The organism is Fructilactobacillus sp. X7R7C1 (assembly GCF_059901065.1).
The window spans coordinates 57,672-115,342 of the sequence record NZ_JBWXVF010000001.1 but is presented as its reverse complement, the minus strand read 5'-3'; the positions used below and the strand labels follow the sequence as shown (position 1 = coordinate 115,342).

Below are 57,671 nucleotides of genomic sequence, written 5' to 3'. Positions count from 1 at the left end.
TCATAATATTATTTGTCTCCTTTGAACTGCTGGCAGTCCCTATATCAATCAAGTTTGGGATCAAGGCTTATTTTACGCTCAATCCTAGTTAAATTGTAACACATCAAATTACTCGCTTCACGTTATTCAACAACTGTTGTTAATTAATAACAGCTCTTTTCAGTATTTCTTCCGTATCTGCAATTTCGTCTTTTTTGTAAATTAGTGTTGCATGGGGTTTTGCGGTATGCTATTATAATAAATGTACTTTTGATTTGGGCAGTTAGCTCAGCTGGCAGAGCAACGGACTCTTAATCCGTGGGTCCAGGGTTCGATCCCCTGACTGCCCATCACATATAATGATCATGGTTAACGCCATGATCTTTTTTTATATCATTAATTTCACTAAAAAAGGAAAGACCATCTTCGTTAATTGCGAAGGATCCTTCCTTTTTTATTTTTTAATTGCTAAAATCTCGGTTAAAATTGCTAAAGCAGCACAAAAGCCGGCCATCGCCAGACCAATCCAAATCAAGCTTTGATCCTCAATAAACGGAACGAGGATCAAAAACATTGCCGCCAAAAAGGCCAAGATTAACGATAGGACATGTTGCTTCTTCACGCTTAACACCTCTAATCCTTGAACACCATGGGATTACATCAATTGTTTCACGTGGAACAATTATCATTTAAAACAGTGAAACCTGTTGATAGGCAACTTCATCTAATTCTTTCAACTGATTAATCACAACTTGGACACCTTTGGTGGTAAAAGCCGTGTTTACGTATAGTTTATCCGCTCCACATGGTTGAGGCAAGTTAAAATGACCAATTTTTGGTACCATTAACTGCTTTTTCACACTCAGGTCACTGGGGCTATTATTTCCCTTGAGCCATTTGATGGTGTAGTGATGGGCTCTTAAGAACTGGTAAAACTCACGTTTCGTCATTTCCATCCCACTTACGTGTAACTCACCGCAAACGTCATCAATTGATTTAGTGACCTGATTCTGCTTTAAACTATTTCCGTAACGCAACACGATTGGTTTTACCTGCTGCTGAATCCAGCGCATTAGTCGGTCAGCACGTGGATAATTACTAAGGGAAGCAAGACGACACGTTCCCGCCACGGTTAATTGGTTAACTCCATTTTCATCAGTCACTAGTTCACTGTCTGAAAGTGAAACCATTTTGGGCTTCAATAAATTAATTACATCTAAGTAGTCAAAATAGACGTTCGCCCCATCGAAATAAACGGTCAGTGGATGCCCCCGAAAACCACCTACATCAATTACCTGCACGTTCTCACCTCCAACTAGTCCTTAATGTCGTTTAAGATCCATACTGAGATTGCCGCCAAAACCATGGTAACCGCCGCAATCGCAAAGATGTTAGCAATGGATCCAATTGCCATCACAACTAGTGGACTGGCAAGTGAAGCCACAATTTGGGGAATACAAATTTGAACGTTAAACAGTCCCATGTACACACCAATGTACTTTCCTGGAATCTCACGGGTTACAAAAGTCAATGGGTAGACCGAAACGCCAGCCCATCCAATGCCAATCAAAATAAACGCAAGCACCTGCAAGAAAACGGTGTGGGAGAATGCTGACATCAAAAAGCCGACTCCGCCAATTACCAAACTAATTGAAAAGAGCAACTTGTACTTTCGTTGGGGGATTCTTGATAGTAAAAGTGAAAAAATAACAGCTGATAAAGCATAAACGGCCGATAAAATTCCAAATAAATTACCACCGGACTGATAACCACTGCTCATCGGATTGGTTGTGTTGAAAACGTTTTTGGCAATGATACTCGTCCCGTACATCCACATGTAGGCAAAGCCAATGTAGGCAAAAAGTTGGATGACGGATACCACCCAGAAAACGCGTGGAGCATCTTTTAAAAGCATCCACGTACTCTTTTTGGCCCGTTCGCCATTCTGCTCCAGTCCATGATAGTCATTAAACTGTTTAGGGGGATACTCATCAACCTTCATGACGGTAATAAACGTACAGAAGATTAAAACGACCACCGCAACGTAGAACGAAAAAATGACTGAATTAGGAATCATCCCTTTACTAGCGGTGTTACTGACCCCGAGCTCGGTGAAAACCCACGGCGATAAACATGCTAGCACACTCCCAATGTTTAAGAAAAAACTCTGAATTGAGTAAGCAAACCCACTCTGACGTTGATTAACCATGTCACCAATCAACATCTTGTAGGGTTGCACACACATATTGAACGCAATCATCAAAACCAACGTGATGACGGCGGCCAGTGAGATCGTAATGATGCTCGGCCAGCCAAAATCACCAACGTTTGGTAAAAGAAACAGGGTAATGGCGGAAGCAACGGTCCCAATAATGAGGTAGGGAATTCTTCTTCCCCATTTTGGCACCCAGGTTCGATCGGACCACGCTCCCACTAACGGTTGGACAAATAATCCCGCAATTGGGGGAATAATAAACAGAAGCCCTAAAAGACTCGGAGAAGTCCCGAGGGTCTGAAAAATTCTTCCCAGTTGCGAATTCATTAAGCCAAACGCCATTTGGACTCCAAGAATTCCAAAGGATAGAAACCAGATTGCGGCCGTGGTAAGTTTTGGCAACCCTTGTGTCTTTTCATTGTTATTCATTGAAAATCCTCTCAATCATTCTTAATTTTAATAAAAAGACCACTTACTCTGTAAGTGGCCTTTTACTGTACACCATCGTTTGAAGCGTATGAAATCGATGAAAACTTATTATACGATTTAATAAAGAGCAGTTTAACCGTTCCACGTGGCCCCGAACGGTTCTTTTCGATAATAACTTCAACTTCGCCAACGTTATCATCATCATTTTCAACACCGGAACGTGGATCTTGGTCATCATCATCTGAATCGTGTTCATAATAATCCTCTCGGTATAAGAATGCAACAATGTCAGCATCCTGTTCGATTGACCCCGATTCACGGATGTCAGACAGCACCGGACGCTTGTCCTGACGCTGTTCCACCCCACGCGAAAGCTGAGATAACGCAATCACTGGCACCTGTAATTCATTGGCCAGCTTTTTAAGTTGTCTGGAAATCTCAGACACTTCCTGTTGCCGGTTTTCTTTATTACCACCCTCAATTAACTGGAGGTAGTCGACCACAATCAGCCCTAAGTTCCCCGTTTGTTTTGCCAAACGACGACAGTTAGCCCGAATTCCAGCCATTTTATTGCCGGGAGTATCATCAATGTAAATGTGGGCCTTAGAAAGACTGCCCATCGCAATGACTAGATTTTGCCACTCCTCTTCGGTCAACTGACCCGTTCTAAGGTGATTGGCATCAATGCTACCTTCAGCACACAACATTCGGTTTACTAACGATTCGGCACTCATTTCCAAACTGAAAATGGCCACCGTCTTGTCGGTCTTGGTTCCCACGTTTTGTGCAATGTTTAGCGCAAAAGCGGTTTTACCAACGGCCGGTCTGGCAGCTAGAATCATCAATTCGCCGGGATGAAGTCCGGTCGTCATCTTGTCGAGCTCATGATAACCGGTCGCAAGTCCCGTGATGTCGTCGCCACCATTTTGAGAAAGTTGGTCAATCTTTGTAAATGATTCGTTTAAAACGTCCTTGATGTTCTTAAATCCCGACTGATTACGGTCCTCAGAGACGTTCATAATGTCACGTTCGGCATTATCTAAGAGGTCTTCGACGTCTTCGGACTGTTCATATCCCTGAGTGGCAATGTTAGTAGCCGTCTGAATCAAGCGCCTGAGCACGGCCTTATTTCTTACAATTTTTGCGTAGTAGACCAAATTAGCGGCCGTTGGGACGGCGTTGGTCAGATCAATGATGTAAGGCACACCACCAACGTCTTCCAGTTGGTCCCGCTGCTTCAAAAGATCAGTCACGGTCACGGCATCAATGCCCTGATCGTCATCATTTAGATCCAACATCGCCTTAAAAATTAATTGATGCGCTCGCTTATAGAAGTCATCTGGATTCAGATATTCCATCGCGTCAACTAAACCGTCGGTACTCAGAAAAATGGAACCCAAAACGGCCTTTTCGGCCTCAATATTTTGTGGTGGCGTATGATCATTTAAAGTATCGTTGTTCATTATCGACTCTTTTCTAACTGCAACTTACGACTATTTTTCGCTTACGTGAACCCGAATTTGAGCGGAAACCTGGGGATGAACCTTAACGGGAACATCGGTGTATCCCATGGTCTTGATTGGTTCACTTAATTCAATCTTCCGTTTATCCAGTTTAATGTTGTATTGATCCAAAAGTCCCTGGGCAATCTGTTTACTGGTAATAGAACCGAACAAGCGACCGTCAGACCCAGCCTTGGCTTTCAACTCAACGACGGTTTTGTCATTTTCAAGTTCTTTTTTTAGTTTCTTGGAATCTGCTAGTTCCTCTTGCTCGTGCTCCTGTTCAACGTGTTGTTGAGCCTTTAATTCACTGATAGCTTGCTTGGTAGCTTCTTTAGCCAAGCCCTTCTTAATCAAAAAATTGTTAGCATACCCAGATGGCATGTCCTTAACATCGCCCCGGTTGCCCTTGCCTTTAACATCGCTTAAAAAGATTACTTTCATTTTAAATCCCTCCTTGTTTACTAATAATTTAACAGATTTAAACTAATTCTGCTATTGGTCGGTTTTATCATCGTTATTAACGATTTTATCAATGGCACCTAGCAGTGTCTTCTTAACCTCTGAAACACTTTCGTCGGGAATTTGCGTAGCTCCCGCTGATAAGTGGCCACCTCCACCAAGTGCTTCCATAATCAACTGAACGTTAATGTTACCATTACTTCGCGCCGAGATTCCAATGTTCCCGTTCGTCCGCTTAAAGACGATAAACGAGGCTTCCACTCCGTCAATCGTCAGTAGCGAATCAACGGCTTGCGCGGCAATGACCGAATCATATTCCTTATCATCTTCAGCGGTAATCAGGGCCATGTTCTCATCAATCTGTTCCATCATGGAAATCAGGTGGTTTCGGGCCATGTAATTATTGATACTTTCCTTCATGAAGTCGGCCATTTCGTCAGCGTTGGCACCGGCTGACCGCAGATAACTCGCCGCATCAAACGTTCTCGTTCCCGTTCTAATCGTAAAGGATTGGGTGTCAACCACAATCCCACTCAGCATGGCAGTCGCCTCTAACTGGTTGATTGGATCGGCGTCCTGAGACTGGTACTCAAACATCTCGGTAATCAGTTCGCAGGCTGACGAAGCGTAAGGTTCAATGTAAACCAGGATCGGATTCTCTGGGAAGTCCTCCCCACGCCGGTGATGGTCAATGATGACAACGCGGTTCTTTAAGCGTTTGTAAAGGTCCCCAGAAACACCCATGTCAGGTTTGGAATGGTCAACCATAATCAGCAAACTGTTGTCAGTTGCCTTTTTCAACGCCTTATCTGGAGTAATAATTGACTCTTTAATGTCTGGATAATCATCAATAGCGTTTAATAACCGCTTGATGTCTGAGTGCGGTTCTTCGTCATCCATCACAATCCAACACTGCTTCCCGTTCATCTGGGCAATCCGTCTAATTCCCATGGCGGCTCCCATCGCGTCCATGTCAGGTTGAGCATGACCCTGAACGAAAATCTGATCCGATTCTTTCATTAACTCTTGTAAAGCGTGGGAAATCATCCGCGCCCGGACCCGAGTCCGTTTCTCCATTGGGTTCGTCTTTCCACCATAGTAGCGGGCTTCTTTGTCCTTGGCCTTAACGACGACTTGATCTCCACCACGACCGAGGGCTAAATCAAGGTTACTTTGAGCCTGGTCAGCTAAGTTGTTCAGGTTATTATCATCGTATGAAATCCCGATACTAAGGGTCAAAGGAAGGTTCTGTTTCGAGGTATCTTCTCGAATCACGTCTAAAATCTTAAATTTATCCGCCTCAATTTGATTCAACGCGGAAACGTACAACAGGATAAAGTAATGATCCGCATCAATTCGCTTTAGAAAAATCCCGTATTCCTGCGCCCACGAGCTCAGTTCGTTGGTGATGTAGTTTCTAAGGTTCGAGACGTCCTGGTCGCTCATTGACTGCGTAATTTCGTCAAAGTTATCCAGAAAAATCTGGCCGACCGCAATTTTACCGTTTTCGTACTTCTTTTCAATCTCAGCATAGCGGGTAATGTCCATCATGTAGACGGTGTTGTACTCTCTTTGAATCAACATATCGAACATGTGACCGCGCCAGGTGACCTCAATTGGCTTGGTCTGGTCAAGGTTGGCCTGAATGATGTCAAAGAGGTCTGGAGCAGAATGGTCAAGTGGATATCCGACCACCTCCGTACTATCAAAGTATGGCTGTAAATATGGATTAATCCACTCCACCACGTGGTTATCATCAAGGATTAAGATCCCAATCGGCATCTCAAGCAGTGACTCCTGTTGTCCGCGCATGATTTGATAGGACAAATCATTGATGTACTTATCGGATTCTTCACCCACGCGGTTCATCGTGTTAATGGTATAGACGAGTCCCACACAAGCAATCAGTAAAAGAACGATTCCGATAAAGAAGTTGTAGAGAAAGGCAATTACTAGTCCCAAAATCAATGAAATTGCAATAAAAATCGTAATTTTTCTTAATCGTGTATTTTTTAAAAATGGCGGCAACGTCATTTGTGAAAAGAATTTCTTCATAGCAACTCCCATCTTTGCTCCATTATAGCTTCTATTTTATCACATTGAGGCAACCCAATAATCGGATAAAAAAAAGACCCAACTAAATTAGTTAAGTCTCAAATTCTTAATTAGTCACCAACTACGAATGGCATTAAGCCCATGATGCGGGCACGCTTGATCGCAATGGTCAACTTACGTTGGTTTTTAGCGCTTGTTCCGGTAACTCGACGAGGTAAAATCTTACCACGTTCTGATACGAAACGTCTTAACAAATCAACGTCTTTGTAATCAATGTATTCAATGTGATTAGCGGCGATAAAGTCAACCTTACGGCGACGATGGCCACCTCTTCTTTGTTGAGCCATGTGTAATTCCCTCCTAAAACATTAATCAAATCGTTCCATTAAAATGGAAGATCGTCATCGGAAATATCAATCTGGTCTCCAGAGTTAGCAAACGGATCCTTCGAATTGTCGTTACCTTTGCTATTGTTAGGAGTGGCCTGACCACTCGTCTTTGGAGTTCCAAATGGATTTTCGCTAGGAGCGTGATTGCCACCGTTGTTAACTTGACCCTGACCATTTCCGTTCTGTGAACGTGGTTCAAGGAGAGTGAAGTTCTCAACGACTACTTCGGTAACATAAACCCGTTGGCCCTGCTTGTTTTCGTAATTTCGGGTCTGAATTCGACCTTCAATTCCAACCAGGGAACCCTTATGCACGAAGTTGGCAAAGTTTTCAGCTGATTTGCGCCAAATGACACAGTTGACGAAGTCAGCTTCCCGATCACCATTTGAGTTAGTGAAACGACGGTCAACAGCTAGCGTAAAAGTACCCACTGCTGCGCCGTTTTGGGTGTATCGCAAATCAACGTCTCGTGTTAAGCGTCCAGTAAGAACTACTGTATTAATCATACTGAAAAACTCCTTTCATTCTAATTATTTGTCGTCTCTTCTTACGATCATATGACGTAAGATGTCTTTGTTAAACTTAGCAAGACGGTCAAACTCGTCTAGACCTTGGTCGTTGTCGCCTTCTTCAACGTTAACAATGTGGTAAGTACCTTCATTGTAACCGCCGATTTCGTAAGCAAGACGACGTTTTTGCCAGTCTTTTGAATCGATTACGTTTGCACCGTTATCAGTCAAGATCTTATCGAAGCGGTTGACCAAGTCAGTCTTGGCAGCATCGTCGATATCTGGTCTGATGATGTAAGTAATTTCGTATTTGTTTTCCATGAATTACACCTCCTTGTGGACTGTCGGCTCTTCAGTGATTTGAAGAGCAAGGGGAGTCAATTAAAATCTAATTAAACTCACAACGATTGATTATATCATTGATTGTTTTTTACTTCAACAGGACATTCGAGACGTTGACTTGCGATACATGATTAAATACGAAGCTTTTTTTAAATCTTTTTTTAATCACCATTATAAATTGAATTTTTTACGACCACGTAATCAACTTTTCTAATGGCATCAATGTCTTTTCCACCAGCATAAGAAATTGATGACTGCAAATCTTCCTGCATTTCTCTTAAAGTGTCGTAGATGCTGCCCTTAAACGGAACCAGCAACTTCTTACCCTCGACGTTCTTGTAGGCACCCTTTTGAAATTGCGATGCGGAACCAAAGTACTCTTTGTATTCCTTACCGTCTTTTTCAACGTTTTTACCGGGCGACTCTTCGTGGCCCGCAAACATCGATCCAATCATGCACATTGTAGCACCAAAGCGAATTGATTTCGCAATATCACCATCGGTCCGAATCCCACCGTCAGCGATGATGGGCTTTCTGGCACCCTTCGCACAGTAACGAATGGCAGCTAGTTGCCATCCTCCCGTCCCAAAGCCAGTCTTTATCTTGGTGATACAGGCTTTCCCGGGTCCAATTCCAACCTTGGTAGCGTCCGCTCCGGCATTTTCAAGTGCCCGCACGGCTTCTGGCGTTCCAACGTTTCCAGCAATCAGGAAGGTGTCAGGCATCTGTTCTTTGACGAATTTAATCATATTGATAACCGAGTCCGAGTATCCGTGAGCAATGTCAATCGTAACGTATTCAGGAAGCTGGCTGGCTTTGACCAACTCTTTAATGAAGTCATACTCGCCAGGCTTGACCCCAATGCTGATAGAGGCAAAGACCCCGTCAGCGTGCATCTTTTTAACAAAATCAAGTCGTTTCTCAGGTTGAAAACGGTGCATGACGTAAAAATAACCGTTTTTTGCGAGGCTTTCGGCTAAATCAGCATTAATGACCGTCTGCATGTTGGCGGGTACGACCGGAATCTTGAACTTACGGCCACCAAATTCCACGGAAGTATCACACTCACTTCTAGAATTGACCACACACTTATTCGGAATCAGTTGAATATCTTCGTAATCAAACACGTCCATCTTCATAACTCTCCTTGATTATTTTACGAACTATTTTGTCAAATTTAGTTTAAATGTTTCAAACACAACCAATATCATAATCGAATTGCGCCATTTAATCAATATGAAAGTGCCAATTTACGAATGTTAACCATAAATTTAGGCAAAAAAATAGCACTACCGTTAACGTAGTGTTATTTTTGACCATTATTCTTCGGATTGATCAGTAGATGAAGTTGGTTCATTGACCTTTGATTCATTCTCTTCATCCTTAGCAACGACTGCCATCGTCGCAACCTTAGCATTATCGTCGACTCGGATTAAATGAACTCCAAGGGTGGCACGGCCGGTTTCAGAAACGTTGGAAACGGCAAACCGAATCATAACACCCATGTTAGTGATTAACATAATGTCTTCATCACCAGTCACGGTACTCAATCCCACTAGGGGACCATTTTTCTTAGTAACGTTTGACGTCTTGATTCCTTTACCACCGCGACCCTTGATCGGGTAGTCGGAAGCTTTCGTGCGTTTCCCATATCCATTTTCAGAAATGACAAACACGTCACTGTCAGGTGTCAAGATGGCCGCTCCAACCACATAGTCATTTGGTCTGAGTCGAACTCCTCTCACTCCTGAAGCCGAACGTCCCATAGAGCGAACGTCATCAGCTCTAAAGCTAACGGCGTAGCCCAAATGAGTTCCAATGATCATGTTATCGCCGTTATCCACGATGGATACGCCAATCACTTCATCATTATCGTGTAAGTGAATGGCCTTTAAACCATTCTTTCGAATGTTCAAGAAGTCAGAGACTGGGGTTCGTTTAACCGTTCCCAGTTTCGTTGTAAAGAACAGGTACTTGTTCTCGTCATTATGCTGGGACGAAATACTGATAACCGTTTGAATCTTCTCATTTTGACCCAAGTTTAAGAGGTTAACAATTGGAATTCCCTTCGCGGATCGTCCGTACTCTGGGACTTCGTAAGCTTTCATACTATAAACTTTGCCAGCGTTCGTGAAGAACAGGAGCCGATCATGGGTTGCCGTTGACAGGAGATGTTCAATGAAATCGTCCTTATTAACGCCCATTCCTTGAATTCCACGACCTCCACGATTTTGGGCCTTGAACTCGTCGGTTGGTAACCGTTTAATGTAACCGTTGTGGGTCAAAGTAATTACGACGTTTTCCTCTTCGATTAGGTCTTCATCCTCAATGCTGGTAATTTCACCAACCAGCAATTCGGTCCGCCGTTTGTCACCAAACTTCTTCTGAATCTCAAGGAGTTCATCGTAAATGATGCCATTGATCCGATCCCGACTATTTAAAATGTCTTTGTAATCTTTAATGTTAGCCAGTAATTTATTGTGCTCGTCGGTAATCTTGCCACGTTCCAGTCCGGTTAATCGAACCAGCCGCATGTCTAAGATCGCTTGGGCTTGCTTGTCGTCTAAATCAAAATTACTAATCAGTTCGTTTTTGGCGATATCGCCGGTCGCGGAATTACGAATAATCTTGATGACGGCATCAATGTTGTCAAGAGCAACCAGTAACCCTTCCAGAATGTGAGCTCGAGCTTGAGCCTTACGTAAGTCAAACTTCGTTCTTCTGGTAATAACTTCCACCTGATACTCCAGGTAGTACTGCAAAATTTGTTTCAGACTCAAGACTTTCGGCGCACCATCAACGATGGCTAGCATGTTGAAACTAAAGGAGGTTTGCATCAGGGTTAACTTGTACAGATTGTTCAAGATAACTTCGGCTGAAGCATCCCGTTTGACATCAATCACAACCCGCATTCCGTCCTTATCGGACTCATCGTTAATGGCGGTAATACCTTCAATTCGTTTGTCCCTTACTAGTTCAGCAATCCGTTCGATTAACTTAGCCTTGTTGACCATGTACGGCAATTCAGTGGCAATAATGCGCTGCTTGCCGTTTTTTTGTTCCTCAATGTCAACCTTAGCCCGAACAATGATACTACCACGACCCGTTTCGTAGGCTCTTCTGATTCCAGATTTACCCATGACCACTCCCCCAGTAGGGAAGTCAGGTCCGGGCAGAGCTTCCATCAGATCATTGGTGGTAGCGTCTGGATTTCTCATCAAAATGTGAATTGCACTAATTACTTCGCTTAAATTGTGAGGTGGAATGTTAGTGGCCATTCCAACCGCAATCCCAGAAGCTCCATTTAAAAGGAGGTTCGGAATTCTAGCCGGTAAGACCACTGGTTCACGTTCGGTGCCATCGTAGTTGGGCTGAAAATCAACGGTGTCCTTGTTGATGTCTCGCAACATTTCCATCGCAATCTTGGAGAGTCGTACCTCGGTGTAACGCATGGCAGCGGCACCATCACCGTCGACGGAACCAAAGTTTCCGTGTCCGTCAACTAACATGTAACGATAACTAAATTCCTGAGCCATTCGAACCATGGCCTCATACACGGAACTGTCACCGTGAGGATGAAACTTTCCTAGAACATCCCCAACAATTCGTGCGGATTTCTTGTAAGGCTTATCCGGTGTAACTCCTAGTTCGTGCATATCGTACAGAATTCGACGATGAACCGGTTTTAAACCGTCACGAACGTCAGGAAGCGCACGGGACACAATCACACTCATTGCATAATCCAAGAATGATGATCTCATCTTCTTCGATAATTCAATGTTTTGAACTCGACTTGGTTTATTATTTTCTTCATTTGCCAAGAGATTTTGCCTCCATTCCTTGTTAAATCAGTCAATTAACCTAATTGTTTCACGTGAAACAATTTATACATCCAGGTTTTCAACAAAGGTTGCGTTGTCTTCAATAAACTTCCGTCTTGGAGCCACCTTTTCACCCATTAACATGGTGAAGGCTTCTTGAGCAGCCGAAGCATCATCCGAAGTAACCCTTAGAAGCCGACGATGATCGGGATTCATGGTGGTGTCCCACAACTGCGAGGCATCCATTTCGCCTAAACCTTTGTATCGTTGAATTTGTGGTTTTGGTGAAGCCGGAAGTTGAGCTAACAACTCCTGAAGTTCCTCATCAGAATCAACGTATCGTTGGAATTTGTTTCCCTGACGAACTCGGTACAACGGTGGCTGGGCAATGTAGACGTATCCAGCATCAATCATTGGACGCATGTAGTTATAAATTAAGGTTAGAAGCAAAATCTGAATGTGGGCCCCATCAACATCGGCATCGGTCATGATGATTAACTTGTGGTAGTTAACCTTACTAATGTCGAAGTCACTGCCAAAGCCAGTCCCCATCGCGGTAAACAAAGAACGAATTTCTTCGTTAGCCAGAATTTTTTCCATCGTGGCCTTTTCAACGTTTAAAATTTTGCCACGAATTGGCAGGATGGCCTGCGTCAGTCTAGAACGACCTTGTTTAGCGGAACCCCCGGCCGAGTCACCTTCGACAATGAACAATTCAGAGACTTTCGGATCCTTACTAGTATTATTAGCCAACTTCCCGGGTAAACTGTTGATTTCAAGTCCGCTTCGTTTTCTGGTTACTTCACGAGCCCGTTTTGCTGCGGCTCGCGCTTTAGATGCCACGGAACCCTTTTCAACAATCTGTTCGGCAATCTGAGGATGTTCCATCATGAACTTGGAAAATTCCTGACCGAAAATGTGGTTCGTAGCGGTTCTCGCATCAGAGTTACCAAGTTTGGTCTTGGTCTGACCCTCAAATTGAGGATCGGGATGCTTAACCGAAACGACCGCGGTCATTCCTTCTCGAACATCGTCACCAGAAAGGTTCGGTTCGCTATCCTTAATTAAATTGTTATTTCTCCCGTAGTTATTGATAATTCGGGTCAAAGCCTGCTTGAACCCTTCTTCGTGGGTTCCACCCTCATAGGTATTGATGTTATTAGTAAACGTCAAAAGGGTACTGTGATAATCGTTAGTGTACTGAATTGAAACTTCGACCGTGATGCCATTTTCCTGACCCTCAATGTAGATGGGATCCTTGAAGATTGGAGTGCGACCCCGATCGAGGAATTCAACGTAGTGCCGAATCCCACCTTCGTAGAAGAAATCGTGTTCCACGGGTTTTTCGGGGCGATCGTCTCTAATTGTGATTCTTAACCCCTTGTTTAAAAAGGCCAGTTCTCTGACACGCGTGGTCAAAGTCTTCATGTTAAAGGTCGTGGTCTCGGTAAAGATGTCTGGATCGGGAACAAAGTGAACCTTAGTTCCGTGAGCATCCCTGAGTGCGTCTCCAATGACCTTCATTGGCGTCTTGACGTGACCCCTTTCAAAGTCCATGTAGTACCGCTTGCCACCCTTAGTAACAACAACGTCCAGTTCTTTTGACAAGGCGTTTACCACTGAGGCTCCAACTCCGTGAAGTCCACCGGACACTTTGTATCCGCCACCGCCGAATTTACCACCAGCGTGAAGGATGGTGAAGACGGTCTCTAGTGCCGATTTGCCGGTATCTTTTTGGGTGTCAACGGGAATCCCACGACCATTATCAACGACCGTAATACTGTTATCCTTTTCCACGGTAACGTTGATTTCGTCAGCAAAACCCGCCAACGCTTCGTCAATTCCGTTATCGATAATTTCCCAAACTAAATGATGGAGTCCCTGTTCGTTAGTGGCTCCAATGTACATTCCGGGACGCTTTCTGACCGCTTCTAGTCCCTTTAGGACTTGGATTTGACTAGCGTCGTACTCCCCGGCTCGTTCTCTTTTTGCTTCTTTTTCTTGATCAGTCACTACAATTCCTCCTCAACTACGTTACTCGGATACAATGACTCCCTTTTCAATGTGAAAAGTCTTGGGATTGTTGATTAAATCAGATGCGACCCCACTCATACTTGTGGTGGTTAGAAAGGTTTGAACCCGATCCTGAATGGCAGTCAGCAAGTGGGTCTGCCGACTTTCATCAAGTTCAGACAAAACATCATCAAGTAGTAAAACCGGGTACTCGCCGGTTTCTTCTTTCATTAAATCGATCTCGGCCAACTTCGTGGATAATGCCGCCGTTCGCTGTTGACCCTGTGAGCCAAATGTAGAGACATCCTTGCCGTTAACCATGAAATGTAAATCGTCACGATGCGGCCCAAAGATTGTCGTTCCTTGCCTCACTTCTTTATCTCGATTGGCCTTAAATTTAGCCAGCAGACTCTGATAGATTCGTTCCACCGACGTTAAATCGGCCTTTTTTAGCGCGGTAACGTACTTAAATCGCAACGTTTCCTTTTGTTGTGAAATTTCGTAATGGATGGCCGAAGACCATTTCTGTAATTTGGCAATCAGTTGAATACGCTGAAAAATAATCTCGGCCGCATACGCTGAAAGCTGGTCTGACAATACATCCAGGTAGACCAGATCACTCTGTTTGTGAAGTAATAGTTCACGTAAATAGGCGTTTCGTTGTTTCAAAATTCGACGGTACTGGGTCATGTTGTATAGGTAACGATTACTCATCTGTCCAAACTCCATGTCCATGAAGTGCCTTCTAATCTGAGGCGAACCCTTTACAATTGACAAATCTTCGGGAGCAAACAAAATCACGTTTAGCTGCCCGACGTAAGACGATAGCTTGGGCTGCTCAATGTGATTGACCTTAGCTCGTTTGCCATTTTTACCAAAATCAAGCTCTAGTTCAGTGGTGGTATGGTTCTTTTTAACTCGACCCCACAATTGCGCATGGTGTTCTTCCCAATTAATCAAATCACGATTGGTAGTGGTCCGATGGCTCTTGGTGAGTGCGAGCGCATAAATCGCTTCAAGTAGATTGGTTTTGCCCTGGGCATTTTGTCCAAGTAACACGTTCACTCCATCTGAGAAATGAACGTCAGCATCTTTATAATTACGAAAATTGCGTAATTTCAATTCTTTTAGCTGCATGCTTAACCCTACTTTGTCTTAATAAAAAACATCCCTACGTCTGGAATTGAGACCGTATCACCCTGGTAGAGTTTCTTGCCACGTCGATTCTCAGGCTCATCGTTTAGATACACCATATTTTCCTTTAGGTACCACTTCGCTTTGCCACCTGATTCAACAATGTTCTCTTCTTTTAAGAGTTGCCCTAAAGTTATGTACGGAGTCGTTATGAAAATGTCTTTTTTCATGAATTCACCCACTTTCAATCTATTTCTATTATACGCTAAAATTTGGTAAAAGTACATAAATCGGGCGATTTTATGCGCTTTATGCGCGTGTACGCATTTCTAGACAAAAATGCCTCAAATGATCTAAAAAGCTCATATTCGTAAATAAATGGAAATATGAGCTTTTTTAATATTTTGAGGTCTTTGGTAAATATAATTTGGTTTCATTTTAAAGACATAAAAAAAACGACCTCAAAATGAAGGTCGTTAATAATCATTCTTAATTAAAAGGTTCGAACTGGGGTAATCAATTGGATGAAATCTTCTTTATTTTCGGTTGGAACCAGCGTGAACGGACGAAGAGCTGAAGTAAACGCAATCTCAATGTCAGTTTGCCCAAAAACTCTGAGAGCTTCCTTCATGTAATCGGGGTTAAACGAAATTTCAAGGTCATCGCCCTCTGAAGTCTTTGGCTTTAAATCCTCTTCAACGGTTCCAACGTCAGGAGAATTCCCCGAAATGGTAACAACCTGGTCGGTTGGTTTAATCGTCAACTTAATGACGTTATTTCGCGATTCATGTGACAACAGCGAAGCCCGCTCGATTGCGGCGAGCAAGTCACCGGCCGCAAACTCCATCTTGGTACTTGAGGTCTTTGGAATCAGACGCGAAGTATCCGGATAATTGCCCTCAAGTAAACGTGAGTAGAACCGGGTGTCGCCGAGGGTAAAGAGGACCTGATTCTCTGACAGGTTCATCTGGATGTTTTGATCGATTCCGTCAAGCATGTGTGAGAGTTCTTTTAAACTGTCACCTGGGATGACCACGTCAAACTTACCGTCGTCATCAGCTGGAAGACTAACTCTTCGTTGACTTAAACGGTGACTGTCGGTTGCAACCGCAAGCAACTTATTGTTAGCAAGCGTGAAGTGCACCCCAGTCAAGATTGGCCGACTTTCCTGTTTTGAAACCGCAATGACCGTCTGTCCGATAACCTGTCTGAAAATATCAGCCGCTAAATCAACCGTATTCTCGGAATCAATTTCAGGTAGATGTGGGTAACCGTTCGCATCAAGACCGTTGATCGTAAATTCTGAGTTGCCTGACTTAATTGTGGTCTGAAAGTTGTCACCAACTTCTAATGACATGGTTTTGTCGGGTAACTTTTTAACAATCTCACTAAAAAAACGGGCTGGTAAGACGATGCTACCAGTTGAGTTAATCGTGAGTTCATTATCTGGGTTAGAAGCTTGAATGCTAGTTTGAATTGAAACGTCAGCGTTACTACCAGTTAGTAGAATGTCACTTTCCGATACATCTAATTTTAAACCCGTCAAAATTGGAATGGTCGTTTTTGATGAGATTGCTCTTGATACGGTATTTAGTGCTTTGATGAAAGCATTACGGTTAATTACGAATTTCATTGCCAAATTTCCCCCTCAAAATGTGGTGCATGTTTATTTACTTAATTAAAAAGATAAAAAACAGTAGAAGCAGTAGGCACTGTTAATACTGTGGATAACTCAATGATTAGTTACGGAATAAAAGTTATCAACTGTGGATAACTTTGTGGGTAAATCAACGGTTAATTTCCCGTTTATCCACACCCGTCATTATAACATTTTTAAACCGAGCAACGCTTAGTGCTGGAGTTCCGTCTTGATGTCTGAGATTTGCTTACTCAGATCAGAGTCATTTGCGGCCATTTTACTAATCTTGTCGTAAGCGTGAATGACGGTAGTGTGATCCTTACCACCGAATTCGTCGCCAATTTTTGGAAGCGAATTGTCGGTCATTTCACGTGACAGGTACATGGCAACCTGTCTAGGAACCACGATGGCCTTGACCCGTTTGGTGCCCTTAATTTCCTTTACACTAATGTGATAGTAAGAGGCGACTTTCGAGATAATGTCTGAGACGGTCAGAGCCGAGCGCGCTTTGGCCAACTTCAGCGGCCTTAGGGCGTTTGCCACTAGTTCAGTGTCAATGGGAGCGTTATTGAGTTTGGAAAAAGCCTGCACCCTTGATAACGCCCCCTCCAGTTCTCTGACGTTAGACTCAATTTGACTCGCGATGTAGCCTAATGCGTCCGCTGGAATGTTCATGTTGTCAGCTTTGGCCTTGGCCCTAAGGATAGCGGTTCGTGTCTCTAAATCGGGAGCAGTAATGTCAACGGATAGTCCCCACGCAAACCGGGATACCAACCGGTCTTTTAGTTTTGGCACTTCGTTTGGCAAACGGTCAGACGTTAAGACAATCTGCTTGTGATTAGAATATAACGCTTGAAAGGTGTTAAAAAACTCATCCTGAGTTCCTTCTTTATTACCAAAAAACTGGATGTCATCAACTAAGAGGACGTCGACGTTTCGGTAAACGTTTCTGAAATCATCCATCTTATTGTTTTGGATGGCACCGATAAAGTCGTTGGCGAATTTCTCACTTGTAACGTACATCACCCGCTGACTCGGGTCGTGTTTGATAATGTTGTTGCCAATCGCGTGCATCAAGTGGGTCTTACCTAAACCAACTCCACCATATAAGAAGAGTGGATTGTACAATTTTCCGGGTGATTCACTGACCGCTAGCGCTGCGGCCTGAGCCATCTTGTTACCCTGTCCAATCACGAAGGTTTCAAAGGTGTAATTGGGCTCCAAGTGCGTGTCGGTGTAACTATATGACTTTTCGCTCTCGTCTCCCGGTGTAGGAGCTGGGGTTTGCTTCTTTTTTAATTCTTCTTCTAGAACAAATTTTGGTGAAATGTTCTTGTAAGTAATGGCATAAGCGTACTCAACCAGCTGACTTTTAAGCATTTTCTCCCAGTAGTCACGGTGAAGCGAGGATGGTAATTCGAGTGTTAGGGTATCGCCATCATATGAGATTGGGTTCACGGTGGCGATCCATGTATCATATGTCGTTCCCTCAAATTTCGGATCCGCTTTAAATTTACTTTTAATTTTGTTCCATAATTCGTTTTGATCCATTGAGAGTGACTCCTTGTGTTTAAATTATGAATGTATAATATCATTTTTAAAAAAAGTTTTCCACAGAAAAAACAGGGTGTGGACAAATGTTTCACACCCTGTTTACTGTTTATCCACAGCATTGTTAATAAATATCAAAATCACGCGAATATTTTAGGTAATTAACACGAAAATGTGGACAACTAATTATTAATGTGACGGGGATGTTCAGCATGATTATTCATTTTATCCACAGATTGTGGTTAACGTTGTTAACATGCTGTGTTTTTGTTTAAAAACGTGTTGAATTCGTGTTAATTACGGGATGAGTTATCCACAATAATCCACAAGTAAATTTTATGAAACTTTTTTGAATCGAACGGAGTGTTACCTATGAATTTAAAATCCCTATTTGAAGATTGGTCGATTTGTGATACTATAAGTTAGAAAAGCTATTGAATAAACAATTTAATATAGGCGATTAATTAGTAAGGAGGGTTAGTAATGAAAAGAACTTACCAACCAAAGAAACGTCGTAGAAACCGCGTTCACGGATTTAGAAAACGTATGAGCACTGGCAAAGGTCGCAAAGTGTTAGCACATCGACGTCAAAAAGGTAGAAAAGTATTATCGGCATAGGCCACTGACCATTCAGTGGTCTTTTTCATTATTTTTTGAAAATACTTGGAGATTATTCATGAGAAAATCGTACCGTGTCAAAAAAGAAGCTGACTTTCAAAAGGTTTTCGAAAAACATGATTCGGTTGCTAATCGACAATTTGTCGTGTATCAACTGGAAAAGCCGGGACAAAAACATTTCCGCATCGGGATTTCCGTTGGAAAGAAGATTGGAAATGCCGTGCATCGCAACTGGGTTAAACGTAGAATTCGCCAGTCGATCACCGAATTAAAGCCAGACCTAAAAACGGACGTTGATTTTTTAATCATTGCGAGACCGAGAGCGGATGCGATGTCACAAAAAGACGTTAAGGCAAGTCTAATTCATGTTTTAAAGTTAGCTCATTTACTAGATTCTGATTATAGCGAGGAATAAAATTGAAAAAACTTAAACGAATCGCTACTACACTTGCGATTGCCAGTATTGGTCTGGTGCTCACGGCATGTAGTAACGCCCCAATTACTAGTCATAGTAAAGGAATTTGGGATGGCTTAGTTGTCTTGAATTTCTCAAGAGTGATTATTTGGTTATCAAAGTTCTTTGGCGATAACTATGGAATTGGAATTATCCTCTTCACCATTCTGGTTAGAATTATTCTTCTTCCGTTAATGATGTATCAGACCAAGAGTATGAAGAAGACCCAGGAAATTCAGCCCCAATTGAAGGCCCTGCAAAAGAAGTACTCCAGTAAAGATTCAGAGACCATGGAAAAACTGCAGACTGAGCAGCAGAAGCTCTACAAGGAAGCAGGAATTAATCCATGGGCCGGCTGTTTGCCAATGGTAGTCCAGTTGCCAGTGATCTTCGCCTTGTATCAAGCCATCTGGCGAACTCATATCCTTCGAACTGGTCACTTCTTGTGGTTACAGCTGGGAACTCCAGATCCGTACTACATCCTGCCAGTTTTGGCCGCCGTGTTCACGTTCCTTAGTTCGTGGTTGTCAATGAAGGGGCAACCCGAATCAAACGGAATGACCACGATGATGACGATTGGGATGCCAATCATTATCTTCTTCACCGCGTTAAACGTGCCATCAGCTTTGTCACTATACTGGGTGGTAACCAATGCGTTCCAAGTAGTTCAAACGTTATTGATTCAGAACCCTTGGAAGATTAATCGTGAACGTGAAGAAAAAGAACGTGAAAAGCGTCAACACGATCGCGCCGTTAAAAAGGCCATTCGAAAGGCCAAGCAGAGTAAACATCACAAATAGATTACTAAACAAAAAGCAGACGTTGGTCTGCTTTTTTTATTTTTGTGACAAATGTAATATTACATCTCTAAAATCCTATTCCAACAGCTATTTAATTTGTGCTAAGATTAATAGCGTTAGACGTTTACAAAAATAGGAGAACAATAATGACGAAATACACCGGAGCCACCATCGAAGAAGCCGTTAAAAATGGCTTAAAATCACTTGATACTAATCGAAATAATGTTGAAATTAAAGTTATTAAAACCGCAAGTAAGGGATTTTTCGGACTTTTTAAACATCCCGCAGAAGTTGAAATAGAAATGAAATCATCTGCTCCAGACCCAAAACCAGCAGGTGGCAAGTTAAAAATTAAAAGAGAAGCGAGCACGGCGGTTGCTAATCCAGTTCAAACAGAGGATCGCCACGCTAGAAACGTTGAAGCTATTAGTGGACTAATTAAATATTTACAAGCAATTACTGATCAGATGGGGATTGAGGCCGAGCTAAGTTATGAGATGCCAAACAATCGGCACGTGATCATTAACTTTGATACGCCCAAAGAGGGGCTTTTGATTGGCAAACACGGTCGGACCATCAATGCCTTACAGGAGTTAAGTGGGATTTATCTAAATAACATGGGGATTAGCTACCTTGAAGTTGAGCTGGATACGGCTAATTATCGCAGTCGGAGACTTCAGATCCTTACCAGTCTAGCTGAGCGAACCGCAAGAGAGGTTTCCGCCACCGGAAAGCCGGTCTATTTGGACCCGATGCCATCTTTTGAGCGCAAACAGATTCACGTGACGCTGGAAGATAACCCCTACGTGATGACATATTCGGCAGGACGGGAACCCCATCGTTCAATCGTAGTAGCTCCACGGTAAAATGATTGACAAAATAAAACTTTCGTCCTATTATGTGTAGGATTGTAAATTCGAATAGGTAAAGTAGTGAAAGTACTTTATCCACGCAACGGGCGTGGTTTAAGTACTTTTTTTATGCGATTAAAAATGAGAAAGGAGTTTTCAAATGGCACTGACAACGACTGATTACGATACCATTGCGGCAATTTCGACCCCACCTGGTGAAGGTGGCATTTCGATTGTCCGGGTTAGTGGATCGGATGCAATGAAAGTGGCTGAAAAGATTTATCGGGGCAAGAACCTCGAAAAGGTGCCGTCAAACACGATTAACTATGGTCACATTGTTGATCCAGCAGACCACAACAGTGAAGTTGATGAAGTGATGGTATCGGTCATGAGAGCGCCTAAGACGTATACCAAGGAAGATATTATTGAGATTAACTGTCACGGTGGGATTGTGGCAACCAACAAGATTTTGCAGTTGGTTTTAAGTAACGGTGCCAGAATGGCAGAACCCGGTGAATTCACTAAGCGGGCCTTTTTAAACGGACGTCTGGACCTTTCACAATCGGAAGCCGTCATGGATCTGATTGAAGCGAAGACTGACGAATCGATGAAAGCGGCTTTAAATCAGCTCGATGGGAACCTGTCTCATTTAATTAAGCACCTGCGTCAAGACATCTTAGACGTGCTGGCTCAGGTCGAAGTCAACATTGACTACCCGGAGTACGATGACGTGGAGACGATGACGTCGAAGCTTTTAATGGATAAGTCCAAGGAACTAAAGGCGCAGATTGACCAATTGCTAAAGACGGCTAAACAAGGAAAAGTCTTACGAGACGGTTTAAACACCGCTATCATTGGACGTCCCAACGTGGGTAAGTCGAGTTTATTGAACCGTCTCTTACACGAAGAAAAGGCGATTGTAACCGACGTGCCGGGGACTACGCGGGATGTTTTAGACGAATACGTGAACGTTTCTGGCGTTCCCTTGCACCTAGTTGATACCGCTGGGATTCGTGATACTAACGATAAAGTTGAAAAAATTGGAGTCGATCGTTCTAGAAAAGCCATCAAGCAGGCTGATTTGGTACTACTAGTGTTAAACGCTAGTGAACCGTTGACTGACGAAGATCGGGAACTTTTGGATCTGACGCAGCACAGCAAGCGGATTATCCTATTGAATAAAACGGATTTACCAGAAAAAATTGATGTTGATGAGTTAAAGAACCGCTATCATGCTGATAACGTGATTAAGACCCAAGCCGTAAAGGATAACGGAACCAAATCCTTAGAGGATACGATTTCGAAGATGTTCTTTACTGGTGGCATTAAGAGTTCTCAAAACGACGTCATGGTTACTAATGCCAGGCATATTAGTCTCTTACAACAGGCCAGTAATTCCCTTCAGTCCGTTGAAAATGGGTTAAATAACGGGATGCCCGTTGATTTAGTTCAGATTGACATGACGAACGCTTGGGATTTACTTGGTGAAATTACCGGTGATAGTTACGATGGCGAATTACTGGATCAATTATTTAGTCAGTTCTGTTTGGGTAAATAAGACTTTGACTCAATGGAGGTTTTTAAATGAATAAAATGATACAGCAAGAAGTGAAGCAGACCTACAATGGTGGCGATTACGACGTCATCGTCGTTGGAGCCGGCCACGCTGGCTGTGAAGCCGCACTAGCCGCTGCCCGCATGGGTCAAAAAACACTGCTTGTGACAATTAATCTTGATATGGTAGCGTTTATGCCATGTAATCCGTCGGTTGGTGGCCCCGCTAAGGGAACGGTCGTAAGAGAAATCGACGCCCTTGGTGGTGAGATGGGGAAAAACATCGACAAGACCTACATTCAGATGCGGATGTTAAACACCGGAAAGGGTCCCGCCGTCAGAGCTTTACGGGCGCAAGCTGATAAGCACGCCTACCATCATGAAATGAAGAACACCCTGGAAAAAGAACCCAACTTGACGCTTCGTCAGGGAATCGTAGAACGTCTGATCGTGAAAGACGATCAGGTTGAGGGTGTGGTTACCAATACGGGTGCCAAATATTACTCCAAAGCCGTGGTCATCTGTGCTGGTACGGCCGCTCGTGGTAAGATCATTATTGGTGAACTGATGTATTCCTCGGGCCCAAACAACTCAATTCCAGCCATTCATCTTTCAGAAAACCTGGAAGATTTGGGCTTTGAACTAAAACGATTTAAGACGGGAACTCCACCGCGTGTCAACGGTGATACCATTCACTACGATGAAGCGGAGGAGCAACCGGGCGACGAAACGCCCCATCATTTCAGTTACACCACTCCGTATGCCGATTATTTACCGGTTTCAAAGCAGATTTCGTGCTGGTTGACGTACACTAATGAAGAAACCCATCAGATTATCAAGGATAACTTGGATCGCGCCCCAATGTTTACTGGGGTCATCGAGGGGGTCGGTCCCCGTTACTGTCCATCAATTGAGGATAAGGTCGTTCGGTTTGCGGACAAAAAGCGCCATCAGGTCTTCTTGGAACCGGAAGGACGCCACAACGAAGAGTGGTACGTCGATGGGATGTCGACCTCCCTTCCAGAAGAGGTTCAACAACAGATGTTACATTCTGTGAAGGGCCTTGAAGACGCGAAGATGATGCGTCCCGGTTATGCGATTGAGTATGACATTATCTCTCCATATCAGTTGAAGCCGACGCTTGAAACCAAGAAAGTTAGTGGATTATTTAGCGCGGGTCAAACCAACGGAACCTCGGGATACGAAGAGGCCGCGGGACAAGGCTTGATCGCTGGAATTAACGCTGCCCTTAAGATTCAAGGGAAAGACCCGTTGATTTTGCAGCGAGACCAAGGATACATTGGCGTTCTAATCGATGACCTGGTTACAAAGGGAACCAACGAACCGTACCGACTCCTAACGAGTCGGGCTGAATATCGACTCCTGCTTAGAAACGACAATGCTGATATGCGGCTGACACCAATTGGTCACCAGTTGGGTCTGATTTCAGATGAACGTTATGACAAGTTTGTTGAAAAACGCAATGCCGTTGAGGATGAAATCAAGCGTTTGAACACCGTACGGATTAAACCAGGTGAAAAGGTCAACCAGTTCGTTGAAGCTCAGGGTGATAAACCGTTAAAAGACGGCATCATCGCAGCCCAGTTCTTGCGTCGGCCATACGTAAATTACGAAAAGTTACTTGATTTTATTCCGAGACCCGACGAAAAATTGGATCCAGAAGTGGTGGAACAGGTCGAAATTAGAACGAAGTACGCTGGCTACATCAAAAAAGAAGAGGATAAGGTCACCCGCATGAAGAAAATGGAATCCAAAAAGATTCCTGATCACATTGATTACTCCGTAATTGATGGGATCGCAACTGAGGGTCGCCAAAAATTGGAGAAAATCCAACCGGAGACGATCGCACAGGCCGCTCGAATCAGTGGGGTCAATCCTTCTGACATTGCCATTCTCTCCGTGTACATTCAGCAGGGAAAAATTGCGAAGAAAAAATAAGATCAAGCTGGACTACGTGAATAGTCCGGCTTTTTGTTATTTCTAAGTTAAGTTTTTAACAATTTTTGTATTAAACTATTGCAATCAATATGTAAGCGCTTTATACTGTTAACAATAAACGATACAAAAAAATGGCAAAGGGGATCATTTTTATGCGATATGGAAGTATTGAAGCAGGTGGAACAAAGTTCGTTTGTGCGGTTGGTGATGACGATTTCAATATTGTGGATAGTGTCCACATTCCAACTACGACACCAGAAGAGACGTTAGCAAAGGTCGTTGAGTACTTTAAGAAGTTTGATCACATTGATGCATTTGGGATTGCATCATTTGGACCAATCGACGTTCGAAAAGACTCTGACAAATACGGTTGGATTATTAAAACCCCTAAAAAGGGTTGGAGTAACGTCAACTTTGTTGGAACCATGAAACGTGAATTTGGGGTTCCAATTTACTGGACGACCGACGTTAACGGTTCAGCTTACGGTGAATACATCAAACGTAAACAGGCTAATAAAAATATTGAAGCCGTTAGTTACATCACTGATGGAACTGGGATTGGTGCTGGAACCGTCATCAAAGATGAATTCTTAGGGGTTCGTGGAACTCCTGAATTTGGTCACATTCGAGTTAAGAGACACCAAGATGACATGAACTTTCCTGGAATTTGTCCTTATCATGGTGACTGTCTTGAAGGGGTTGCTTCTGGTCCGACTTTTGAAGCTCGAAACAACATTAAAGGTCAAGATACCCCGCCAGATGATCCAGTTTGGAACATCATTGCGTACTACATTGCCCAAGGGGTTATCAGTTTAACGGTTAACTTCCGTCCCGACCAAATTGTGCTTGGTGGGGGAGTATGTACTCCTCAATTTGTGCAAAAGGTTAGAGACCAATTCAATCTGTTGTTTGATAACTATCTTGACGTTGGTCCCCTTGACGAATACATTAGTCGTCCGGTCGTACCACACAACGGTTCCGCTACCTTTGGTGATTTCGTATTAGCTAAAAAAGCTTTAGATGAATCAAAGAAATAATTAATTAAATTGTTTGAAGGGATGCCTGCGGGTGTCTCTTTTTTTGTGTAAATTGACATTTATGGTACCTTAAAAATAAGGAGGATTAATCATGATGTTTATTAGTAGGTCACAAATTAGTTTTAGAGTAGATGCTGAAACAAAAAAACAATTTGATGCTCCAATTGAACGTTTAACTAAAGCAATTAAAAGTAATGATTATAAGAAGTTTGATAATCCTGGTGAAGGGTTGAAGTGGCTAAATGAGTGAAAATTCATATGTTTATAAACTTGCTATTGAAAACAAGTTTAAAAAACATCATTTTAGCTAAATCTATATACAACTATTTCCCGCAATGATATGATATACATAATGAAAGCGGTTGCAAATAGGGAGGCAGTAAAATGAGTAAAAAAGTTGTTGTGATTGGGTCTACCAACGTTGATAAGGTTCTAAACGTTGACAAATATGCGTTACCTGGTGAAACCTTGGCGGTGAAGAATCACCAAGAATCTCATGGTGGCGGAAAGGGTGCCAATCAGGCAATTGCTGCGGCAAGATCTGGTGCCGATACGACTTTTATCACTAAACTAGGTGATGATGAAGATGCCAAATTCATGATGGAAGGATTTAAAAAGGACGGGATGAACCTTGATTCCGTGATTACTACGGATGAGCAACAGACTGGACAGGCTTACATTACCGTTGATAGTACGGGTCAGAATTCCATCTATGTTTATGGGGGCGCCAACATGGCCATGACACCGGAGGACGTTGACCAACACGAAGACGCCATTAAGAATGCGGACCGTGCGATTGCGCAACTAGAAATTCCAGTACCAACGATTATCGAAGCATTTAAGATTGCGAAGAAAAATGAGGTTCAGACCATTTTGAACCCAGCACCAGCCAAGAAGTTACCAGAAGAATTACTTCAATTGACTGACATTATTACCCCTAACGAGACCGAAGCAGAGGCCCTCACTGGGATTAAGGTGATTGACGACGATTCCATGATGAAGAACGCGGAGTACTTCTTTAAACTAGGCATTAGAATGGTGATCATCACCGTTGGGGACAAGGGTTCATTCTATGCTACTCCAGCCAGTCATGCTTTCATTCCAGCGTTTAAAGTCAAAGCTGTTGACACGACTGCCGCTGGTGATACTTTCATCGGAGCCTTGGCATCACGTTTGGATTTAAACAGTGCTAACATCAAGGATGCGATGTTGTACGCTAACCATGCCTCATCACTGACGGTTCAAGTGGCTGGAGCGCAGAACTCCATTCCTTATGAAAAAGACGTCTTGGATGTCATCAGCAAGACTTCCAAGACCAAAGAAGTGATCGAAAAAGAGAAGAAACAAGCTGCTGAATACGCCGCTGCTCGAGTTCCAAATCATATTGTGTTAGGACTTGGATCTGGTAGTACTGCTGCCTACTTCGTCAAAGCCATTAACGAACGAATCAAAAAAGAGGGCTTAGACGTTCAATGCGTCGCCACTTCAGTTGGCACCGAGAAATTAGCCGAAAGTCTTGGAATGCCAATGCTTGACGTTAACACCATTGATCGGGTGGACTTAACGGTTGATGGCGCCGACGCCGTTGACGACAAGCTCAACGGAATCAAGGGTGGCGGAGCTGCATTACTCTTTGAGAAGTTGGTCGCAACCATGTCAGACAAGAACGTTTGGATCGTTGATTCGACCAAGTATCACAAGACCTTAGCTGGCCAAAAGTTGCCGGTTGAAGTCATTCCGTTCGGTGGAATGGGTGTCTTCCGATACTTAAACGAAGCTGGATACAAGCCAGAGTTCCGCTTCAGAGATGACGGTGATATTCTTCAAACTGACTCAGGAAACTACCTAATCGACATTACAATTCCAGAAGATGCTGACTTACAAAAGTTAGCTCACAACTTGAAGAACTACACCGGAGTTGTTGAACACGGTCTGTTCTTAAATATTTGTGATCAGTTAATTATCGGTGGCGATAAGGTCAAGGTAATTGATCGTCCGAAAGAAGAAGCTAAGAAATAGTTGATAAGTAAATTTCCGGATTGGCGATAAAGCTGGTTCGGTTTTTTATTTTGAGTTTAAAGGTATAATGATTAGAAAATGGGTTGAGGTGATGTTTAATGACAATTAACGTTATTTTGAGTAGTTCCAGAAAGGCCAGTCTGGGACGTCGGATCTTTAAGTACTTACGTAATCGACAGGGTGATTTTGAGCGGGTTAATGATGCTGATTTCAATTTTATTAGTTTGGCGGACTACGATTTGCCGTTTTTTTATGAAGATATTGCGCCAATGGACAACCAAAACCGGATTTTAAAACCTAATGAACAAAAATGGGTGGATGACATGAAGAAAGCGGATGGTTATCTCTTTTTGGTTCCTGAATATAATCATTCGTTTCCGGCTGTTTTAAAGAATGCGCTCGACTTTTTGGCGTTTGAAGCCAAGGGCAAACCGGCCAAGATTATTACCTATTCTAATAATTCACGAGGTGGTCAATCTTCTTATCCGGCTTTGTTACCAACGCTTGGACAACTGGGCCTATTTACCCTGCCAAAGCCAACTTTAATTCGAAAGGTCGATAAAAATTTTGCTGACGATGGGAGTTTTCTAAAAGATGCTCCCGGGGAAGCCGTCGACATAAGAAAATTAAATCGAGCTTTTTCCGAAATCGTGTTTTACAGTCAGTTATTTAGGGACCATCCCTTTAAATATGATGCCAGTATTTATGATGAATAAACAAAATTAAGATAGTTTCACATGAAACAATTTGCCAAGGCACCTGTCGCTAGTGACTTGAAGTGACATGGTACATTTATTAATATAAAAATAAATTGAAATGAGGAAAATAAAATATGAAAGCAGTTGCAGTATTTTGTGGTGCGGCTCCTGGCAATGATCCAGCATACCAAAAGGCCACCAAAAAATTAGCGAAATGGTTAGTTAACCATGATTTAGCGTTGGTTTATGGTGGTGGTGGTGTTGGTCTCATGGGATTGCTTGCCAAGACAGTTTTAAAACTTGGTGGAGTAGTTCACGGCATTATGCCAAAAGAACTGGTTGACCGCGGTGCCAGTATGAACGGGCTGACTAGTTTAGAGGTAGTTCCCAACATGGATATTCGCAAACAGAAAATGTTGACTCAATCGGATGGTTGTATTGCACTCCCCGGTGGTCCTGGGACTCTAGAAGAGATATCTGAAGCGTTTTCATGGGCTCGAATCGGCGACAATGATGATCCATGCGTGTTGTATAACGTCCAGGGATACTACGACCCACTTAAACAAATGTTTGATGAAATGACCGAAAAGGAATTTTTGACGGTGGAAGATCGCAAAAAGTTACTTTTTTCGGATTCGTTGTCTGAAATCTATGAATTTATGACCACATACACAGCACCAAAGATTAGAACCTACACAAAATAAGATACGAAAAACATCCTCACTTTTTTGGAAGTGGGGATGTTTTTTGAGTTTTATTCAATTATTAATAATAAATAATGTGTATATCATGTTTTCATTGTTTACATGATGCCTTAATATTGATCTAAGGGGGATGGAATTATGGTAAGGAAAAGAAAAGCTAGAAGCAATGTACGCGATGATAAAGATACTTTAGCAAATATTCAAGCTAGAAATGATGCTCTTAACGGCAAAACTAATAAAATTGGAAATATTGATGATTTTGATAAGTGGGCAGACAACTTGTGATAAATATTGAAACCACTTATTTATTTGTTACATCCAACGGCTTATTCAACTTATCCGCTAAATTTACCACCACGATAATGATGAATAGTACCAGTGCGAACCAGAAGACGTTGTGAAAGGCGACGAGGAGAATCTGATTGATATCATTAATGATGTTAGCTGGAAGAAGAATTCCAGCAGAATTTTTCGATGAAATTACATCGTTTAGAAGTTTGCTGTTGATGGCAGGATAACGGTTGTGACCTAGATTGATTGATAGATTAAAGATAAATCCGAATACACCAGTCATAACGGTTTGTCCAAGTGTCCTCCCCAAAGTAATCATTGAGGAAGCAACGCCGACGTTGTCTTTGGGCACGATTGCTTGCGCAACCACCGTGTTCATCGTGATTACGATTCCTAGTCCAGCACCAGTGACACCTGAAATGATGTAGAACCAAATCATTGGTAGGGAGACGGAACTGAATGCCAGAATGAGGTAAAATGCAAATTGAATAATCACAATCGGAATGGTAACAAACTTTGGAGCGAAACGCTTAATCAGCGCACCAACAAAGAATGAAGTGATTAACCAGGCAATGGGACTTGGTGTAATTGCCAAGCCTGCGATTGTTGCTGAGACCCGGTAGATGGACTGTAACCACATTGGGAAATAAATTTGAAAGCCAAATTGAATCCCGCTCAGTAGTAAAGCCGTTAAGATTTGGGCGGAAAAAGTCGATGATTTAAATAGTTTCAGCGGAATAACAGGGTCGCTGGCTTTTCTTTCGGCATGAATAAACAGGATAAATGATGTAGTAATAATGACCAATCCAATAATAATTACGACAAAGTTGATTTTTTGTTCACCCAAAAATTGAAGGGTAACTAACAGTGATACTAGAAACAAGGCCAAGTAAGTGCTACCAAGATAGTCCATTTTGAGGGATGTTTTCTTGGTAATAGGATCTGCGTATCCAAAGTAGATTAGAATGAATACAATGATGCCCAGTGGAACGTTGATGAAGAAAATCCAATGCCAGCTGAGTTGGTCAACGATAAAACCACCAATGATGGGACCAATTAAGGCCGAAATTCCCCACGCCGTATTATTCCATGCCATCATGTTAGAACGTTCTTCTAGTGGAAACGTGTCGGCAATTAAGGTAAACGTGATTGGCATAATTGCACCAGCACCCAGTCCTTGAAGGGCTCTCGCCGCAATCAACAAGCCGATATTCGTTGAGAGTCCACAAGCCATCGATCCAATCGTGAACACTGCTAATCCGAAGAGAAAAATGGGCTTCCTGCCAATTCGATCACTCAATTTACCGTAAATGGGTGTGCTTAGTGTTGTAGTTAATAGATATGTAGCGAACACCCAACTCTGAAAAGCCAGTCCGTGCAAACTACTCAGTATTGAGGGCAAAGCCGTAGTGACAATGGTGGTCTCAACCGACGTCATGAACGTGGCGATTAACACTGAAATGATGATGAGGACTTTTTTCTTGGTCCATTTCTTCTTTTTCTTCAAGGTAATTCCTCCTAATTAGTAAAATGTATTTCGATAAGTATCGAAATTATAATTAGAATAGTCCCATCTAGAATTGGATGCAAGTATCTTGAAAGCAAAATAAAAACAGGAGTCTAATTATGGCTTCTGTTCAATAACATTATTTAAGTGAATTTTGTTAATTAAGTCTTGATTAACGGATAGGTATTTGGTTTGCCCAGCTTTTCTCATATTGGTTAATCCCGCGTGTCTGAGAATTTTGAAATGATAAGAGACGGTTGATAAGGATAGATTGAGATGGGAACTAACTTCGCCACATGTCATTTCATTTTTATTTTCCATGAGAATTCTGAGAATTTTAATCCGATTTGGTTCAGAAAGAGCTTTGAAAATGCTGGCTAATTGTTGTTCGTTAGGATTATCCAAGAAACTTTCTCCTTTCACTTCATTTTAAAAATTAACTATTCCATTATTTAGAATAATTGGGTATGATTATATACAGAGTGATAATTGATTTGATCACCAATTGGAGCTTTAGTAGGTTTACTGTGTTGAGCCTCATCTCCACCTTAATAATTAATGAAGAGGTGAGTCGCTTGAATACAGAAGAAAGTGGGTTATTGGGATTGTTCCACTAGCAATAGTGGTTCTTGTTATCTCGCGTGCAGCAATTAACTTTGCTAAAGCATACGCGATAATAAAAAAAGCTAACCGCAAAGATTAGCTTTTTACCCAAATAACACACTAAACCTATGCAGAAGAGATGATAATGGCATCTCTTCTTTTTTATTTAGTATACACTTATTTTATTTCCGTTGATGACGAATGTCAATTATTATTTGGTATGAAATGATTATTAAAATAGTTTCACGTGAAACAAAAATAATTTTTATCTAACAAAATTTTCTTAAGGACAACTCGTACTTATTAGTGTTGTCCTTTTTGATTACTCTAATTACATTGATTATCAATATTCGTTAATTAATTAATAAATGGGAAATTAAAGGATAAATAGAACATATATTTAAATAAAATACGAACAATTAAAAGATATTTATTGAAAATTGTATGTATCATGATATGATTAATTTGTCTGGTACAACAATTTTTTTGGGAGGGACTCGTAATGAAACTCAAGCAAGCTTTGAAATGGATCACAGCAGGTGCTGCCATTACATTTTTGTCGGTTGGATTAGTTGGATGTGGGAAACAGTCTAGTAACTACAAACCAAAGAAATTGACGGTTGGTTTTACGCCGTCAGTGAACGCTGGGCAGGCCAATGCAGAAGCCAAGCCACTCGCCAAACAGTTAGAAAAACAGCTTCATATCCCGGTTACGGTCAAGGTTTCAACTGACGGGAATTCACTTATTCAGGCCATGGGTTCAAAGACATTAGATGTTTCTGAAATGAATCCTGGGGACTTTGTCTTAGCGCAAAAGAATTACAAGGTGGTTCCCCTCGTTCAAGCGACGCGCCAAGCACGCGATCCGAAGACTTTGCAACTCACTAATAAGTCATCAGATCACTTTTATTCCACAATTGTTGTCAGAAAAGATAGTGGTATCAACAACATCAACGATTTAAAGGGCAAAAAGATTGCCACTGGTACCACGAATTCAACGGCGGGTTATATTTACCCGGTCGTTGAGCTTATGAAGCACGGAATTAATATTAACAAGGATGGCATCAAGACCGACGTTATTAATGGTTACGATCAGGCCGTGCTGTCCGTTTTAAACAAAAATAACGATGCCGCCTTTACTTTCCAAGGAGCTCAAACCTTAGTCTCAAATGATAATCCGAACGTTATGAGGGATACCAAGGTCATTTACACGACTAAGGCCATTCCAAATGACGTGGTTGCTTGTCGAAGTGATATGTCGAAATCATGGCAGAAGAAGATTGCCAAAGCCTACGAGAACATGGCAAAGACCAAAGAGGGTCACGACGTTATCTTCAAGATTTATCAAGAAGAGGGATACGTTCCGTACAAGAAGTCAGAATTTAAGCAACTTCATTCGTACATGGACCAAGCTAACAAGATTAGTAAAACCAAAGAATAGGCGAGAGGGATTAAATTGAGCGATTCGGATATTTTACAAGTTAATCATGTTACCAAAACTTATCCTAGTGGTATTAAAGGATTAGATGATATTAGTTTTAACGTCAAACACGGTGAATTCATCGCTGTCGTTGGACTTTCGGGTGCTGGGAAAAGCACCCTGTTTCGTTCCATTAATCGGATGCAAGATATCAGTAACGGCAAGATTATCATCAACGGGACTGATATTTCTAAATTGAAGGGGAAAGCGCTCCGTCACTTTCGCCGAAAAATTGGAATGATTTTTCAAAGTTTCAACTTAGTGAACCGGCTTACGGTTCAAAAAAACGTCTTAAGTGGGAGGGTTGGCTACTATCCAATCTGGAAAACACTCCTCGGTTTGTACACTAAAGAAGACAAGGAAAAGGCGGTTCGATCACTTGAGCACGTTAACATGCTCAAAAAATTATACGATCGGGCGGATTCACTTTCTGGAGGACAGATGCAGCGGGTCGCCATCGCACGAACAATGATGCAGGAGCCTGATTTGGTTCTGGCTGACGAACCGGTTGCCTCGCTTGACCCCAAGACAAGTCACGGGGTCATGCAGGATTTGAAGAATTTAAACGCCAAAGATCATGATACCGTTCTGGTTAACCTCCATTCGGTTGAACTGGCACTTGAATTTGCGGATCGAATTATTGGAATTCGGGACGGAAAATTGGTGTTCGACAAGCCAGCGGCTGACTCGACTCCAGAAGATTTGAAGGCGATTTACGAGGGAGGCAATAGCTAATGCACACTAGCGAAATGCCGAAAATGTCCTTTTTTAAGAAGTATCACGTTAAGGGCATCATCGTAATTGCCATTCTGATAATTCTGTTCGTTTACTCCATGAAAATTTGTGGGGTTGATCCCAGCTTGTTTATCTCGAACATCGCCCAGTTTGGGGTTCTGATTGGTCAAATGAGTAACCCGGACTGGTCGTACTTTAGTTTTATCTGGGACCCACTGGTTCAGACCGTTCAGATGGCAATCCTTGGAACCACGATTGGGACCGTTTTTGCGATTCCCGCCGCTTTTCTGGCCGCTCGGAATCTTGACCACAGTAAGGTTATTCACGGCACGTCTCGGTTCGTACTGGACATCGTCAGAACGTTACCATCACTGCTACTGGCAGCTATCTTAGTTGCCATCTTTGGGATTGGTCCAACGACTGGAACGATTACCCTTGCCATCTTCTCGTTTGGGATGATTTCCAAACTGTTCTATGAAGTATTAGAGACAGTCGATATGGGGCCAGCTGAAGCCATGAAAGCTTCCGGTGCCAGCATCCTCCAAATTATTCGCTTAGCGATTATTCCCCAGATTGCGGGTCAGTTTTGTAGTTTCTTCCTGTATACCCTAGAAGTTAACGTTCGTTCATCAACCGTTTTAGGATACGTTGGTGCTGGAGGACTTGGGTTGTATCTTCAACAAACCATCGATGAATTTAACTACTCCGAGACGGCGGTTGTAATTCTTGCAACCTTCGTAACGGTTCTGGTGATTGACATCCTTAGTAATTACTTGAGGAGGAAACTACAGTGACCCTTCCAAAAATTAACGAAAAACAAAAACGATGGGACCGCTACAGCTGGATCGTTTGGGCAATCATCATCATTTTGATTTATGGCTGGTGTTTCTCTGACATGAAATTTAGTCAGATTCAGGAATCGGCTGGCACGGTTTCCAAGTTCATCTTCATGGGACTGATTCATCCCGATTGGTCCTATATTTACAATGGTAGTGGAGAAGACCTGATTTCCCAGCTGATTATGACGCTTGCCATTGCATTTTTGGGAACCATCATTGCCGCTGTCATCAGTGTCCCGTTTGCCTTCTTTGCCGCTCATAGTAAGAGCAGCAAGTACAACATAACGTCTAAGGTGGGTACTTTCCTGTTGACCGCCATTCGAGCTTTTCCAGAAATTGTGTTAGCAATTATGTTCATTAAAGCGGTGGGACCCGGTAGTTTTGCGGGAGTCATGGCGCTTGGAATTCACTCAATTGGGATGCTTGGGAAACTCTTCTCAGAATCTATTGAGGAAATGAATCACAGTTCTGAGTACTCCATCGTGGCCGCTGGCGGTAGTAAACCGCAGGTCTTTGCACTATCGACGTGGCCAACCATCCTGCCTGCTTTGATTTCGTACACTTTGTACAGCTTTGAAATTTCAGTTCGAGCTGCTTCAATCCTTGGTTTGGTTGGTGCTGGTGGAATCGGAGCTCCGATGATTATGGCATTGAACACGCGCAATTGGCCCAGAGTGGGAATTATCCTGTTTGGGATTGTTATCATGGTTATGGTGATTGATTGGTGTTCTGGCTACATTAGAAAAAAATTAATTTAATTAATAGTGTAAAATACCAGCTAATTCCAAACTAAAGTTGGGTTAAGTATAAATTAGCATCGATTGATATTAAGATAATAAAAAATTGCCTCGTATAACTTACTAAAGTGAAAAAGTTATACGAGGTAATTTTTTATTTTGCAATTAATTTAAGTCGATGGTTGTTGATAGGAATTATCTGAATTATGATTTGAAACTTATTGTGAATTGTTTGACAAACATATTTAAATGAACTATAACATGAGCAATTTAAAATCTTAATTAAATATGTGGAACCGTTGATATCTTTTTACGAGAGGTGGAATTTCTATGATTAGACTAATGAATTTATCAGATGCACAAGATATCAAAGATATTAATAAAGAAAGTTTAACGTATGATTTCCCCGTAAAGGACACTCTAAATCAATTAAAAACCATCATAAATTTACCTAATAACCAAATTTTTGTTTATGAAACTAATGAGAACCAAGTCGTAGGATATATCCATATGGCTGAATATGAGAATACGTATCACAAAAGTTTGAAAAACATTATGACATTAGCAGTTAAGCCTAAGTATCAAAACCGAGGGATTGCGACTCAACTATTAAATGCAGCAGAGAAATGGGCCAAAGAAAATGGGAGTTCAGGCATTCGCTTAGTTACAGGATTTGAAAGGAAAAAAGCTCGTATTTTTTATGAGAAACATGGTTATAAAAAACGTAAAGATCAAACAAATTATATAAAATGGTGGTCTTAGTTGTTAGAAAGTGACATGGAGTGTCTAGTTTCTATGTCACTTTAAAGTTAGTTGGTATTTTTTTCGTTTATAGTATAATTTACCTAAGGATTGAATTTAATTGAGAGAAGAGTGTCTACATGCGATTTCTTAAGTCATTAGGTAAGTTTATCTTGGCACCATTGCTTTCGGCTTTGATTGTTTTCGGTAGTTTTCCTGAATTGTTTGCGGTTTTAAACATTAAGACCAGCCTCACCCTTAGTCCCGCCATGTTTTGGATTATTTTAATCTACGGAATGGTGGTGTTCGCCGTGGTTTACGCTTTGTTTTATAACGTTCTGTTTAAAAAGGGTAAGCCAAGTTCAACTAAGTACAGTAAGTACGTCTCGGTCGGGATGCTTATCGTCAACCTGATTTATGTGGTTTCCGCGTTGCTGCTTGGTTTAATCATGATCGGAATGAAAATGCCACAGTTTATCGATCCAATTGTAAGCAGCATCACGATTATTGGCCTTCCGATTTTACTAATTCTCAACTTGATTGTTTTCTTGTGTTATCCAACCAAGAAAACTTACGTAATTAATGGAATTTTCTTTGCGTTTGCCACCATCGTTTATGTGATGTTGTGGTGGAACTAAATTAATAGAATTCAAATACCATCTAGTTTAACTAGATGGTATTTTTATATATTTATTTATTATTTTTCTGCTTTTTCTTAAAATTAAAAATTGGAATTATGAGTAAGCAAATAAATGGAATTAGAATCATGTCTTTATAGACTTTAAGGAAAGCGTATCTAAATTCTGATTTAATTTCGTTCTTTAATGATTTTAAGAACGATCCCAGTTGGTCGTTAATGTCATTTTCTTTTGTTTCGACTTGTTTATTGACTACTTGGTTTACACGATCTGACACAGTTTGTTTTATGTTTATTGGTAAAGAAACTGGACTGATACGCATCTTAGAGCTTATTTGCATCAAAGCGTTGTTGTAAGACTGAGTTTTAATGGCATTAATTTTTGACTTAGGAATTTTAAATTGAGGATTTGAGACTGAACCATTAGTGTTATTAGTATTGGTATTATTAGGATCCAGTCTCTTGTTAACTTTAGATCTAACTCCGTTTTTAATTGGCTGAGGAATTGTTAATCTTTCTATGTTAATGTTGCTATAATTAATTACTTGTTTCTTGGCCGTGCTAATGTTGTTTGAAAGTAAGGAAGCAAATACGGCAACTGAAATTACCATCCCAACTTGTCTCAAAACGTTTCCGACACTTTGAGAGTCGGTTAAAAGCGTTCCATGAAAATCAGCAGCAATTAAAATATTTGCGGCAGAAGCTACCATCCCATACCCAATTCCTAGAACAATTCCTGCGTAGATAATTGGAAAGGAGTTTTGACTAAGGTCTAACTTTGATAGTAAATAATATGCGATTCCAATTAATATAAAACCTACGGAAATGATGAATTTATTATTAACTTTTTTAATTGCGAGAGAGGTGATAATGACTGAAAACATAACCGCAATTGAGTAGGGTGTAATTAGAAAAGCTGCTGTTAATTCGCTATGACCATATATTTTGGTTAGAAAGGTGGGAATTAAGATTACGAAGCCACCTAAAAAATAATTACATAGTACCACCGATAGTGCTGATCCAGTGAAGTTCCGATTCTTAAAGAGTTTGAGGTTTATCATTGGATTTTTTGCTTTAATTTCAACAAATATAAAAGCTAAAAATGAAATAACAGAAATGGCAATCAGAGAAAGGATGATCGGTGACGTCCAGCCCCAGTCTTTTCCCTGTACTAGTGCTAACGAAAAAGAAAAGAGGAGACTGATACTTAATAGAGTTCCTAGCCAGTCTAGTGACACGCCCTTGGTTGTTTTTTCGTGTCTTAATGGCATAACGATAGGGAAGAGTAATAAAATCAACAAAATTAAAGGAACGTTGATATAGAAAACCCAGCGCCATCCTAAATATTGAGATACAATGCCACCAATTGCGGGTCCGAGAGCAACTGCTAAACCTTGTGAACCAGCAAGTGCACCTAGTGTTTTATTTCGGCTATCGTCTGAAGTTAAACTCAATCCGATGACCATGCTGGTTGGTATTATCATGGCTGCTCCCGTACTCTGGATGGCACGGGCAACTAACATAAATGGCAAATTTGGCGATAAACCAGTAAATAGTGATCCAGTTCCAAATATAATAAGCCCTAGGTATACAAATTTATTTTTTCCAATTTTTTCTGATAATCTACCAAATGGGATGATTAAACTAGCAAAGATGATTGTATAAATATTGATTGCCCAAGAAAGATTGGATAACCCCTCGTTAAAAGCAGATTGAACCTTTGGCAGTATAATTGTCATTATTGAAACATCCATCATGCATAGAATATTAAGCAAAAGCAAGATGGGAAGAGCATACTTTAACTTTCTCATTTTTAATCTCCTTGCTGTCACACGTGTGACATTTTTTGAATTGCTGTTAGTATAGTACTGGAGATTAAATTTCGTCTATACTATTTCAACAAGTGATACAGATTTCATTGTTTTGTGACAGGAGGAAAAAATGAGTAAGAGTACCGATCGATCAAGAGCGTGGCTCGTAGACGCTTTCTTCGAGCTACTAAAACGCAAGAATTATTCTGAAATTACGATTAGCAACATTACTGAAGAAGCCCAATTAGCTCGACGAACTTTTTATCGTATTTTTGATAATAAGGCGGATTTACTGAACTATTATTGTGACAATTTGTTTAATGAGTATTTTGAAATGTTGAAGCAAAAAGTTAATGAAGAGATGTCATTTAAAGATATATTGGATATCTTTTTTGCCTTTTGGTGGTCTAAAAAAGATAAGGTAAGGATTTTAATTCAAAGAGATTTATTTATTCCGATTATGTTAAAAAAGAGAGATAAATCTGAGGACATTTATTCTTTATTTAATTTTCCGTGGCATGTAAACGTGAGCAAAAATGGAGCAAATTACATCATGACTTTTTTCGTTGGTGGATACTGGAATGTCTTAGATAAATGGCTTGGAAAAGATAATCCTGAGTCACCAGAATATATTTCGAAATTGTTGTTTAAAGCCTTAAACAAGATAAAATAAGCTGATAATTTAATGGTGATTATCAGCTTATTTTTAATGCCATATTTTGATTATTTTACTAATTTAGTACAATAGACGTATAAGTGTTATCTACAAAAAATATCATTTAATAAAAAGAGGTCATTTGATTTTGAAAAGTAAAAAACATCAATTACTGACGCTGAGCGTGATATTTTCGCTGGTGTTTTTAATCACGCCGCTGATCTTCAATCCTAGTACGGTCGATGCTAGTAACAAACAGCCGCCCATTTCACAGAATGAAATTAACATAAAGGCCAAAAGTGCCATTGCCGTTGATGCCACCAGCGGCCAGATCATTTATAGCAAAAACGCTAACCAAGAGTTGCCGATCGCATCCGTTAGTAAACTTATTACTACATATATTGTGTTAAACCAAATAAAAGCAAAAAAGATCTCGTGGGACAGCAAGGTCAAAATTAGCCCTGGGGTTGCCAGTTTGAGTCAGAAGGATGATTTTACCAACGTTCCGTTGAAAGCTGGTCAATCATACACGGTTAAACAACTGTACGACGCTAGTCTGGTTTGTTCTGCTAACGGTGCTGCCATGGCACTTGGCGAATATTTGGCAGGTCCTAACCACGACTTCGGCAAAATGATGAATCAAGAAGTCAAAAAATTGGGAATTAAGAACGGGCAATTCTATAACGCATGTGGATTGGCTAATCACGATTTAGGCGCGCTAAAGAATTCTAAACTAAGTGATGACGCTGAGAATACGATGTCAGCTAGGGAATTAGCTCAATTAGCACAGAAATTAATTACTCAATACCCGCAAATCTTAAAGACTACCTCAATGACCACATTGGAATGGGATGGAAAGACGCACAAGAACACTAACTTACTTCTGGGCCAGACTAATCCATTCAAGATTGATGGATTAAAGACGGGGACCAGTAATACCGCGGGTGAGAATTTTGTGGGAACCGGTACCAGCAACAACGACCGCGTGATTACCGTCGTTTTGGGAGCCCCTAAGGAACAGCGTTTCGCCCAAACTCAATTAATGCTCAATCAAATCAGTCAGAGCCTGGAACCAATTACGATTGGTGACAACGTGATTAAAAATAAAACCGTCAACGTTGTTAACGGACAAAATCCTAAAACTAAAATTGGCTTGACGGCACCTCAAACGTACTGGTTACCGCAGGGTGAAAAATTAAAGACAGACTTTGTCTCTACCAACCACTCTAGGGTTTTCAAAACGCCACTTGCTCCAATTACGAACGGCGAGAGGGTTGGAACGGTTAACATCCAGGCGTCTCAAAATGAATTAGACTTATTACCAAACAGTTCCATGAGTGTCCCCGTTGTTTACAAGTCAGCTAATCCAGTAAATGTGATGAAAATGATCATGGGCGCGATTGAATTACTGGTTATCCTTCTGTTGTTAATCTACTTAATTCTTCAAATCAGGAAGTTTAATCGACATCGTCACTAGTAATTAAAATTATGAAGTTTTCATTAATCGACCGCAAAAAGTGTTGTCGAACGCGCTAATATGCATTATACTGGTAAATGTAATTGAGTTTTGCTTGCGAGCGGCTAGCTCAACTTGTTAGAGCAACGAATTCTTTATTCGTGAGATTGAGGTTCAAGTCCTTGGCTGCTCATATAAATGTAAAATAAAATGATTGCCTGGTGGGGCAATCATTTTTTTATGGATTCGATTTGGTTTAAATGTCGTTGTGTGATTTATTAATGGTATTAACCGTATGTAACGTTAGAGTAGACATAAATTACTTAATTGTTACGTGATGGTAGCTGGGATGTCATGCACTTTCATAATATGATAAAGAGAATTACTAAATTGGTGGTAATTCTTTTTTTAGTGAAAATATAACGCTACGATGAAACTAATCGTCATTGTAAAGATATGGATGAAGACCCCGATTGTATCTGGAATTGCATATTTGGTTGATAGTCCCGGCTCGATGGAAATCATCCCGACTAAAAGGGTAATTGAAAAGAAGATGATTGAAACTAGAATAATTTTCATTAGATTATGTTTATTTTTAATGGTTGTTATCCAGTTATGATAAGCAACAATGTAACAACAAAGGTTGATTACTAAGAATGGAGTTACCCATTCAAAGTGAAGATGAAAGGGCCTAAACAAATTCATTATGCTTAACAGTAAAAAGAAGATGTTTGCGTAATAAAAAATAGTGGAGATATTAAAATGCTTTTTTGAAACCGTCTGATTATTAGTAGTTTTTACGTTATCTTTTAATAAATTATCAACTGATACATGATAAAGGTCACTAAGATCAACTAAAGTTTCGGCATCAGGATAATGACGTCCGGTTTCCCAGCTGGAAACGGTTTTTCTAGAAACATTTAATTTTTTGGCAACGTAATCTTGGGTTAAATTATTTTTCATGCGAGCATGTTTTAATGTTTGAGAAATATCCATAGACTAATCCTCATTTTGCTTGTAGTAGTAATTAATGATAATTGTGTTATTGATATTATATGCATTATTTACATTATGTGAATAGTTTAAATGTGATAAATAATAAAGAGGGACATTTCTATGTTACGTTACGAATCTAAAGCTAACTTAATATTGTTAAACATCACTGCCATGATTGGAAGCTTTGATAATATTATCATTGCTTACATAATTAGTTCTATGATTTCATTTGCCACTAAAAGAAACTTAGATGGTGTTCCAAGATTTGCCATCAGCGCAACTGTGTTTGCCATTATTGTGTTTACTGCGACGATTTGTCGAAATTATTTTGAGTCCAAATCTAAGCAACAAATTAATGAAAATGTAAGATCCAGATTATTTAATAACATGCTTTACTCTCATGAGAGTAGTGATAAATATCTTAGTTTTTTGACGAATGATTATAAATTGTTAGAAACTAATGGGATTAATTCTGAGTTGCAAATCATGAAATATAGCTATTCAATCATTTTTTCAGCCATATCGTCTTTACTCTTAAGTTGGGAAATCACCCTTTTATTTGTCATTGGAGCCTTGATGCCCATGGTTATTTCTCATTTTACACAAAATGGGATCAAAAGAGCTTCTATGTTGTGGTCTTCAGCTAGTAAAAATTATTTAAATAATATAAAGAATTTAATTGATGGTAGAGATACTTTACAGATTTACAATGGTGAGCAGAATGCGGCAAAAAAGAATCAAGGTGATACTCATACCCTTGAAAAATCACTTTTTAGTCTTAATTTCATCACCAATAATGCCAACACGATTGTTGAATTTTCGGGGATGATATTTAGTCTAGTTATTCCGTTCGTTTTTGGAATTGCATTAGTTATTAGTGGTCATCTTCAATTAGCAACTTTCTTTGCTGTAGTTCAGTTATCGAACACGATTACAGGGCCAAGTATGGATATCATTCAGCTAAGGAATCAGATTATTTCGACTAAGGACATTAAATCAAAGGTCGAAAATATGATGAAACCAGTTAAAGTTGATAATCTAAACGGTGAAAGACGTTTTTATGAACTGGCGCTGAACAACGTTACTTTATCGATTGATAATAAGTTGATTTTAAAGAATCTCACGTTTAACGTTCAAAATGGTGAAAAAGTAGCTATTATTGGTGAATCTGGTTCGGGGAAGTCTTCCTTATTTAAGCTAATTTTAAATGATCAATTTCAATCTTATGGAGAATATTCTATTAATAATTGTTTGATCAATCTCCATAACATATGTAAATTTCAAGATTTGTTTGGATATATCAGCCAGGATACGTATATTTTTGATGATAGTTTCCTGTACAACATTACCTTTGGAAAAAAGTCAAAAATTAATATCAATGAAGTTGTTTCTAAAGCCGGTTTAACTAACGTAGTAAAGAAGTATGGGATGAATTTTAATCTTGGTAGTAATGGAATTAATTTATCGGGTGGTGAAAAGCAAAGGATCGGAATTGCAAGAGCTTTATACACAGATCGTCCTGTGATTCTGGCGGACGAAATTAGTTCGGCATTAGATCAAAAGACAGCCGCTGAGGTACATGATATCTTATTGAAGTCGGATAAAACCCTGATAGAAATTATTCACCATTATAGTCAGAAGGATTTAGCTAGATACGATAAAGTAATTGATTTGAACGATTATAGTGCCACGATTTAGTGAGTTTATTTAAATTGACACCCAACCATTTATTCCATATAATAAAAACGAGAAGAAATCTCTAACTTTTTTCTCATCGCAAGTTGGATGCGATTATCATAGGTGAGTTAGTCCACTATGATTGGCTTTTTTATTATTACGTCTGCTGTGGTGATTTTAATTGCTGACAGTACTAAAACACACCGTAACTGCTAGAAAATCTAGTGGTTATGGTGTGTTTTTATTTCTTAATTATATTTTTCAATGTTATTTTTGATGAAATCAGCTGAAGCTTGGAGTTTATCCTTTTCTTCATCGGTTAAATCAAGTGGGACATCTTCAATGATGCCGTCTCTTCCAACCACAACTGGGTAGGAGAAGTATACGCCATAGTCAGAACGGTAGTTTGAGACTGGCAAAACGGTGCGGGCATCAGAGAGAACGGTGTTGGCGAGTCGTACTGCGGCACTGGCAACTCCGTAACTGGTGTAACCCTTACCTTGCATTACTCTAAAACCGCCGTGGCGTGCTTCCTGGTCTAAAGTGTCGAGGTCAAGATGACGACTTTTGACTAACTTTTCAATTGGTTGGTCAAGAGCCCGAACGGTCGACCATGCGGTAAACTGGGAGTTACCGTGCTCGCCAAGGTTGTAACCAGTCACCGAGCGCGAATCAATGCCTAGCTTTTCACCAACGGCACGCTTCATTCTGGCAGAATCTAGGAGTGTTCCCGTTCCAATGACGTGCTTTTTTGGTAAACCAGTAATTTGTTGGTACAACTGAGTAATCACGTCAACTGGATTGGTAATGGCAATCAAAACGCCATTAAAACCGGAATCACGAATCTTGGGTGCGACCTCTTTGACCTGTTCGATGTTGTAGGATAATTCGGCAAAACGATTGTCGCTGTCGTTATTTGACAGTTTAATCTTACCAAGGGCCGAGATAACAACGTCGGCGTCCTTTAAGGCGTCGTAATCATTTACAACGATATTGGTGTGAAAGGGTAGATTAGGCATCCCCTCCCGAAAGTCAATGGCGTCAGCGTTGACCTTGGCGTCGTTTTTATCAATCATTACTAAGTCATCGGCGAACCCACTTACAACAATGTAGTTTGCCACCGTTGATCCAACGTGACCGTCACCAATGATTCCAATTTTTCTAGTCATAATATGCCTCCCATTAATTATTTGGTTTCAGTTTAACAGATTGAGGTTGATTGGGAGTAAAAAAAGTTGGATTGACATTTATGCATTTATCACATATAATAATAGTGTAATAAAAAAGGAAGAGATATTGCGCATCTCTTCCAAGCGCGTATTTCAGGTGCGTTAATTGGTTGGGCTAATCAGTGATGATTAGCTTTTTTTATTATCGCATATGTTTTGGCAAGGTAGAAAATGGCTTTTGAAATTGTCATTACTATCTGTGACGTGGCATATGCTAATAATATCCAAATGACGCACACCTCTCGATCTGTTCATCATGCTCCTCCTTATTCAGGATGTTTTGGGAAGCGATGTAACACATCTGTACGCTGAGGCATTTGAGCCTGTATATCAGTTCTACAGGATAAAACAGTTTAAAACACTTAACTTCTTAAGTAATATTGTGTGGTTTAACCGTTGATATAATGAAGGAAAAACTTTTTAAATTTTTTGGAATAAAAGTTACCGTTAAACTAAGTATGAAATTTTCTGGCGTTAATTTATCTTTACTAAAATTCTTCCTTGTTTTCCATGATCACTTAAATGTTTTTGAGCTTCTTTGACATGATTAAAATCATAGATTGAGTCAATATAGGATTTTAAAGAACCATCATTTAGCATTTGGATAATTTTGTTGTATTTTTGAGGAGCAATTGGTTTATTTTTAAACAGATAATTAATCTCTTTCCGAATGGGAATAAAGTTAGGTAATGCTGACGAAAAAATGGTTCCGTTCTTACATAATTTGACCTCTAAACTGTGCAATATTTGTACATTTCCAGTTGTGTCTAAAACATAGTTGAACTGGTTGTTAGACAACTCATTTTTATCGGTCACAATATTATTTTTAAAATTACTAGATAAGAACTTTTGATCGATTTTAGAGGAAAAAATTACTGTATCGATTCCTAATAAATTTAACATTTGAATTAGGTAAGTTCCGACACCACCGGATGCTCCTATTAAAAGGACTTTATCATTGTGATTGATTTTTGATTCTTGGATCACCATTAGAGCAGTATCTGCACCGCCAAAAATGGTAGCACCTTGTTTCAAAGAGACTCCGTTAGGCAATTTAAATGTATAAAATGGTATTTTTGGTGAAACATATTCGGCATAGCTTCCAGTGGTTGAAACTCCAATCACATTTTGGTTGATATTCTTGCTGTTTTTTAATAATCCCGAATTTTGGATGGTACCGGAAAAACTATATCCAATAACATTAGGAAGTACCTTTGAATTTAAATCCCCTAGTAATCCATTTTCACTATAAATATCCCACGGTAAAACTGGTACGTACTTTACTTTGATTAAACTAGATAATGGTAATGTTCTTGGTTGTGATATTTCTTTAGATACCAGACCGTCAATTCCATCATAATTGGTTTGAACAATTGCTTTCATATTAATTTCTCCCTTATTTTTTATGATTTAATTTTAAATAAGCAGATAGAAAAACGATAATTAGTATTCTAATTATCGTTTTTTAGTAAGCTCAATTACTCTTATATTTAGTTAAAGGAGGGATGCTTATGTTGTGGCAATTGATTGTACTTTTCTTTATCAGTCTGTTAATTAGTGAAGTTTTTTCTGTATCTTTACTTACTACAGCATTGGTAGTTTACGCAATATTCTTTGTATTATTTTTTATTAAATTGATTATCTTACTTTGGTTAAGAAAAAGGTTATGAAATCGTCTAAAGTTTATAGTTTTCTGTTAATTTTTTGGTTGAATACATCTGATAAAACATTGGCACTTTTTCTAGATTTATTTTCGTTATCTTTATCACGCAACTTTTCATAGCATTTTGATAGTAAGAAATATAAATCAGACAACATATAGTTAGAATTGCTTTTTGTGATCCAAATAATTCCATCGGAAATCGTATCAATTGCATCGCTATATTTTTGGTGATCATATAGAGCTAAAGCATATTGATAAAAGACAACGTTTAAATTTTCACTGTAATCTTTGAAGTCACCGTTTTTAATTTTATTGATTAAAGAGTTGAATTGCTCGTTATTGAGTTTTGACGATTTGGAATTAATAAAATCAATGGCACTAAGTAGAAGAATTTCAATCGACGATAAATTTCGCTTAGCTTTTGGATTATAGGTGTATTGCAATGCCATTTTAAGAATTTTGGCAGATTCCTTTGGATCCTGCTTTAGTTGAAATACCGCACAACCATAATAATAGTAATATTTCTGAAAATCTTTGTCGTAGTGAAGTTGATTGATGACATCTGAATGGTCCAGCAAGTCGATCAATTTACGATATTCATGTTGATTACATAAATTTTCGATTTTTTTCGTAATGTCTTTGAATGAGCTGATTTCAAAGTAGTCAGCTAGTAGCACACTATCAATGGAAATGTCTAATTTATGGCAGATTTGTGATAGAAGAATGGCATTTGGGATATAATTTCCCATTTCGATATTACTAATCATAGACTGTGAACAGATTTCGTCTGCTAGTTCAGATTGAGATAAGTCATGTCTTTTTCTCTCTATCATGATGTTGCGTCCCATTATTTTTGATGCGTGATTAACATTGTTCATGATAGATGCTCCTTCAATGGAATTGGCTCATTTAGGCAATTATAGACGACCTTACGAATAATGTGTATAATCATGTGAAAATAATATTATTAGAATTATTGGAGGGCTTTACATATGAAATTATGGGCTGGAGTATCCATTTTTGAAGCATTAACGTTTGTTGTATTTACAACGCTAATTTTTGTTAGAAAAGTTGATGCGACGAGTGTAGTTCAAAACACTAAACTAAAATGGATTACTTTTGGGATCTTGTTAGTTCCATATGTAATTCTACTTATTTGTCAGTTAATTTGGTACCTTATGATTAAAAAATATCATTCGGCAAAATAAAGAAGCTAGCATATTCGTATCTAAATATGCTAGCTCTTTGCTTCCTAAATTTTATCAAACGCCTGTTTTAAATCGTCCAGTAGATCTTCTTTATCCTCAATTCCGACTGACAAACGAATCAGACCGTCAGCAATTCCGTCTTTTAGACGTTCTGCTCTTGGAACGGAACCGTGGGTCATGACCGCTGGAACTTCAATCAGGCTTTCCACGCCACCAAGGCTTTCAGCCAGGGTGATAATTTTCAAACTTTCGACAAAGGTCTTCGCCGATAGTCCTGGTTGAAGTTCAAACGAAATCATGGGACCAAAGTTACGCATCTGTTTCTTTGCCACTTCGTAGTTCGGATTGTCAGGGTCACCGGGATAGTAAACCTTCGCCACTTTTGGTTCATTTTTGAGAAAATCAAGAATGGCGTTCGTGTTGTCTTGGTGAACCCTCATGCGAGCACCCAGCGTCTTAATACCACGTTGAACCAACCAACTGTCATCTGGTCCAAGCGTACTACCGATGGAATTCTGCAGGAAGGCCAACTGTTCGGCAATCTGGTCATCGTTAGTAACGGCAACGCCCGCCACGACGTCACTGTGTCCGCCGAGATACTTGGTGGCGGAGTGCACCACCACGTCTGCACCCAAATCCAACGGCTTCTGATTATAAGGGGTCGCAAAGGTGTTATCAACGATGGTTTTGGCACCGTGTTTTTTCGCCATTTCGGATAATTTATGAATGTCGGCTACCGTCAGCAGTGGGTTCGTAGGGGTCTCAAAGTAAATGGCCTTAGTGTTGGGCTGAAAAGCAGCTTCAACGGCGTCTACATCTTGCATGTCAACGGCCGTAAACTCTAGTCCAAAACGTTTCATCACCTGATTAATCAGACGAATCGTCCCGCCGTACAGGTCTTGTCCGACAATGATGTGGTCACCCTTGGAATACATAGAAAGGATGGTATTGATGGCAGCGGTCCCCGAACCGAAGGCAAAGCCGGCGGTTCCGTTTTCGAGTTCTGCCATCTGGGTTTCAAAGGCGTAACGGGTCGGATTGCCCGTCCGTGAGTATTCCCAGCGTGGATTGCCGCCCAGCTTAGTTTGTTTGAAAGTTGAGGCGCGATAGACCGGGACGGAAACGGCTCCCGTTTTCTTGTCACCGGTGATCCCGCCGTGAATTAATTTTGTGTCAATGTGCAAAGTAAATACCTCCTTGAATGTGACTATTAGGATTGATTATAGACTAGTGATGAAAGTTAGAAAAGAAATGGCATTATCGAATTTAATTTTGTAAAATCAGTTTTATCGTTTCGTGACATGTGTTAGAATCTCCCTATTCAATTAATGTTAGGGGAAGTTTATCATCATAAAAAAATTAGAAAACAAGAAAATCGTATACTGTCTTTTAGCGATTATCGTTGTTATTGGATTAGTGATTCTGTTTAAAGATTATTTTCCACAGATTCGGATGTTTTTTGATCCGAGTCAGCGGGGCGTGGCCGTCAAAGAAATTCATGAGCATGGGGTCATTGATGCGGCTCTGTTTTTAATTGTTTTAACGTTTGCGACGCTGTTACCGTTTGTTCCTTATCAAGTAATCTGTGTGCTAGCCGGTATTTGTTTCGGGAACGTTTTGGGCTTTTTTATTAATTTAATTGGGTTAACCCTTGGTGGACTATGCAGTGTTAAGTTGATTAAGTCCGTCCGTAACATCGCCAGTAATTATCGAGATAAAGAATTGAGTTTTAGTAACGTTAAGCATCCCTTTATCATTCTGTGTATTGGTTATGCCATCCCATTCTTCCCCGTTTATTTAATTAGTTACGCGGCTTCACGGTTCAAAATATCACGCAAATTACTGATCATAGCGGTCGTGATTGGGTCAATTCCACAGTCAATTATTTATATCGTTGGTGGGATGTACATCATTAACGGTAGTTTAAAGCGAATTGTCGGCGTCCTAGTTGGTGCCATCCTGTTTATTATTGTTTTACACATGGTCATTAATCACTTTACAAATAAAGATAGTTCTAAGACTAAGCATCAAGAAACAGCGAAAGATAGTCAAAGCAAATCGAACTAGATTAATTAGGCAATCCATCCGGGTTGTCTTTTTTTACGTTCAAAATTTGGCTTCTAGTAATGATAATGGTGTTATAATCAAGCCGTTCAATTGTTTGTAACAAAAAACTAAATAACGAGGGTTGCTTCCGATACGCCTCGCTAAAAACAATGAGGAGATGTTCATAATGTTACATGCATTAGCAAAAAGTCGATGGTTTGACCTAGTTGGAGTTGCAATTGTGGTGATTGCGTCGATTGCGAGTGGTTATCTGACGGAGAATCTGGCAGACGTCACGCACTGGGGCTCCTGGGCGGTCTTTGTTCCGTTTGGAATTATTTCGATCGTAAACGCCGTCCTCTCCATTTATTCAACGCGTTTAACTGGGAGAATGAATAACCTCGGCAACGTGATTGGCATCATTAACGTAATTCTGTCCGGCTTTATTGACTACGTTTTAGGTAATAAAGCGGCGGTCGTTACCTATCCGGTGACTTTCATCATCTACACGTTTGCGATTAATAAGTGGATGAAAACCGCCAAGTACAAGGCGACCAAACCGTATACGGGCGTCAAGAAGTGGGTTGTCATGACCAGCATTTTACTTTTGAGTCTGGTATTTTCGTTTGCGGCTAATTTAGTGGGATGGCCTAATGGTTACACGCATTTGTTATTCTGGATTGTTGTGATTGCGTTTGATTTGTCGCTTTCGGCGAACATTTTAAACGCGATGAAACTGACCGTTCAGTGGAAGTACTGGTTCGTCTACAATCTGATCCAGTTACTAAAGGCCATCGTACAAGGCAACTTCGCAAACGTTGGCAAATACATCTATTACATTATCAACTCGATTTGTGCGCTTGATTTCTGGGAGAAGCCAATCTTGAATCCAGCAAAAATTAAATAATTAAGTAAGGGGAATCCATTTATTGGGATTCTCTTTTTTATACATAATTAAAGTTTATTTCATCACAATATTGGGGAATTTCTTTGCTTTTGACTCTACTAGAAACACAAGGGTTTGAAAGAATAATTTCTTAGATAATTATGATTTTGATGTGTTATAACTTGAATTTTTCTAGAAGACGAGTATAACAATCTGTAAGCGGTTACAGATCAAACCAATCATTTCGAAAATTCCAATCCTGTTTTATAGAAAAGAGTTTAAAAAATCAATTGTTGATTAATGAAATCAGCTTTTTCTTTGATCATAATTGCTCAATAATTAACAATTTTACATTATGGGAGGGTTTACTTATGAAGATTGAAGCAGCGGTCGTTAATAAGAAAAATGGCAAGTTCGAAATTAAAGATGATGTCGAATTAGCCAAAATGCAACCAGATGATTTACAAGTTCACATGGTTGCGACCGGAATTTGTCACTCAGATGAAGCTTTAAGAAAGGGCACGGCAGAGATTGGTTATCCGATTATTCTGGGTCATGAAGGTTCTGGGATTGTCGAAAAGGTTGGTTCGGAAGTAAAAGACTTTAAGCCCGGCGATCACGTCGTTCTGTCATTTTATGGTTGTGGAAACTGCATTAACTGTTTAAGGGGAATTCCCACTCAATGTTTAAACTATGCGGCCAATAACCTATCGGGGGTTCGTCCCGACGGCAGTGCGCACTTTACCGAAAATGGGCACGATGTTGCCGACATGTTTGACCAATCATCGTTTACCACGACCACGGTGGTTCGTGAACGAAACGCCGTTAAGGTCTCAAAGGACCTCGATTTGAGAAAGTTAGGACCATTAGGTTGTGGCTACGTGACTGGTAGCGGAACGGTCTTTAACACTTTAAAGCCCGAGCCCGGCTCAACGATTGCAGTCTTTGGGACTGGAGCCGTTGGGTTAGCTGCCATGATGGCTGGTCGGATTTCCGGATGTACCAGTGTGATTGCCGTTGACATCGTTCCTTCCCGTTTGAAGTTGGCCAAGGAACTCGGCGCCACTGATGCCATCAACAGTAAAGACGAGGATCCCATTGAAGCCATCAAGAAATTAACTAATGGGCACGGAGTTGACTACGCCGTTGATACCACTGGTGTTAAACAGGTCATGGAAAGTTCGATTCAAGCCTTGGCTCAAGGCGGAACAACGGCTACGATTGCCGTAACCGACCAGCACATTAACTTGGATACTTGGAACGACCTTTGTACCAGTGATCGCAAGGTTGTCGGTGTTAACATGGGTGATTCGATTCCGCAAGTCGACGTTCCCCGTTTAATTCGTTTTTACCAATTAGGCATGTTCGACTTTGATAAGACCGAGAAGTTCTACCCATTTGATGAAATCAACGAAGCCAATGCTGATTCCATCAGCGGAAAGACGATTAAACCGGTACTAGTAATTGATAAGGACTACCAACCCGGAAAATAAGGTTGATTAAATCACTTTAACATGATTGTTGAAATTAAATGTTATTGAAAGGAAGCATCATATTATGGCTGAATTAAAACATTACCAAATGTACATTAACGGAGAATTTAAAGATTCAGATTCAGGAAAAGTATTAACGGTGCTCAATCCAGCGACGGGACAGGCGATCTCAACCGTTCCTAGTGCTAGTAAGGAAGAGACTAAACAAGCCATCGATGCCGCAGCTAAAGCCGAAGAATCATGGAAGAAGGTTCCGGCTGCCACTCGTGGTCAGTATTTGCACGCGGTCGCAAACGAAGTTCGTAAACAAAAAGATCATTTGATTTACATGCTTCAAGAAGAACAGGGTAAGATTAAGTCACTTGCCACCACTGAGATCCTGTTCTCAGCCGATTACTTTGACTACATGGGAAGTGCCAGTCGAACCTATGAAGGTGAGATTCTTCAATCCGATAATGAGGACGAAAGTATCATGATTGAAAAGCAACCAATTGGCGTTGCGGCCGGCATTCTTCCATGGAACTTCCCGTTCTTCTTAATTGCCAGAAAGATGGGTCCAGCACTAGTCACCGGGAATACCATTGTGATGAAACCAAGTTCTGACACCCCTAACTTAGCGCTTGAATTCGCTAAAATCGTTGAAAAAGTTGGCATTCCTAAGGGCGTCGTTAACATTGTCACGGGACCAGGTTCGGTTGTTGGCGACGAATTGTCAAAGAATAAAAAGGTTGGCATTATCAGTCTGACTGGTTCGGTTGAATCAGGGAAACGAGTCATGACGAGTGCCGCTACCCATTTGGCCAAAGTGTCACTTGAACTCGGTGGAAAAGCTCCCGCCATTGTATGTAAGGATGCTGATATTGACTTGGCGGTTCAATCCATCATTGATTCCCGAGTTGATAATAACGGTCAGATCTGTAATAACTGTGAACGAGTATACGTCCAAGAAGACGTGGCCGACGAATTTATCAAGAAATTATCGAAGAAAATGTCAGAAATCACGGTTGGCGATCCGATGAAGGACGAAAACGTTGGGATGGGTCCACTGATTAACCAAGGAGCTTTGGATAAAGTTTCGAAAATGGTTGACCGAGCCGTTGAAGCCGGGGGTAAGGTTACCGCTGGTGGTCACAAGTTGAACATCGAAGGTGGCTTTTACTATGAACCAACGGTCATCACGAACGTCAAACAGGATTCTGAGATTATTCAGGATGAAATCTTTGGACCGGTTCTCCCAATTGTGACCTTCAAGACCCTAAGTGATGCCATCAAGATGGCTAACGATAGTGACTTTGGCCTTACTTCATCAATCTTTACCGAGAATCTGGATAACGCTCATCGAGCCGCAAATGAACTCGAAGACGGTGAAACCTACATTAACCGTTACAACTTCGAAGCCATTAATGGTTCACATTCTGGTTGGAAAGAATCTGGAATTGGTGGTGACGATGGTAAACATGGAATTGATGAATTCTTAAACACCCACACCATCTACTTGCAGGGACACCCTGATAAAGCAAAATGATAATCAATATTAATAATTAGAAACGGGATGAACTCATAGAGTCGGACCAAAAGTCGACTTTATGGGTTCATTTGTTTTACTTCTGTTTCTTCTTCATAAATTGTCAAAGTGGCGAAAGATTGATAAGATTTAGGCACTAATTAAAAGATAACCGAGGAATAATTAATGAAATTACGTGCTTTAGAGAAAACTGATTTACCCAAACTCCATGAACTGTTTAATGATAAACGGGCCATGGACTACTGGTTCACCGAACCGTATCTTTCTGTGTCGTCCCTTAACGAAAGATACGAGCGTGAAAACAACGACCCCGCTATTCGCAATTTTGCGATTGACGTCAAGGGCAAGTTCGCTGGAATCGTGGCATTGATTGATATTAATCCACGCGATCGAAACGCTGAGATTGAGATTGCGCTTGGCGACGAATTCGTTGGTAATGGCATTGCCCAGGCGGCGTTTGACGCTTGTGTGAACTATGGATTTGAGACGTTAAACCTCCACAAGATTTTCTTATACGTTGACGTGCAAAACAAACCCGCCGTTCACATTTACGAAAAGTTTGGGTTTAAGATTGAAGGAACGCTCAAAGACCAGTTTTACGTTAACGGAAGTTACCATGACGTGTACTGGATGGCAAAATTTGAAGATGACTCGGTTTAAGACAACCAATCTTTGGTTGTTTTTTTCTTTTCTACAAAACGCTTTACTTGCATTCAAGTCCAAGTAAAGGTGTAAATTATGGGGTAGTTAATAAATAACTAATAAGGAGAGTTATCATGGAATACTTTACATTAAATGACGGTAACCAAATGCCCGCAACTGGTTTTGGGACCTTTCAAATCACCAACCCAGAAGAGGCCGAACAATCGGTCATCGACGCCATCGCATCGGGTTATCGTTTAATCGATACGGCTCAATACTACCGAAACGAAGAAGCCGTGGGTCGGGGTTTAAAGAAGTCTGGCGTAAAACGCGAGGATTTATTTGTCACCTCTAAGGTCTGGTTCACTGACAGTGGTTACGACAAAACCATGAACATGTTTGAAACCAGCCTCAAAAAATTGGGACTGGATTACCTTGATTTATATCTGATTCACCAGCCTTACGGCGACACCTTCGGTTCATGGCGGGCCCTTGAAGAACTTCAAAAAGCGGGCAAAATTAAGTCCATTGGGGTTTCCAACTTCTACGATGATCAGATTACCAATTTGGCACTATTTAACGACGTTAAACCCGCCGTTAATCAGATTGAGATTAATCCTTGGGAACAACAAAAGACCGCCGTCGACTATCTGGAATCATTTGATGTTCGTCCAGAAGCTTGGGCTCCATTTGCGGAAGGCAAACACGCTATCTTTAACAATGAAACCCTGAAAGCAATCGGTGACAAGTACGATAAGAGTGTTGGTCAGGTCATCTTACGTTGGGAATTTCAACGTGGAATCGTGACCCTGGCTAAATCAACTCATAAGAATCGGATGGAAGAAAACATCGATATCTTCGACTTTGAATTAAGTGACGATGATATGAGCCAAATCGCCAAGTTAGACAAGGGTGAAAGCCAATTCTTTGACCATCGTGATCCAAAGACCATTCAAAATTTCGTTAAATAATGAGAATGCGAAAGGCATAATTTATGAAGAAAATTTTAATTATTGGAGCGACCGGAAACGTGGGCCAAGAGGTCAGAAAGAACCTGTTGGAAAAGACCGATGATTTTTTGACACTCTTTTCAAGAAGTGCAGGTCAAAGGTTTAGTGATGATGATCGTGAACGAGCCGTAAGTGGCAACGTAAATGATTTATCTGACCTTGAAAAAGTAGTGCATGGTCAGGACGAAGTGTTTGTGGCGCTTAGTGGCGACTTACCGGAAATGGCCAGGAACGTTGTGGCCGCCATGGATGATGAAAACGTCAAACGCCTAGTCTTCATTACGTCAATGGGCATTTATAATGAAGTCCCTGAAGAAATTTCGGCAAGTGGAAACCTGAAGAACAATCCACGACTAGCACCTTATCGAAAGGCGGCCGATGTGATTGAGGGTTCTGATTTAGATTACACGTTAATTCGACCGGGATGGTTTGATAACGGCAGTAGTGAATACGAAATTACGTATAAAGGTCAAGATGTTAGCGGCAATCGGGTGGCCGTTGCCAGTATTGCTGACCTGGCGACCCGCCTGCTACAAGACGACCAGCTGGATGTAAGGGAAAGTTTGGGAATTAATCGGAAAGCATAATTAATGAATGTGAGGAATTAAAATGAAAGCAACTGAATTTATTAAACCGGGCGATGTCGAACTCGTTGACACGCCTAAACCAAAGATTGAAAAGCCAACCGACGCCATTATTAAGGTGGTACGGGCCAGCGTTTGTGGTTCTGATCTCTGGTGGTATCGTGGCATTGACGAACGAAAACGCGATACCTTTGTTGGTCACGAAGCCATCGGGATTGTCGATTCAGTTGGGTCCGACGTCAAGGACGTTCAACCCGGTGACTTTGTGATTGCCCCATTTACCCATGGTTGTGGTCACTGTGCCGCTTGTTTGGCGGGCTTTGACGGTAACTGTATGAACCAGGAGAAAGGCGCCAACATTGGTTATCAAGCTCAGTACTTCAGATACATCAACGCTAACTGGGGGCTCGTCAAGATTCCCGGTCAACCATCGGACTATTCGGATGAAATGTTGAAGTCACTGGTTACCCTCTCTGACGTTATGGCAACTGGTTATCACGCCGCTGCTAGCGCCGAAGTGAAAGATGGTGACACCGTTGTCGTCATGGGTGATGGTGCCGTCGGCCTTTGTGGTGTAATTGCGGCCAAGTTGCGTGGCGCAAAACGAATCATTGCCATGAGTCGTCACGAGGACCGCCAAAAGTTAGCCAAGGAGTTTGGCGCCACTGACATTGTCCCAGAACGTGGGGATGAAGCGGTTAAGCATGTGATGGAGCTAACCGACGGTGCTGGCGCTGATGCCATCCTTGAATGTGTTGGAACCGAGCAGTCGGTGGATACGGCAACTAAGGTTGCTAGACCGGGTGCCATCGTTGGCCGAGTAGGAATTCCGCAAAAGGCCGAGATGAACACCAACAACTTGTTCTATAACAATACCGGTTTACGTGGTGGCATTGCGCCCGTTACCACCTACGACCGTGATGTTTTGCTGAAGGCGGTTCTTGACGGCAAGATTAATCCCGGAAAAGTCTTTACCAAGGAATTTGATTTAGACCACGTCAAGGATGCTTACGCTGCTATGGATAAGCGGGAAGCCATTAAATCGTTGTTGATTGTTGATAAGGATTAATTATGTTTGACTGAACAATAGTTTAATGAAATTAGAATGACTAGTTTTCCAAAAAAATAAGCCCTTACTCGATTTGAGTAAGGGCTTATTTGGTATATTCACTTACACATCCTGGTCAGTTGGACGAACCAAGACTTCGTTAATATCAACGTTTTCTGGTTGACTCATCATGAAGACCGCAATTTCTGCGATGTTTTCGGGACTCAACCAACCATGTTTGCCAGCTTCAATCTGTTTTTTAATCTTGTCATCGTTGATGGTGTCCATCAGGTTCGTGTCGACAAAGCCGGGTGAGACGATCCCAGTCCGAATTCCATTTTGGTGTTGTTCCTGACGGAGACCTTCCATGATGGCTTTGACGGCGTACTTGGAACCATTATAAACGGCCGAATTAGGGTAAACCACGTGACCAGCGACTGAATCGGTGGCCATGATTAAACCTTGACCCTGTTGTTTCATTTGTGGGACCGCCGCCACAATCCCGTTTAAAACGCCCATGATGTTGGTGTCAATGGCTTTTTTCCAATCGGCTAAACGATCTGGGTCGTCGACAGGACCCTGTGGCATGATGCCAGCGTTGTTATACATGACGTCTAGTTGACCGTACTTGTCGATTGCCATACCGGTCAGTTCCTGAACGTCTTCTTTCTTAGTAACATCCGTAATTTTGTAAGAAAAGTTTTTTGGATTGTCAACTTCGGTGGAAAGCTCTTCAAGTTGTTCCTCATTTCTAGCACCGACGACCACTTTGGCTCCCCTAGACAAAGCTAACTTGGCGGTGGCAGCTCCCACCCCAGAACTACCACCGGTGATAACTACAACTTTATTTTCGATTGTCATAATAAAACCCCTCTTCTAACTTATGACTTCCGATACGAGATCATTTAACGCTAAATTTAGTCCTGATTCAAGTAAATGGGTTCCAAAATTGATTAAGATTCTGTGACAAAAAACTCTCACTCATTGAGTAGGAGTTAAATCAAGGTTTTATTAAACGTCTTGGTCGGTTGGGCGAACCAAAACTTCGTTAATGTCAACGTTTTCTGGTTGACTCATCATGAAGACGGCAATTTCTGCGATGTCGTCAGGTTCTAACCAGCCATACTTGGTGTTGTTATTTTGTTCAATACTCTTTTGAATTTGATCGTCGTGAACGGTTGACATCAGGTTGGTATCAACGGCTCCGGGTGAGACAATCCCGGTCTTGATGCCGTTTTGATGTTGTTCCTGACGTAGGCCTTCCATGATGGCTTTGACGGCATACTTGGAACCATTGTAAACGGCTGAACCAGGGTAAACCACGTGACCAGCGACCGAATCGGTAGCCATGATTAGGCCGTGACCCTGTTTCTTCATTTGAGGAACCGCGGCCACAATGCCGTTTAATACTCCCATGATATTGGTGTTTAAAATATCC

The 57,671-nt window shown here is 41.0% G+C and carries 57 protein-coding genes and 2 tRNA genes (2 of these 59 cut by a window edge); 32 read left to right on the top strand and 27 right to left on the bottom strand.

From position 1 onward, the window contains the following. Positions 1-4 carry the 5' end (the start) of a response regulator YycF gene (yycF, locus tag AC6UDC_RS00545; protein ID WP_039143559.1) on the bottom strand. The gene continues 710 nt to the left of window position 1, outside the view, so the window shows 4 of its 714 coding nt (coding positions 1-4); the start codon lies at positions 2-4; its stop codon lies off the left edge, out of view. Positions 5-256: 252 nt separating this feature from the next. On the opposite strand from yycF, the gene AC6UDC_RS00540 reads away from it, so the two are divergent. Beyond that, positions 257-329: transfer RNA gene (locus AC6UDC_RS00540), tRNA-Lys, on the top strand. A gap of 104 nt (positions 330-433) precedes the next feature. Here the strand turns inward: AC6UDC_RS00540 and AC6UDC_RS00535 are convergent. The 16 genes from AC6UDC_RS00535 to dnaA all read right to left on the bottom strand — a co-directional run bounded on the left by AC6UDC_RS00535 (position 434) and on the right by dnaA (position 18,040). Beyond that, positions 434-601: a hypothetical protein gene (locus AC6UDC_RS00535; RefSeq protein WP_500694193.1), complete on the bottom strand. Its 168-nt coding sequence runs from the start codon at positions 599-601 to the stop codon at positions 434-436. 67 nt (positions 602-668) lie between these two features. Beyond that, positions 669-1,280: a phage antirepressor KilAC domain-containing protein gene (locus AC6UDC_RS00530; protein WP_500720735.1), complete on the bottom strand. Its 612-nt coding sequence runs from the start codon at positions 1,278-1,280 to the stop codon at positions 669-671. Positions 1,281-1,294: 14 nt separating this feature from the next. After that, the gene (locus tag AC6UDC_RS00525; protein WP_500720733.1) at positions 1,295-2,623 is read right to left on the bottom strand and encodes an MFS transporter; all 1,329 of its coding nucleotides are present in this window, start codon (positions 2,621-2,623) and stop codon (positions 1,295-1,297) included. A gap of 62 nt (positions 2,624-2,685) precedes the next feature. Next, positions 2,686-4,086 carry a replicative DNA helicase gene (dnaB, locus tag AC6UDC_RS00520; protein WP_500701429.1) on the bottom strand — a complete coding sequence of 467 codons (1,401 nt, stop codon included), beginning with the start codon at positions 4,084-4,086 and terminating at the stop codon, positions 2,686-2,688. A gap of 30 nt (positions 4,087-4,116) precedes the next feature. After that, a complete protein-coding gene (rplI, locus tag AC6UDC_RS00515; RefSeq protein WP_500694197.1) occupies positions 4,117-4,569 on the bottom strand; it encodes a 50S ribosomal protein L9 in 453 nt (150 codons plus the stop codon). Between the two features lie 51 nt (positions 4,570-4,620). After that, positions 4,621-6,642, bottom strand: a complete 2,022-nt coding sequence (locus AC6UDC_RS00510; protein ID WP_500695951.1) for a DHH family phosphoesterase — start codon at positions 6,640-6,642, stop codon at positions 4,621-4,623. Between the two features lie 110 nt (positions 6,643-6,752). Further along, entirely contained in the window at positions 6,753-6,989 is a 237-nt protein-coding gene (rpsR, locus tag AC6UDC_RS00505; protein ID WP_010022194.1) for a 30S ribosomal protein S18, read from the bottom strand. A gap of 38 nt (positions 6,990-7,027) precedes the next feature. Beyond that, entirely contained in the window at positions 7,028-7,537 is a 510-nt protein-coding gene (gene ssb, locus AC6UDC_RS00500) for a single-stranded DNA-binding protein (protein ID WP_500694199.1), read from the bottom strand. A gap of 24 nt (positions 7,538-7,561) precedes the next feature. Continuing rightward, complete coding sequence (gene rpsF / locus AC6UDC_RS00495; protein ID WP_500694200.1) at positions 7,562-7,861, bottom strand: 30S ribosomal protein S6; 300 nt, start codon at positions 7,859-7,861, stop codon at positions 7,562-7,564. A gap of 182 nt (positions 7,862-8,043) precedes the next feature. Next, positions 8,044-9,015, bottom strand: a complete 972-nt coding sequence (locus AC6UDC_RS00490) for a GMP reductase (RefSeq protein WP_500694201.1) — start codon at positions 9,013-9,015, stop codon at positions 8,044-8,046. A gap of 186 nt (positions 9,016-9,201) precedes the next feature. After that, the gene (gene gyrA, locus AC6UDC_RS00485; RefSeq protein WP_500721205.1) at positions 9,202-11,643 is read right to left on the bottom strand and encodes a DNA gyrase subunit A; all 2,442 of its coding nucleotides are present in this window, start codon (positions 11,641-11,643) and stop codon (positions 9,202-9,204) included. A 123-nt stretch (positions 11,644-11,766) separates the two neighbouring features. Beyond that, positions 11,767-13,716, bottom strand: coding sequence for a DNA topoisomerase (ATP-hydrolyzing) subunit B (gyrB, locus tag AC6UDC_RS00480; RefSeq protein ID WP_500720731.1), 1,950 nt, complete (start codon positions 13,714-13,716; stop codon positions 11,767-11,769). A gap of 21 nt (positions 13,717-13,737) precedes the next feature. Beyond that, complete coding sequence (gene recF, locus AC6UDC_RS00475) at positions 13,738-14,853, bottom strand: DNA replication/repair protein RecF (protein ID WP_500720729.1); 1,116 nt, start codon at positions 14,851-14,853, stop codon at positions 13,738-13,740. Between the two features lie 8 nt (positions 14,854-14,861). Continuing rightward, a complete protein-coding gene (gene yaaA, locus AC6UDC_RS00470; protein ID WP_500694205.1) occupies positions 14,862-15,080 on the bottom strand; it encodes a S4 domain-containing protein YaaA in 219 nt (72 codons plus the stop codon). 263 nt (positions 15,081-15,343) lie between these two features. Beyond that, positions 15,344-16,483 carry a DNA polymerase III subunit beta gene (gene dnaN / locus AC6UDC_RS00465; RefSeq protein ID WP_500694206.1) on the bottom strand — a complete coding sequence of 380 codons (1,140 nt, stop codon included), beginning with the start codon at positions 16,481-16,483 and terminating at the stop codon, positions 15,344-15,346. Positions 16,484-16,699: 216 nt separating this feature from the next. Further along, the gene (dnaA, locus tag AC6UDC_RS00460; protein ID WP_500707523.1) at positions 16,700-18,040 is read right to left on the bottom strand and encodes a chromosomal replication initiator protein DnaA; all 1,341 of its coding nucleotides are present in this window, start codon (positions 18,038-18,040) and stop codon (positions 16,700-16,702) included. A 483-nt stretch (positions 18,041-18,523) separates the two neighbouring features. On the opposite strand from dnaA, the gene rpmH reads away from it, so the two are divergent. The 12 genes from rpmH to AC6UDC_RS00400 all read left to right on the top strand — a co-directional run bounded on the left by rpmH (position 18,524) and on the right by AC6UDC_RS00400 (position 29,019). After that, complete coding sequence (gene rpmH / locus AC6UDC_RS00455) at positions 18,524-18,658, top strand: 50S ribosomal protein L34 (RefSeq protein WP_500694208.1); 135 nt, start codon at positions 18,524-18,526, stop codon at positions 18,656-18,658. A 58-nt stretch (positions 18,659-18,716) separates the two neighbouring features. Then, positions 18,717-19,073: a ribonuclease P protein component gene (gene rnpA / locus AC6UDC_RS00450; protein WP_500695946.1), complete on the top strand. Its 357-nt coding sequence runs from the start codon at positions 18,717-18,719 to the stop codon at positions 19,071-19,073. A 2-nt stretch (positions 19,074-19,075) separates the two neighbouring features. Continuing rightward, entirely contained in the window at positions 19,076-19,912 is an 837-nt protein-coding gene (locus tag AC6UDC_RS00445; RefSeq protein WP_500696254.1) for a YidC/Oxa1 family membrane protein insertase, read from the top strand. 146 nt (positions 19,913-20,058) lie between these two features. Then, positions 20,059-20,778: an RNA-binding cell elongation regulator Jag/EloR gene (jag, locus tag AC6UDC_RS00440; protein WP_500707524.1), complete on the top strand. Its 720-nt coding sequence runs from the start codon at positions 20,059-20,061 to the stop codon at positions 20,776-20,778. Between the two features lie 145 nt (positions 20,779-20,923). Further along, a complete protein-coding gene (gene mnmE / locus AC6UDC_RS00435; RefSeq protein ID WP_500720727.1) occupies positions 20,924-22,321 on the top strand; it encodes a tRNA uridine-5-carboxymethylaminomethyl(34) synthesis GTPase MnmE in 1,398 nt (465 codons plus the stop codon). 26 nt (positions 22,322-22,347) lie between these two features. Further along, positions 22,348-24,276, top strand: coding sequence for a tRNA uridine-5-carboxymethylaminomethyl(34) synthesis enzyme MnmG (mnmG, locus tag AC6UDC_RS00430; RefSeq protein ID WP_500720725.1), 1,929 nt, complete (start codon positions 22,348-22,350; stop codon positions 24,274-24,276). A 152-nt stretch (positions 24,277-24,428) separates the two neighbouring features. Then, positions 24,429-25,313, top strand: a complete 885-nt coding sequence (locus tag AC6UDC_RS00425; protein ID WP_500694214.1) for an ROK family protein — start codon at positions 24,429-24,431, stop codon at positions 25,311-25,313. Between the two features lie 91 nt (positions 25,314-25,404). Further along, a complete protein-coding gene (locus tag AC6UDC_RS00420; RefSeq protein WP_500707526.1) occupies positions 25,405-25,563 on the top strand; it encodes a hypothetical protein in 159 nt (52 codons plus the stop codon). Between the two features lie 134 nt (positions 25,564-25,697). Then, positions 25,698-27,332, top strand: coding sequence for a ribokinase (rbsK, locus tag AC6UDC_RS00415; RefSeq protein ID WP_500707527.1), 1,635 nt, complete (start codon positions 25,698-25,700; stop codon positions 27,330-27,332). Positions 27,333-27,430: 98 nt separating this feature from the next. Beyond that, on the top strand, positions 27,431-28,048 hold the full coding sequence (locus tag AC6UDC_RS00410; protein WP_500720723.1) for an NADPH-dependent FMN reductase: 618 nt from the start codon (positions 27,431-27,433) through the stop codon (positions 28,046-28,048). A gap of 116 nt (positions 28,049-28,164) precedes the next feature. Further along, positions 28,165-28,734: an LOG family protein gene (locus tag AC6UDC_RS00405; RefSeq protein WP_500720721.1), complete on the top strand. Its 570-nt coding sequence runs from the start codon at positions 28,165-28,167 to the stop codon at positions 28,732-28,734. 138 nt (positions 28,735-28,872) lie between these two features. Continuing rightward, a complete protein-coding gene (locus AC6UDC_RS00400) occupies positions 28,873-29,019 on the top strand; it encodes a hypothetical protein (protein ID WP_500699711.1) in 147 nt (48 codons plus the stop codon). 16 nt (positions 29,020-29,035) lie between these two features. Here AC6UDC_RS00400 and AC6UDC_RS00395 read toward each other — a convergent pair whose 3' ends face one another. Continuing rightward, positions 29,036-30,532: an MFS transporter gene (locus AC6UDC_RS00395; protein WP_500720719.1), complete on the bottom strand. Its 1,497-nt coding sequence runs from the start codon at positions 30,530-30,532 to the stop codon at positions 29,036-29,038. A gap of 117 nt (positions 30,533-30,649) precedes the next feature. Beyond that, complete coding sequence (locus tag AC6UDC_RS00390; RefSeq protein ID WP_500695935.1) at positions 30,650-30,937, bottom strand: ArsR/SmtB family transcription factor; 288 nt, start codon at positions 30,935-30,937, stop codon at positions 30,650-30,652. Positions 30,938-31,637: 700 nt separating this feature from the next. On the opposite strand from AC6UDC_RS00390, the gene AC6UDC_RS00385 reads away from it, so the two are divergent. The 6 genes from AC6UDC_RS00385 (at position 31,638) to AC6UDC_RS00360 (ending at position 36,305) form a co-directional block, all read left to right on the top strand. Further along, the gene (locus AC6UDC_RS00385) at positions 31,638-32,576 is read left to right on the top strand and encodes a phosphate/phosphite/phosphonate ABC transporter substrate-binding protein (protein ID WP_500720717.1); all 939 of its coding nucleotides are present in this window, start codon (positions 31,638-31,640) and stop codon (positions 32,574-32,576) included. 9 nt (positions 32,577-32,585) lie between these two features. Beyond that, entirely contained in the window at positions 32,586-33,350 is a 765-nt protein-coding gene (phnC, locus tag AC6UDC_RS00380) for a phosphonate ABC transporter ATP-binding protein (protein ID WP_500721203.1), read from the top strand. Then, positions 33,350-34,144 carry a phosphonate ABC transporter, permease protein PhnE gene (gene phnE, locus AC6UDC_RS00375; RefSeq protein WP_500720715.1) on the top strand — a complete coding sequence of 265 codons (795 nt, stop codon included), beginning with the start codon at positions 33,350-33,352 and terminating at the stop codon, positions 34,142-34,144. The genes phnC and phnE (AC6UDC_RS00375) overlap by 1 nt, the downstream gene beginning before the upstream one ends. After that, positions 34,141-34,947 (top strand): phosphonate ABC transporter, permease protein PhnE, encoded by an 807-nt coding sequence (gene phnE, locus AC6UDC_RS00370; protein ID WP_500720713.1) that lies wholly within the window; start codon positions 34,141-34,143, stop codon positions 34,945-34,947. Before phnE (AC6UDC_RS00375) ends, phnE (AC6UDC_RS00370) begins: the two co-directional genes overlap by 4 nt. 309 nt (positions 34,948-35,256) lie before the next feature. Next, on the top strand, positions 35,257-35,688 hold the full coding sequence (locus AC6UDC_RS00365; protein WP_500720711.1) for a GNAT family N-acetyltransferase: 432 nt from the start codon (positions 35,257-35,259) through the stop codon (positions 35,686-35,688). A 119-nt stretch (positions 35,689-35,807) separates the two neighbouring features. Then, complete coding sequence (locus tag AC6UDC_RS00360; protein ID WP_500720709.1) at positions 35,808-36,305, top strand: hypothetical protein; 498 nt, start codon at positions 35,808-35,810, stop codon at positions 36,303-36,305. A gap of 52 nt (positions 36,306-36,357) precedes the next feature. On the opposite strand, the gene AC6UDC_RS00355 is transcribed toward AC6UDC_RS00360, so the two are convergent. Beyond that, complete coding sequence (locus AC6UDC_RS00355; RefSeq protein ID WP_500720707.1) at positions 36,358-38,115, bottom strand: MFS transporter; 1,758 nt, start codon at positions 38,113-38,115, stop codon at positions 36,358-36,360. A gap of 130 nt (positions 38,116-38,245) precedes the next feature. Here AC6UDC_RS00355 and AC6UDC_RS00350 point away from each other — a divergent pair, with 130 nt between their 5' ends. The 3 genes from AC6UDC_RS00350 (at position 38,246) to AC6UDC_RS00340 (ending at position 40,419) form a co-directional block, all read left to right on the top strand. Further along, positions 38,246-38,788, top strand: coding sequence for a TetR/AcrR family transcriptional regulator (locus AC6UDC_RS00350; RefSeq protein WP_500720705.1), 543 nt, complete (start codon positions 38,246-38,248; stop codon positions 38,786-38,788). Positions 38,789-38,918: 130 nt separating this feature from the next. Continuing rightward, positions 38,919-40,247, top strand: a complete 1,329-nt coding sequence (locus AC6UDC_RS00345; protein ID WP_500720704.1) for a D-alanyl-D-alanine carboxypeptidase family protein — start codon at positions 38,919-38,921, stop codon at positions 40,245-40,247. A 98-nt stretch (positions 40,248-40,345) separates the two neighbouring features. Continuing rightward, positions 40,346-40,419, top strand: a tRNA-Lys gene (locus tag AC6UDC_RS00340). A 215-nt stretch (positions 40,420-40,634) separates the two neighbouring features. Here AC6UDC_RS00340 and AC6UDC_RS00335 read toward each other — a convergent pair. After that, positions 40,635-41,222, bottom strand: a complete 588-nt coding sequence (locus AC6UDC_RS00335; RefSeq protein ID WP_500720703.1) for a helix-turn-helix transcriptional regulator — start codon at positions 41,220-41,222, stop codon at positions 40,635-40,637. 120 nt (positions 41,223-41,342) lie between these two features. On the opposite strand from AC6UDC_RS00335, the gene AC6UDC_RS00330 reads away from it, so the two are divergent. After that, positions 41,343-42,920: an ATP-binding cassette domain-containing protein gene (locus AC6UDC_RS00330; protein WP_500720701.1), complete on the top strand. Its 1,578-nt coding sequence runs from the start codon at positions 41,343-41,345 to the stop codon at positions 42,918-42,920. A 227-nt stretch (positions 42,921-43,147) separates the two neighbouring features. Here the strand turns inward: AC6UDC_RS00330 and AC6UDC_RS00325 are convergent, their stop codons facing one another. The 3 genes from AC6UDC_RS00325 to AC6UDC_RS00315 all read right to left on the bottom strand — a co-directional run bounded on the left by AC6UDC_RS00325 (position 43,148) and on the right by AC6UDC_RS00315 (position 46,624). Next, positions 43,148-44,068, bottom strand: a complete 921-nt coding sequence (locus AC6UDC_RS00325) for an L-lactate dehydrogenase (RefSeq protein ID WP_500720700.1) — start codon at positions 44,066-44,068, stop codon at positions 43,148-43,150. Between the two features lie 534 nt (positions 44,069-44,602). Next, positions 44,603-45,511 (bottom strand): zinc-binding dehydrogenase, encoded by a 909-nt coding sequence (locus tag AC6UDC_RS00320; protein ID WP_500720698.1) that lies wholly within the window; start codon positions 45,509-45,511, stop codon positions 44,603-44,605. 300 nt (positions 45,512-45,811) lie between these two features. Then, on the bottom strand, positions 45,812-46,624 hold the full coding sequence (locus AC6UDC_RS00315) for a helix-turn-helix domain-containing protein (protein ID WP_500720696.1): 813 nt from the start codon (positions 46,622-46,624) through the stop codon (positions 45,812-45,814). A gap of 159 nt (positions 46,625-46,783) precedes the next feature. Here AC6UDC_RS00315 and AC6UDC_RS00310 point away from each other — a divergent pair, with 159 nt between their 5' ends. Next, positions 46,784-46,999 carry a DUF3923 family protein gene (locus tag AC6UDC_RS00310; protein WP_500720694.1) on the top strand — a complete coding sequence of 72 codons (216 nt, stop codon included), beginning with the start codon at positions 46,784-46,786 and terminating at the stop codon, positions 46,997-46,999. A 44-nt stretch (positions 47,000-47,043) separates the two neighbouring features. Here the strand turns inward: AC6UDC_RS00310 and AC6UDC_RS00305 are convergent, their stop codons facing one another. Then, on the bottom strand, positions 47,044-48,183 hold the full coding sequence (locus AC6UDC_RS00305) for a trans-sulfuration enzyme family protein (protein WP_500720692.1): 1,140 nt from the start codon (positions 48,181-48,183) through the stop codon (positions 47,044-47,046). 232 nt (positions 48,184-48,415) lie between these two features. Here AC6UDC_RS00305 and AC6UDC_RS00300 point away from each other — a divergent pair, with 232 nt between their 5' ends. From AC6UDC_RS00300 to AC6UDC_RS00265, 8 genes are all read left to right on the top strand, one after another. Then, a complete protein-coding gene (locus AC6UDC_RS00300) occupies positions 48,416-49,066 on the top strand; it encodes a TVP38/TMEM64 family protein (RefSeq protein ID WP_500720690.1) in 651 nt (216 codons plus the stop codon). Between the two features lie 166 nt (positions 49,067-49,232). Further along, positions 49,233-49,952 carry a nicotinamide mononucleotide transporter gene (locus AC6UDC_RS00295; protein ID WP_500720688.1) on the top strand — a complete coding sequence of 240 codons (720 nt, stop codon included), beginning with the start codon at positions 49,233-49,235 and terminating at the stop codon, positions 49,950-49,952. A 350-nt stretch (positions 49,953-50,302) separates the two neighbouring features. Further along, positions 50,303-51,424: an NAD(P)-dependent alcohol dehydrogenase gene (locus AC6UDC_RS00290; protein ID WP_500720686.1), complete on the top strand. Its 1,122-nt coding sequence runs from the start codon at positions 50,303-50,305 to the stop codon at positions 51,422-51,424. 64 nt (positions 51,425-51,488) lie between these two features. Next, positions 51,489-52,949, top strand: a complete 1,461-nt coding sequence (aldA, locus tag AC6UDC_RS00285) for an aldehyde dehydrogenase (protein ID WP_500696236.1) — start codon at positions 51,489-51,491, stop codon at positions 52,947-52,949. A 165-nt stretch (positions 52,950-53,114) separates the two neighbouring features. Beyond that, complete coding sequence (locus AC6UDC_RS00280; protein ID WP_500720684.1) at positions 53,115-53,609, top strand: GNAT family N-acetyltransferase; 495 nt, start codon at positions 53,115-53,117, stop codon at positions 53,607-53,609. A 116-nt stretch (positions 53,610-53,725) separates the two neighbouring features. Continuing rightward, a complete protein-coding gene (locus tag AC6UDC_RS00275) occupies positions 53,726-54,562 on the top strand; it encodes an aldo/keto reductase (protein WP_500720682.1) in 837 nt (278 codons plus the stop codon). A 23-nt stretch (positions 54,563-54,585) separates the two neighbouring features. Continuing rightward, positions 54,586-55,188, top strand: coding sequence for an NAD(P)H-binding protein (locus tag AC6UDC_RS00270; RefSeq protein ID WP_500720680.1), 603 nt, complete (start codon positions 54,586-54,588; stop codon positions 55,186-55,188). A gap of 22 nt (positions 55,189-55,210) precedes the next feature. Beyond that, positions 55,211-56,254, top strand: a complete 1,044-nt coding sequence (locus AC6UDC_RS00265) for a zinc-dependent alcohol dehydrogenase family protein (RefSeq protein ID WP_500706048.1) — start codon at positions 55,211-55,213, stop codon at positions 56,252-56,254. Positions 56,255-56,356: 102 nt separating this feature from the next. Here the strand turns inward: AC6UDC_RS00265 and AC6UDC_RS00260 are convergent, their stop codons facing one another. Further along, on the bottom strand, positions 56,357-57,094 hold the full coding sequence (locus tag AC6UDC_RS00260) for an SDR family oxidoreductase (protein WP_500720678.1): 738 nt from the start codon (positions 57,092-57,094) through the stop codon (positions 56,357-56,359). 150 nt (positions 57,095-57,244) lie between these two features. After that, a protein-coding gene (locus tag AC6UDC_RS00255) for an SDR family oxidoreductase (protein WP_500720676.1) crosses the window boundary here: on the bottom strand, positions 57,245-57,671 show its 3' portion. It continues 320 nt past the right edge of the window; 427 of the gene's 747 nt are visible here — the last part of the coding sequence; its start codon lies beyond the right edge, outside the window; it ends in the stop codon at positions 57,245-57,247.

Excerpts from the sequence above, each read along its gene's own strand:
- AC6UDC_RS00365 (WP_500720711.1), top strand. The coding sequence starts at position 35,257 with ATGATTAGACTAATGAATTTATCAGATGCACAAGATATCAAAGATATT.
- rnpA (WP_500695946.1), top strand. The coding sequence starts at position 18,717 with ATGAGAAAATCGTACCGTGTCAAAAAAGAAGCTGACTTTCAAAAGGTT.
- AC6UDC_RS00290 (WP_500720686.1), top strand. The coding sequence starts at position 50,303 with ATGAAGATTGAAGCAGCGGTCGTTAATAAGAAAAATGGCAAGTTCGAA.
- AC6UDC_RS00410 (WP_500720723.1), top strand. The coding sequence starts at position 27,431 with ATGACAATTAACGTTATTTTGAGTAGTTCCAGAAAGGCCAGTCTGGGA.
- rbsK (WP_500707527.1), top strand. The coding sequence starts at position 25,698 with ATGAGTAAAAAAGTTGTTGTGATTGGGTCTACCAACGTTGATAAGGTT.
- recF (WP_500720729.1), bottom strand. The coding sequence starts at position 14,853 with ATGCAGCTAAAAGAATTGAAATTACGCAATTTTCGTAATTATAAAGAT.
- AC6UDC_RS00405 (WP_500720721.1), top strand. The coding sequence starts at position 28,165 with ATGAAAGCAGTTGCAGTATTTTGTGGTGCGGCTCCTGGCAATGATCCA.
- dnaB (WP_500701429.1), bottom strand. The coding sequence starts at position 4,086 with ATGAACAACGATACTTTAAATGATCATACGCCACCACAAAATATTGAG.
- ssb (WP_500694199.1), bottom strand. The coding sequence starts at position 7,537 with ATGATTAATACAGTAGTTCTTACTGGACGCTTAACACGAGACGTTGAT.
- phnE (WP_500720715.1), top strand. The coding sequence starts at position 33,350 with ATGCACACTAGCGAAATGCCGAAAATGTCCTTTTTTAAGAAGTATCAC.
- AC6UDC_RS00265 (WP_500706048.1), top strand. The coding sequence starts at position 55,211 with ATGAAAGCAACTGAATTTATTAAACCGGGCGATGTCGAACTCGTTGAC.
- AC6UDC_RS00295 (WP_500720688.1), top strand. The coding sequence starts at position 49,233 with ATGTTACATGCATTAGCAAAAAGTCGATGGTTTGACCTAGTTGGAGTT.
- AC6UDC_RS00310 (WP_500720694.1), top strand. The coding sequence starts at position 46,784 with ATGAAATTATGGGCTGGAGTATCCATTTTTGAAGCATTAACGTTTGTT.
- aldA (WP_500696236.1), top strand. The coding sequence starts at position 51,489 with ATGGCTGAATTAAAACATTACCAAATGTACATTAACGGAGAATTTAAA.
- AC6UDC_RS00510 (WP_500695951.1), bottom strand. The coding sequence starts at position 6,642 with ATGAAGAAATTCTTTTCACAAATGACGTTGCCGCCATTTTTAAAAAAT.
- AC6UDC_RS00420 (WP_500707526.1), top strand. The coding sequence starts at position 25,405 with ATGATGTTTATTAGTAGGTCACAAATTAGTTTTAGAGTAGATGCTGAA.
- AC6UDC_RS00400 (WP_500699711.1), top strand. The coding sequence starts at position 28,873 with ATGGTAAGGAAAAGAAAAGCTAGAAGCAATGTACGCGATGATAAAGAT.
- dnaA (WP_500707523.1), bottom strand. The coding sequence starts at position 18,040 with ATGGATCAAAACGAATTATGGAACAAAATTAAAAGTAAATTTAAAGCG.
- AC6UDC_RS00335 (WP_500720703.1), bottom strand. The coding sequence starts at position 41,222 with ATGGATATTTCTCAAACATTAAAACATGCTCGCATGAAAAATAATTTA.
- rpsR (WP_010022194.1), bottom strand. The coding sequence starts at position 6,989 with ATGGCTCAACAAAGAAGAGGTGGCCATCGTCGCCGTAAGGTTGACTTT.
- AC6UDC_RS00275 (WP_500720682.1), top strand. The coding sequence starts at position 53,726 with ATGGAATACTTTACATTAAATGACGGTAACCAAATGCCCGCAACTGGT.
- rpsF (WP_500694200.1), bottom strand. The coding sequence starts at position 7,861 with ATGGAAAACAAATACGAAATTACTTACATCATCAGACCAGATATCGAC.
- gyrA (WP_500721205.1), bottom strand. The coding sequence starts at position 11,643 with ATGAGATCATCATTCTTGGATTATGCAATGAGTGTGATTGTGTCCCGT.
- AC6UDC_RS00525 (WP_500720733.1), bottom strand. The coding sequence starts at position 2,623 with ATGAATAACAATGAAAAGACACAAGGGTTGCCAAAACTTACCACGGCC.
- jag (WP_500707524.1), top strand. The coding sequence starts at position 20,059 with ATGACGAAATACACCGGAGCCACCATCGAAGAAGCCGTTAAAAATGGC.
- AC6UDC_RS00350 (WP_500720705.1), top strand. The coding sequence starts at position 38,246 with ATGAGTAAGAGTACCGATCGATCAAGAGCGTGGCTCGTAGACGCTTTC.
- yaaA (WP_500694205.1), bottom strand. The coding sequence starts at position 15,080 with ATGAAAAAAGACATTTTCATAACGACTCCGTACATAACTTTAGGGCAA.
- AC6UDC_RS00360 (WP_500720709.1), top strand. The coding sequence starts at position 35,808 with ATGCGATTTCTTAAGTCATTAGGTAAGTTTATCTTGGCACCATTGCTT.
- mnmE (WP_500720727.1), top strand. The coding sequence starts at position 20,924 with ATGGCACTGACAACGACTGATTACGATACCATTGCGGCAATTTCGACC.
- dnaN (WP_500694206.1), bottom strand. The coding sequence starts at position 16,483 with ATGAAATTCGTAATTAACCGTAATGCTTTCATCAAAGCACTAAATACC.
- AC6UDC_RS00425 (WP_500694214.1), top strand. The coding sequence starts at position 24,429 with ATGCGATATGGAAGTATTGAAGCAGGTGGAACAAAGTTCGTTTGTGCG.
- AC6UDC_RS00330 (WP_500720701.1), top strand. The coding sequence starts at position 41,343 with ATGTTACGTTACGAATCTAAAGCTAACTTAATATTGTTAAACATCACT.
- AC6UDC_RS00355 (WP_500720707.1), bottom strand. The coding sequence starts at position 38,115 with ATGAGAAAGTTAAAGTATGCTCTTCCCATCTTGCTTTTGCTTAATATT.
- AC6UDC_RS00385 (WP_500720717.1), top strand. The coding sequence starts at position 31,638 with ATGAAACTCAAGCAAGCTTTGAAATGGATCACAGCAGGTGCTGCCATT.
- AC6UDC_RS00320 (WP_500720698.1), bottom strand. The coding sequence starts at position 45,511 with ATGAAAGCAATTGTTCAAACCAATTATGATGGAATTGACGGTCTGGTA.
- mnmG (WP_500720725.1), top strand. The coding sequence starts at position 22,348 with ATGAATAAAATGATACAGCAAGAAGTGAAGCAGACCTACAATGGTGGC.
- AC6UDC_RS00280 (WP_500720684.1), top strand. The coding sequence starts at position 53,115 with ATGAAATTACGTGCTTTAGAGAAAACTGATTTACCCAAACTCCATGAA.
- rplI (WP_500694197.1), bottom strand. The coding sequence starts at position 4,569 with ATGAAAGTAATCTTTTTAAGCGATGTTAAAGGCAAGGGCAACCGGGGC.
- AC6UDC_RS00270 (WP_500720680.1), top strand. The coding sequence starts at position 54,586 with ATGAAGAAAATTTTAATTATTGGAGCGACCGGAAACGTGGGCCAAGAG.
- rpmH (WP_500694208.1), top strand. The coding sequence starts at position 18,524 with ATGAAAAGAACTTACCAACCAAAGAAACGTCGTAGAAACCGCGTTCAC.
- AC6UDC_RS00325 (WP_500720700.1), bottom strand. The coding sequence starts at position 44,068 with ATGACTAGAAAAATTGGAATCATTGGTGACGGTCACGTTGGATCAACG.
- AC6UDC_RS00315 (WP_500720696.1), bottom strand. The coding sequence starts at position 46,624 with ATGATAGAGAGAAAAAGACATGACTTATCTCAATCTGAACTAGCAGAC.
- AC6UDC_RS00490 (WP_500694201.1), bottom strand. The coding sequence starts at position 9,015 with ATGGACGTGTTTGATTACGAAGATATTCAACTGATTCCGAATAAGTGT.
- AC6UDC_RS00260 (WP_500720678.1), bottom strand. The coding sequence starts at position 57,094 with ATGACAATCGAAAATAAAGTTGTAGTTATCACCGGTGGTAGTTCTGGG.